This window comes from Flavobacterium sp. J372 (assembly GCF_024699965.1).
Taxonomy (GTDB): domain Bacteria; phylum Bacteroidota; class Bacteroidia; order Flavobacteriales; family Flavobacteriaceae; genus Flavobacterium.
The window spans coordinates 288357-346027 of the sequence record NZ_JAJOMZ010000004.1; the positions used below are offsets into that span (position 1 = coordinate 288357).

Consider the following 57671-nt stretch of genomic DNA (forward strand, 5'->3'; position numbering starts at 1 on the left):
GGATAGAAGTGCTTTCAATTTCATTATATGTACTTGCAGCGAGCGAGCCGAAGAACATCCGCAGTAACGAAGCGGGTATGAAATATTTCCTTATGGGAGCGTTTGCTTCGGGAATCATTCTTTTCGGCATCGCATTGATTTACGGTGCAACGGGTTCATTTGACACGACTGAAATACTTAACTCTGCAGGAGCAAATAACTTCGGGATGCGTGAAAACATGCCAAACTGGTTCTTTATCGGCATGGTGCTGCTTACCATCGGCCTGCTATTTAAAATAGCTGCTGTGCCATTCCATTTCTGGGCGCCCGATGTATATGAAGGATCGCCTGCACTTACTACAGCTACCATGAGTACACTGGCTAAGATTGCTGCCATGGCCGCCTTCTTCAAGCTGATGCGCAGCATGAATATTACCGTACCGGGAGCGTATATGACTATTATAAGCGTTATTTCAATATTGTCTATGACCATAGGTAACCTTATGGCGCTGGTACAGGTGAATGTAAAGCGTATGCTGGCATTTTCAGGTATATCTCATGCGGGTTTTATGCTTATGGTATTCTTTAACCCTCCGGCTATGGCATCAACGCTGTTTTACTATGCGGCTGCCTATGCGCTTGCAGGTATTGCCGCCTTCTCTGTAGTGCTTTATGTCTCATCAAACACTAAAGATGAGAACATCTATAGCTTTAACGGCCTTGGAAAGACAAAACCCTTCATGGCTGCTGTACTTACACTGGCTATGCTGTCAATGGGTGGTATACCGATACTTTCAGGCTTCTTCGCGAAATTCTTTCTGTTTACACATGTGCTGCGAACAGAACATATAGGGATTGTTATTGTAGCAGTGGTAAACTCTATCATAAGCATTGGCTATTACTTTAAGCTGATACTGGCCATGTATGGCAAAGAGCCTACAACCGAAATGCAAAAAGTACCGGTGGCCTATGGTGTTGTAGCAGCACTTTCAATTCTGCTGGTAATTGCATTGGGGCTTTACCCTTCTTACCTGCTGGATATGTTATAAAACTAAACTTACAAATAATAGCCCACCGCACAAACGGTGGGTTTTTTATATACTTTAACTAGCATGGTATTAATCTCAAAGCATGCTTTTTACTTAAATTTGTACTATGTATGCGCTGATTGACTGCAACAACTTCTATGTATCCTGTGAGCGGGTTTTCCAGCCGAAATGGCAGGGTAAACCTGTTGTGGTACTGTCTAATAATGACGGCTGCATTATCTCGCGAAGCGAAGAAGCCAAAGCATTAGGCATAGGTATGGCAGTACCCGAATTTAAGATACGGCCATTGCTTAAGGAAAAAGGTGTCGGCGTGTTTTCATCAAACTATGCCCTGTACGGTGACCTTAGCAACCGCCTTATGAAAACCATGGAATACTTTACACCTAATGTAGAAGTGTACAGCATAGACGAAGCATTTCTTGATTTTAACGGTATTACAGTTGAAAATTTTCATGACTACGGTTTGCAGATGCGTACACGTGCCCAAAAGTGGCTGAGCCTGCCTATTTGCGTTGGCATCGCCCCTACCCGTGTACTTGCAAAGGCTGCCAACCGGATAGCTAAAAAGTTTCAGGATACAACAAAAGGTGTATATGTTATGGACACCGACGAAAAGCGCCTGAAAGCCCTTAAATGGATGAAGATTGATGATGTGTGGGGCATTGGCTGGCGCACTGCCCGCAGGCTTAAGGCAAAGAATATTCTCACTGCTTATGATTTTACCCAGCCATGGGCAGAAGCCATCGTAAAAAAAGAAATGGGTGTGGTGGGTACAAGATTAAAGTGTGAGCTGGAAGGCCAATCGGTACTTGGTCCCGACCCCATTGATATTGAAAAGAAAAGCATTGCTACAACAAGGAGTTTCCCTAAACAGCTTACAGATTATGACTTGTTGCGCGAGCGTGTATCGACCTTTGCCACAGTTACCGCAGAAAAACTGCGAAGGCAAAAATCGTGCTGCCAGACAGTTATAGTGATGATGGTGGCCGACAAGCATAATATTGATATACCGAAATATCATTATTCGCAGGCGATGGCGCTGCCCTTCCCTACCAATTCAGCCCTCACGATAAGCAATGCTGCCATAAAACTGATGAAAGATATCATGGACGACACTGATACAGTAAAATTTAAAAAAGCAGGCGTTATAGTAAGCGACCTGATACCAGAAAACACTAGGCAATTCAATCTTTTTACAGATGAAGACCCACGGCACCTGGCTATTATGAAAGCTATGGACAAAGTTAATGGAAAGATGGGTGACAGGGTTGTACGTTTGGGCGCACAGGCCAGAACAACCTGGGACATGAAGCAAGAGAAGCTTTCGCCGAGATACACTACGAGGTTTGACCAAATTCTAACAGTGCAATGCCGCTAGATAAAGGAGATAAGCCAAAAATTACCTTCCTGCTGCCAGACTACGATAACGGGAAGCCCCAGCCTTTTATCACTGCCGGGATATCAGCCGGATTTGCATCGCCTGCGCAGGATTTTATGGAAGTGCGCATTGACCTTAATCAAGTGCTTACAGATAATAAGCTCACTACTTTTTATATACGCGTTTCAGGTAATTCAATGACAGATGCCGGTATAGATAACGACGATATACTTGTTGTTGACCGAAGCCTCGAACCCCACGACGGCAAAATAGCCATATACCTGATTGATGGTGACTTTACCGTAAAGCGCCTGAAAGTTGAGAAAGACTGCATGTACCTTATCCCGGAGAACAAGAATTATCAGCCCATAAAAGTAACTGAAGACAACCAATTTGTGATATGGGGAATTGTTACATACGTAATCAAAAAGATATAATTACAGCCATATAGCATGCCGAGAAAAAATACTGCACAGCTTACTTTATTTCCCGAGACTAAATATGAATACCACGTATTTGTTTCTCCGCCAAAAAATGTCATTGAAGATGTAGCAGGCTTAAAAAATAAGCTGAAGAGCATGATTGGGATGGCGCCATACAATGAAACCCCGGCGCATATAACCCTTGCCGCATTTGATGCATACGAATCGGCCGATGTAAAAGAAAATATCCGGAATGCAGTATCGGGTTTAAAAAGCTTTCCTATAAAGATTGAAGGATATGATACCTTTGCAAACAGCAACACTCTTCACCTTAAGGTAATTAACCCTGAAACTCTTGACGATATTGCTTTCAGCATAAAGTCACAAAAAAGGTTAGGAAACAGGCACGGCAAACCAGCATACTCGACCCTAAACGGCAAGTAAAGAGGCAACCGGTAATAACACCTCATATAACCATAGCGCGAAACATTCCCAATGATGATTACGGGCGTATAGGCGATTTTTCAGCTTTTGAGTATACTACGGAATGGCTTTGTGATAAAATCACTGTGAGGAGAAGAATTTGTGGCACTGAAAACAATTTCAAAGCTTACGCCGAAATCAAGCTGACATAAAAAAAGCAGCTTATCAGCTGCTTCAGTTCTATACTAAATCTCTACGGGCCCATTATTGTGTCAGGGTTTACCGTTGTAGTGTCCATTTGAGTTGATACAGATGTAGTATCAACTACGGTTGTATCTGTGTCAGGGCTCATTGCGTCTGTATTTTCCGCCTCTTTACTTTTGCAGGATGCAAGGCTTACAAGTAAAAATGCGCCTGCAAGTAGTCCGCTCTTTAAAAATGCTGCTTTCATATTGTACAATTTTAAGGTACCTGGGTACCTGTGCTCATATTTTTGTCATCACGGTTGGTTTGGGTAACCGTGTCAGTTGCGGTCACTACAGTATCGCCTTCTTCAGGATCAGTACTGTTTTCATAGGTTTCTGATGTATCAGTCGTTTCTGTAGTTGTAGTTTCCGCATCTTTATTATCCTTGCAAGATGTCATAACCATTCCGCCAAGGAATAGCACAACAATGAAGATATTTTTTAAAACTGTCTTTTTCATAACATTGTGGTTTAGTATTTACCTCAAAGTTAAGCCATTAAATGTTGGTGTTTTCCTATAGCTTTATTAAAGTTATGGTAATTGTAGTTACGGCTTAAAATAATCGTACAAATTATTGCATGGCATTAAAAATTATGGTAATATTGCAACCTCAAAACCGGTCCTATAGCTCAGTTGGTTAGAGCACCTGACTCATAATCAGGTGGTCCCTGGTTCGAGCCCAGGTGGGACCACTGGTTTTACAAGCCTTCACATTGTGAAGGCTTTTTTTTATTCATTCCCTTTAACTTTGTGCAATAAAAAACAGAACCAACCCGAAAGTTGATTCTGTTTTGATTTGTATGAACCAGTAAGAGATATTACGCCATCTGTACTTTTATGGCTTCTTTTATCTTGTCTTCCAGTTCGTCTGCAAGTTCAGGGTTGTCTTTAATCAGGGCTTTTACCGCATCACGGCCCTGGCCAAGCTTGGTCTCGCCGTAGCTGAACCATGAGCCCGATTTCTTGATGATTTCAAACTCTACCGCAAGGTCAAGTATCTCACCTGTCTTGCTTACACCTTCACCATACATGATGTCGAACTCAGCCGTTTTGAACGGCGGCGCCACTTTGTTCTTCACTACCTTAACCTTGGTACGGTTGCCCAGTACATTCTCACCGTCTTTAATTTGAGAAGCACGGCGTATATCCAAGCGCACCGACGCATAGAACTTAAGCGCGTTACCACCTGTAGTAGTCTCCGGGTTACCGAACATCACGCCAATTTTCTCACGAAGCTGGTTGATGAAGAACACCGTACAATTGGTCTTGCTGATGGTAGCCGTCAGTTTTCGCAATGCCTGGCTCATAAGGCGGGCATGAAGTCCCATTTTTGAGTCGCCCATTTCACCCTCGATTTCACTCTTTGGCGTAAGCGCCGCAACCGAGTCAATCACCACAATATCAATAGCGCCAGAACGGATAAGGTTTTCAGCAATCTCTAGCGCCTGCTCACCATTGTCCGGCTGCGAGATGATAAGGTTCTCTACATCTACATTCAGTTTTTTCTGCATAGCTGCGGTCAAACGCGTGTTCCGCATCAATAAAGGCAGCGATACCGCCCTGCTTTTGCGCTTCGGCAATGGCGTGCAGTGTAAGCGTGGTTTTACCTGATGATTCAGGCCCGTATATTTCTATTATCCTGCCGCGCGGATAGCCGTTAACACCAAGGGCAAGGTCAACCCCAAGCGAGCCTGAAGGTATGGCTTCCACCTCTTCCACGGCTTTATCGCCCAGTTTCATCACGGTACCTTTACCGTATGATTTATCCAGTTTATCCAGCGTAAGCTGTAGTGCTTTTTAATTTTGCTTCTTTATCTGCGCTCATGTCTTTTCTATTTTGAGTAAAAGTATGATTTTGTTTTGATGAAGCAAATATAAGAAAATAATATTATAAAAGAAATATTTCTGAATTTTATTTTTTCCGTTATTATTATTTTTTATTATAATTGTACATCACCTTAAATTTTTAGAAATGGCTACAAAAGATGATTTATTAAAGGACTTGGAAATAAAAATGGATGCTATCAATCTTAGATATGAAGCTGCATTCCAAGAAGTCAAAGCAGAACCTGAAGATTTTTTTAATGCTAATTATACAAGTTATAGAAGTGAATTAGCGAAAACTGCGACTGATACATTACATAATTTAATAATGAGCGGATTAGGAAACGATGAGGACTTTGTGTTGTCAGTACAGAAATTAAATATTTCCTCAGTTTATAAGTTAATGCTTAGCTTAAAAAAAATTGATGATAATCGTAAAGCTTAATTTGTAGTAATTATATCCTATGCAAATCATTAGCAACAATATCGACCGAATCAAAAAACTCTGTGCCAGCCATAATGTTGACACCATGTATTTATTTGGTTCTGCTTTGCGAAATGATTTTAACAGATCTAGTGACATTGATTTTCTTGTAAAATTCAAGCCTGGTAACTTAGCTGGCTATTTTGATAATTACCTCAATTTAAAGCAAAGCTTAAAAAATTTACTTGGACGAGAGGTAGATTTGGTTGAAGAACAAACTTTGAGAAATCCTGTTCTCATCAACTCCATAAACAGAAATAAAGAACTTATTTATGGATGAAAGAATCCTGAAATGGCTTTATGATATTAAATTCGCTATTGACGAGATTGAGAGTTATTTTGAAAATCAGCCTAAAGATTTTTTCGCATACAAGAATAACCTGATGCTAAAACGTGCTGTTGAACGTGATTTGGAAATCATCGGCGAAGCTGTTAACCGCATCTTACAGCGTGACCTTCAGTTCGAAAATAAAATCAGCAATGCACGCGCTATAGTTGGACTCCGCAATCAGGTCATTCACGCTTACGATAACATTTCCGATGAAAATATCTGGTCTGTTCTCATCAATCACCTTCCAAAACTGAAAGTAGAAGTTGTCAGTCTTATCAGCCACGTTTAATAGAGCTAATTTTCCCATTTGAAAAAAACATTTACCTTTGCACACGGTTCCGCCAACAGGAGCCAAACGACATACTGAAAATCTCACTTAAAATTGTATAGCATGCAACTGTTCAACACTTTAAGCGCAGAAGAAAGGGCCGAACTCATAGACCAGAGCGGCAAGCAGCGCCTTACGCTGTCTTTCTACGCGTACGCACACATTGAAGACCCAAAGCAATTTCGCGACAGCCTTTTCCTGGCCTGGAACCCACTGGAGGTGTTAGGGCGCATATACGTAGCCACCGAAGGCATCAACGCACAGCTTTCGCTCCCGGCCGATAACTTTTACGCTTTTAAAGACCATCTTGATACGATTCCGTTTTTGAAGGACATCCGCCTGAATGTGGCGCATGAGCATGACGACCACTCATTCCTGAAGCTGACCATTAAAGTCCGCAGCAAGATTGTGGCCGACGGGCTTGACGATGCCAGTTTCGATGTAACGAACAAAGGGATTCACCTTGGGGCTAAGGATTTTAACCAGATGCTGGAAGATCCGAACACGATTGTAGTAGACTTCCGGAACCATTACGAAAGCGAGATTGGGCATTTCAAAAACGCGATAACGCCCGATGTAGATACCTTCCGCGAGTCGCTGCCAATCATTGAAGAGCAACTGGCCGACCATAAAGACGACAAAAACCTGCTGATGTACTGCACGGGCGGAATAAGATGTGAAAAGGCGTCGGCGTTCTTTAAGCATAAGGGTTATAAGAACGTGTACCAGCTTGAGGGCGGTATCATTGAGTATGCCCGCCAGGTAAAAGAAGAAGGCCTTGAGAGTAAATTTATAGGCAAGAACTTTGTGTTTGACCACAGGCTGGGCGAGCGCATCACCGACGATGTTATTGCGCAATGCCACCAGTGTGGAAAGCCGTGTGACAACCACACCAACTGCGCCAATGAGGCGTGCCACCTGCTGTTCATCCAGTGTGATGAGTGTAAAGATGCGATGCTGAATACCTGTTCACCTGAGTGCCTTGACATCATTCAGCTTCCTGAAGAAGAACAGAAGGCTTTGCGCCGGGGCATTATGAAAGGCAACCAGGTTTTCAAAAAGGCAAGAGCGAAAAGCTGGGCTTTAAGAAGTCGGGCGATGCGATACCTAACGAAGCTATTGCGAAAGTGAAACCTGCAATCAAGCGTGTAAAAAAGATTCTGATTGGCAAAGGCGAGCACTATTACCCGAAAGCCGGTGTGGGTCAGTTTTCATTGGAAAATGGCGAACTGAATATCGGTGACACCGTAATCATCACCGGGCCTACCACAGGCCAGCAGGAAGTATTGATTGAGCAGATGCGCGTAAACGGCGCCGAGGGCACAACTGCAAAAGTCGGCGACAGGGTAACGCTGCACGTACCTTTCAGGATACGGCTTTCGGATAAATTGTTTAAAATTCTGAAATAGAATTATTGTAACAAAAAAGCCGCTCAACTTGAGCGGCTTTTTTATGATAGGGAGAAGTTATCTCTGTCCGGGCGTTGCTGACCTTTCATCCAGTCTAACGAAAAAACTTTGCTTATCAGCTCTTTAAGATGCAAAAAGTTGGTTGGCTTGGTAATGAAGAGGTTAGCTCCCATCGCGTAAAGCCTGTCAATATCCTCCTGAAGGCTGCTTGTGGTAAAGATTACAACAACACTGTCTTTCAGGTTATCGTCCCTGCGTATTTCCTCAAGGCACTGGTAGCCGCTTTTCACGGGCATATTCAGGTCAAGGAATATAACATCAGGCTGTTGTACATCAGGATTTTGCAGAAGCTTCATAAGTTCCTGCCCGTCGCGGCTTTCGGTAAGCACAACGTCTTGTTTAACTTCTTTTAAGGCATCGGCAAAAAACTCACGGTCGTCAGCATCATCGTCAGCCAAAAAAATATTTTTCCAGTTTAAATTCATGTGGTCGGGTTACATCATTAAAAAATCATTCTCAAAAACACCTATCCAAAAACCCGTTTCAGATGCCGCCAAAAATAATAAATTTCCGGGAAGTGATGTTACAATATTTTACGTCCTGTTAAGAATATTTTTACAAGTATAAATTTATTAAAGAAATCTTAAAACCTGCACCCTGCAATACGGTGAGTGCAGGATAATCCGTTATATTAAAAATGTGTTATCTTTACGCACAAAATCTTATTTAGAAACGTAGCGGGCAAACCGCGATCTACATACAAAACAAACTTATGGCATGTACAAATTGTTCAACGGGCTCCAAAGACGGCACGCCCCGCGGATGTAAAAATAACGGCACCTGCGGTACCGACAGCTGCAACAAACTTACTGTATTTGACTGGCTTGCAAACATGAGCCTTCCCGGGGGACAAGCCCCTTTTGACTGTGTTGAAGTGCGCTTTAAAAACGGGCGAAAGGAATTTTACCGCAATACAGAAAAACTGACTTTAAGCATTGGCGACATCGTTGCTACCGAAGCTTCACCCGGCCACGACATTGGTATTGTGACACTTACGGGTGAACTGGTAAAAGTGCAGATGAAGAAAAAAGGCGTAAAAGATAACGCCGAGATACTGAAAATTTACCGCAAGGCTTCGCAGAAAGACATTGACATCTGGAGCAACGCCCGCAATAAAGAAGAGCCGATGAAGGTTGTGGCACGCGAAATTGCTATTCGCCTCAAACTTGAAATGAAAATAAGTGATATTGAATTTCAGGGAGATGGCTCTAAGGCTACCTTTTACTATACCGCTGAAGACAGGGTGGATTTCCGCCAGTTGATAAAGGATTTTGCGCGTGAATTTGGCACCAGGATAGAGATGAAACAAGTGGGTTTCCGCCAGGAAGCTTCACGTTTAGGCGGAATCGGGTCATGCGGACGCGAATTGTGCTGCTCTACCTGGCTTACAGATTTCCGCAGCGTAAATACAAGCGCGGCACGTTACCAGCAATTATCACTCAATCCGCAAAAGCTTGCAGGACAATGCGGTAAACTAAAGTGCTGCCTTAATTATGAACTTGATACGTACCTGGATGCACTGAAAGGGCTTCCGGATATGGATACCAAACTTTACACCGAAAAAGGTGATGCCATCTGCCAGAAAATTGACATTTTTAAAGGGCATATGTGGTTTGCCTATACCAATAATATGGCGCATTGGCACATGATAAAGGCCGACCAGGTGAAAGAGATAATGGCAGTAAACAAGCAAAAAGAGCGTGTTGCTGCACTTGAAGATTATGTAGAAGAGGTTGTAGTTGCCACAGAAGAGAAAACCTACCAGAATGTTGTAGGCCAGGACAGCCTAACGCGTTTTGACAAGCCAAAGCAGAAAAACAGGAAGAAGCCGAATAAAGGCGGTGACAGAAAAGAAGGCGGAAATACGCCTAACAACCGCGACAACAGGGAAAAACGCCCTGATAACCGTGAAAACAGGCCAAATCGTGAGAATCGTGAAAAGCGCGGTGACAGGCCAGGCAATGAACAAAACCGTGATGCTGCAGGTAACAATCAGCCTGGCCCGAATAAGCAGAGCATAAGTGCTGAAGGTGGCGAAAACCGTGAAAAGCGCAACAAAAACAGGAATAAAAACCGAAACAAAAATAATAAACCTACAGACCAGAAAGATGCGCCTAAAGAGTAGCTTCATTTTTTTAGCGGCTTTGCCAATGCTTATTTCCTGTGATGATAAGCAGGTTTTTGATGAGTATAAATCCATAAGCGGCGGCACATGGAACAAAGACAGCATTGTAGGTTTTGATGTTGAGATGACTGATACCGTTGCACGCTACAACCTGTTTGTGAACGTGCGCAACAACAACAGTTACCCATACAATAACCTTTACCTTATTGTAGAAATGATGCAGCCGGGCACAAATCTTGCTAAGGTTGATACGCTGCAGTACCAGATGGCGAACCCCGACGGTACGCTAATGGGCGAAGGCTTTACGGATATTAAAGAAAATAAGCTTTGGTACAAAGAAAATGTAACATTCCCAAAACCCGGCAAATATAGGTTTAACATACAGCAGGCGGTGCGACAGAGCGGTAAAATTGGCGGCGTGCAGGAGCTTGACGGCATTACAGACATAGGTTTCAGGATAGAAACGGCAAAATAAATATGGCAAATAATACAGCACACAATCAGGATTATTCACATTACGTCAGGAAATTCTGGAAGATTTTCATAGTAGGCTTCCTCTCAATTATCGTTTTCTTCCTTTTGGCTTCATGGGGCGTTTTCGGTAGAATGCCGAGCTTTGACCAGCTTGAAAATCCGGACAGCAATACTGCTACCGAAATCATCTCAAGCGATGGCGTTACCATAGGTAAGTTTTATCTCGAAAACCGCACACCGGTAAAGTATGCCGACCTGCCGAAACACCTTGTAGATGCACTGGTTGCTACTGAAGATGAGCGTTTTTATGACCATTCTGGCATCGACACAAAAGGTACGCTGAGGGCCGCATCAACATTGGGTAAGAGCGGCGGTGCAAGTACCATAACCCAGCAATTGGCCAAGAACCTTTTCCATGGCGAAGGCTCCAAGTTCTTTCTGTTTCGTATTGTGCAGAAAGCCAAGGAATGGATCATTGCCACGCGCCTTGAACGCCAATACACCAAGCAGGAAATCATTGCGATGTACCTCAACACGGTAGATTTTGTAAACAATGCAGTAGGTATTCGTTCGGCAGCTAAAACGTACTTCGGTAAAGAACCGAAAGAGCTTACTGTTGATGAGGCAGCCGTATTTGTAGGCATGCTGAAGAACCCGTACTATCTTAACCCGAAAACTTTCCCGAAAGATTCTAAAAACCGACGGAATACGGTACTGGGCCAGATGGAAAAGAACGGTTTTATTACTCAGGCGCAGAAGAAAGCGTTTGAAAGTAAGCCAATTGTACTGAAATTCTCTCCTGAAAGCCATAAAGAAGGTATCGCCACTTACTTCCGTGAATACCTGCGTGATTTCATGAAAAAATGGGTGAAAGAGAACCTTAAGGAAGATGGCTCTGAATATGACATCTACAGAGATGGCCTTAAAATATATGTAACAATAGATTCAAAAATGCAGCAATATGCTGAAGAAGCTGTTGATGCGCATCTTGCAAATCTTCAGGAAGAGTTTTTCATCCAGCAAAAGAAAAACAAAAACGCACCATTTATAAATATTTCTGATGCCGAAACCCAAAAAATACTTGCCCGCTCTATGAAAAATAGTGAGCGCTGGCGTATTATGAACGAGAAAGGTTTCAGTGAGGAAGATATAACAGCGTCTTTCAACAAAAAAACGAAAATGAGGGTATTTACCTGGAAAGGCGAAAAAGACACGCTTATGACACCTATGGATTCCATCAGGTATTACAAGCACTTCCTTCAAACGGGCGTAATGTCTATGGAACCGCAAACAGGCTACGTGAAAGCCTGGGTTGGCGGCATCAATTACAAGCATTTCCAGTATGATCACGTAGCGCAGGGCGCAAGGCAGGTAGGTTCAACATTTAAGCCGTTTGTATATGCAACCGCTATTGAGCAGCTGCATATGTCGCCATGCGATTCGATTATTGACGGGCCTTTCTCTATGCCAAAAGGCAAATACGGTATAGATGCCGACTGGCACCCGCAAAACAGCAACGGGCAGTTCCGCGGCATGGTAACGCTTAAATCGGCCCTTGCCCACTCCATTAACACTGTTTCAGCCAAACTGATTGATAAAGTTGGCCCCAAAGCGGTGGTTGACATGACAAAAAACCTTGGTGTTAATTCAAATATACCTGAACAGCCGGCCATTGCACTGGGCGCGGTTGAAATTACCGTAAGCGACATGGTTGCTGCATACAGCACCTTTGCCAACCAGGGAATGTATGTAAAACCTGTGGTTATTAAAAAAATTGAAGATAAAAAAGGTACAACACTGTACCAGAATGTGCCTGAAACAAAAGAAGTACTGAGCAAAGACATTGCATACGCTGTAATAAAGCTTCTTGAAGGCGTTACCGAAAGCGGTAGCGGCGCGCGCCTTAAGTGGGGCGGCGGAGGCGGCTCTGGCTACAACCGTATGACAGGTTATCCTTATGCCATAACCAATCCTATTGCAGGTAAAACAGGTACTACGCAAAACCAGAGCGACGGCTGGTTTGTGGGTATGGTTCCCAATCTTGCAACCGGCGTCTGGGTAGGTAATGAAGACCGCTCGGCACACTTTAAGAGCCTGCTGTATGGCCAGGGGGCTACAATGGCTTTGCCGATATGGGGCATTTATATGCGTAAGATTTATGATGATGATACTATGGTGTATAAGGTTTCGGAGAAGCCATTTGAGCGCCCGGCAAACCTGTCTATAAAAGTAGATTGCTGGAAGCCGCCTGTGGTAAAAGACTCAACTGCTGTGGATAGTACCGCCATTGACGACGAATTTGATTTTTAATAGGAGACGCCCTTACAAGAGGGCGTTTTTTTATATATTTATGCGCAGAAATTAAAATAATTTGTATGATTAATAAAAAAGTACAAAATGTGCAGGAAGCGCTGCACGATATAAAAGATGGCATGACCATTATGCTTGGCGGTTTCGGGCTTTGCGGAATACCTGAGAATAGTATTGCCGAGCTTGTAAATATGGGCGTGACTGATCTTACCTGTATCTCTAACAATGCAGGTGTTGATGACTTCGGGCTTGGGCTGCTGTTGCAGAAAAAGCAGATAAAAAAGATGATATCATCATATGTTGGAGAGAATGCCGAGTTTGAACGCCAGATGCTAAGCGGCGAACTGGAGGTAGAACTTACACCACAGGGTACGCTGGCAGAAAAATGCCGCGCTGCACAGGCGGGTATCCCTGCATTTTACACTCCGGCAGGTTATGGAACCGAAGTGGCTGAAGGTAAGGAAGCACGTGAGTTTAATGGCAAAATGCACATTATGGAAGAAGCCTATAAGGCGGACTTCGCCATAGTAAAAGCATGGAAAGGCGATGAGGCGGGCAACCTGATATTTAAGGGTACGGCACGTAATTTCAACTCATGCATGGCCGGTGCAGCAAAAATTACTATTGCAGAGGTTGAAGAGCTTGTACCTGCAGGTACGCTAGACCCGAACCAGATACATATCCCAGGGATATTTGTGAAGCGCATTTTCCAAGGCGCTACCTACGAAAAGCGCATAGAGCAACGTACAACCAGAAAACGTAACTAAGATGTTAGGAAAAGAAGATATAGCGAAAAGAATCGCAAAAGAAGTTCAGGACGGGTACTTTGTAAACCTGGGCATTGGCATACCAACGCTTGTAGCTAACTATGTACGTGAAGATATTTCAGTTGAATTCCAGAGTGAGAATGGCGTGTTGGGCATGGGTCCGTTTCCGTTTGAAGGCGAGGAAGATGCTGATGTTATCAATGCCGGTAAGCAGACCATCACGACATTACCCGGTGCATCATTCTTTGATTCGGCTACCAGTTTCGGGATGATACGCGGGCAGCATGTTGACCTTACCATACTCGGTGCGATGGAAGTTGCCGAGAACGGCGACATCGCCAACTGGAAAATCCCTGGTAAAATGGTAAAAGGCATGGGCGGCGCCATGGATTTAGTAGCTTCGGCCGAAAATATAATCGTAGCAATGATGCACGTAAACAAAGCCAGCGAATCAAAACTGCTTAAAAGATGCTCTCTGCCCCTTACAGGCGTTGGCTGCGTGAAAAAGGTAGTTACAGAGCTTGCCGTGCTTGAAATCGTGCCAGAGGGCTTTAAATTGCTTGAACGTGCACCGGGCGTTACCGTTGAAGACATCAAAAATGCCACTGAAGGCAACCTTATTATTGAGGGCGATATACCGGAGATGGTGATTGACTAGTTTTTTTTAAGTCGCAGTCGCAGTTTTAAGTTAAGAAGTGTATACAACCTGCAAGGTTTCCAAAACCTTGTAGGTTTTTTATTTATGAAAGAAGAGGACTTTACCTGCGCTTCGACAAGCTCAGCGCGACTGAAACTGACAACTGTGACTGCGACTAAATACTACTACTCGGTATCGCTGCAATCAGCTTCTTCGTGTAGTCTTTCTGCGGACGCTCATATAAGGCATCAGCCTCATTCATTTCTTCAATTTTACCTTTGTTCATTACCAGCACCTGGTCGCTCATATATTTTACTACAGCGAGGTCATGCGAAATGAAAATATAAGTAAAACCGAAATTTTCCTTTAGTTCATTAAGTAAGTTCAACACCTGCGCCTGTACAGAAATATCCAAGGCAGAAACCGACTCGTCACACACTATGAGCTTTGGCTGAAGGGCAATAGTGCGCGCAATGCCGATACGCTGACGCTGCCCACCGGAAAACTCATGCGGGTAGCGGTTAAAGTGCTCCTCTCCCAGCCCAACACGGTTGAGTATCTCAATGACTTTCTCGCGGCGTTCTTTATCGTTTTTGTAAAGCCCATGTACCTGCATAGGTTCCATAATGGCTTTGCCTACAGTAATGCGTGGGTTTAGCGATGAATATGGATCCTGAAAGATTATTTGAATTTCTTTTCGGAGTTCACGTATTTCTCCTGATGAAAGTTTAGTAAGGTCTGTTCCCCTGTAGAGGATTTTTCCGGCAGTCGGCTTATCGAGTTGAAGGATGGTATTCCCAAGTGTCGACTTACCGCAGCCCGACTCACCCACCAGCCCAAGCGTTTCACCCTCATATATCTTGAAACTAACATCGTCAACCGCCTTAAAATTTACGTTTTTGCCAAATAACCCGGCTGATGAAACGTATTCTTTCTCTACATTAATTACTTCCAGCAATGGGGGTTTTGAATAGATATCATTGTGCTCCTGCCGGCGCTGTGATGATGTAATTTCTTCAGGATTGACCGTGTTGTTGAGATAATCACCAATAGTAGGCAAACGCTTTAACCGAACATCGAGAGAAGGCCTTGAGCTAATCAGGGCTTTAGTATAAAGATGCTTAGGATTATTGAAAATCTCATTAGCATCGCCTTGCTCCACAATCTCGCCACGATACATCACCAGTACCCTGTTAGCAATGTCACTTACTAATGACAAGTCATGAGAAATGAAGATAATGCTCATGCCGGTTTCCTGCTGGAGTTCTTTCAGTAACAAGATTATTTCTTTCTGTACCGTAACGTCAAGAGCAGTAGTAGGCTCATCGGCAATCAATATTTTGGGCTTGCAGGCAATCGCCATAGCGATCATTACACGCTGTTTCTGTCCGCCCGAAATCTCGTGGGGGTAGCGGTTGTAAATTTTGTCGGGGTTGGGCAGCTTCACTTTTTCAAACAGTAAAATCACCTTTGCTTTTATTTCTCTATCAGAAAGTGAAGTATGTTCTTTCAGTATCTCGGCAACCTGGTAGCCGCATTTTAGTGATGGGTTGAGCGAGCTCATAGGTTCCTGGAAAATCATGCTGATGTCATTGCCCCGCATTTTACGCAGCTCTTTTTCAGTCATGGCTGACACGTCCTTACCCTCAAAACTGATGTTGCCTTCGGTAATCTGCAAAATGCCTTTCGGCAGAAGCCCCATCACGGCAAGCGAGGTAACCGACTTACCCGAACCCGATTCTCCTACAATACCCAGTATCTCATTTTGATTGAGCACAAAAGCACTGTTTTTTACAATGGGTGTCCATTGCTTGTCTTTTCTTGCTGAAATTGTAACGTTGTTGATATGGAGAAGCGGGGTGTTCATAGCGCTAAGATATTAAAAGTTTGCTGTCAGCCTGAGCCTGTCAAAGGCACGTTATTGATAGCGCTTCGACAGGCTCAGCGTGACTGAGAACTGTGACTGCGACTAAAAAAGTTAATTACACATGCACCACCTCATCATCAACCAGTAAATCTTCACGGCGGAAGCGTAGGAATACCTGTGCTGTCGCTACCACATCTTTTTCACAGTATGTTACAATACGGTCAATGTCTTTCTCCACATGGTACACATACCCTACCTGGCTGCCATCTATATCGCCTTTGGGTGAGGGTATACCCAATATTTTGGTGAGTAGTTTTAGCGAAGTAAAGCTTTTATAGTCGCCGAATTTCCACATTTCCATGGTGTCGAGATGAGGGACTTCCCAAGGCTTTTTGCCGAAGAGGTTGAGTTTGTTGGGTATTGGAAGATTGTTGATGATCATCCGTCGTGCAATGAACGGGAAATCAAATTCTTTAGCATTATGCCCGCACATTATATGCTGCGGCTGGCTGAAATGATTATTCAGGAGGTTGGAAAAATCTTTTAGAATCTGCTTTTCCTCTCCACAAAAAGAGGTCACACGGAAATGGCGTATGTCTCCTCGAAACGTAAAATATCCCGCAGAGAGGCACACTATCTTACCAAACTCAGCCCAGATGCCGGCACGCTCATAAAACTCTTCAGGCGACTGGCCGTCTTTGCGCTGGTACTGTGTTTTTGTGTCATACAGCTGCTGCATTTCCTCATCACAGAGGTCAAAGCTGGCGTGTTCTGGTGCTGTTTCTATATCAAGGAAAAGTATGTTTTCGAGCTTTATCTTTTCAATCATTTCTTTGCCATCTCATTTACTTTAGCTTCCTCTTTTGTCAAAGGCAGCTTATCACCCTTACCTTCACCCGGTTTCATCATCCCCATCATCTTATAGGCTTCATCAACATATACATAAAAGTCGTTACTGTGGGGGTCGGTTGTCGTTTGTAACCCTTTAGTATGTCCCAGCCTCACAATTATAATCTTATCTTCAGGGATAACTATTGTGAACTGCCCTAGATGCCCACGCATGTAGTATATCTTTTTACCCAAATAGTCATTAAGCCACCAGCCATAACCATATTGCGGAGCATCAGGGAAACGTGGCGTTATCATTCGTCGAACAGCCGCACTATCAAGCAGGCGCTTGCCGTTCCACTCACCATTGTGCAGAAAGAGTTTCCCGAAACGTGCAAAATCACGCGCATTGCTTGCAAAACAGCAATACGCTTTTTCAATACCGCCTTCATGGTCAAGCTGCCACAGCGCATCATGTTCTGCTCCCATCGGTTTCCAGAATTTCTCTGACACATAATCCGACAATTTCATGCCGGTTGCTTTAGTTATTACCATCGCCAGCAATTGCGTAGCACCGCTTACGTATTCAAATCTGGTTCCCGGCTCATAAACCACAGGAACGTTTAGCATCGTTTCTTCCAGGTGGTCTCCAAAATAAGCGCGTGTAGTGATCGAGAAAGCACTGCTGTATTGCTCGCCCCAATCCAGTCCTGTTGCCATTGATGATAAGTCACCCACGGTGAGTTTTGAAGCCATCCCTTTGCTGAATTCCGGGAAAAAGTCTCCCACTTTCTGGTCGAGGCTCTTTATACTTCCCTCCTCAATTGCTTTAAATAGTGCTGCTGATACAATACTCTTGGCCATTGAGAACGAGTTGGAATGCGAGTCAGAACCATAACCGTCATAATAGCTTTCATGCCATATGCTGTCATTCTTTATGATGAGGTAAGCCACGGTACCCAGTTCTTTATGGGTTTGCTCAAGTCTTTCGGTTGCTTTTACTTTGTTGTATTCTGCATGGTTGGCCCACGGTTGCGCCGTACCTGCCTTTACAGTACGATTGTCAAAATGCGTATAATCGTCAAGGTAAGCTGTAGTTTTGCCGTGTAGGTACACCACACGTACTGCCTTCAGCAGGTAATCAACATCAAAAAGGTAAAGGAGGATGACAATGCCTGCAATGACAATTACAAGCCACACCAGTATTTTGCGGATGATTTTCATAAAGTGCTCTCTTTAGCACGAATGTAAGTAAAAAATGAGTTTCGGCAATAACTGGCTCAGAAAAGGCTTTGCTGAATAGGCGGTGTCTCGTGCTCCAGCAGCCATTTTTTGCGCCACAATCCGCCCGCATAGCCTGTAAGAGACCCGTCACTGCCTATTACCCTGTGGCATGGTACGGCTACCCAAAGCGGGTTTTTGCCATTGGCCGATGCCACGGCACGTATGGCGTTAATATCGCCCAGCTTTATGGCAAGCTGGTTGTAGGACATGGTTTTGCCAAATGGGATTTCCAAAAGTGCATTCCAAACCTTCTTTTGAAAATCTGTTCCTGAAGGATTCATTTTGAACGTGAATTCTGTCCTCTTTCCTGAAAAGTATTCCTCAAGCTCTGCTACTGCTTGTGAAAGTTCGTGAGGAATGGTTTCCGATTGCTGCACCTCATCATCAAGCACCCATATTTTGGTTACGCCGTGTTCATCGCCTTCAATAAGGCAGGTGCCGACAGGGGTTTTGATGTAAGCCTTTTCCATGTCGCAAATTTACAGATTAATCTTCTGCTTCGAGCTCAAATATTTCATTTACGGGTTTATTGAAGAGGCGTGAAAGTTTAAGAGCCAGTACCGTTGATGGCACATACTTGCCTGCTTCAAGTGCATTGATTGTCTGCCGGCTTACACCTATTTTCCAGGCAAGGTCCTGCTGTGTGAAATTGTGTATGGCACGCTGTACTTTGATGTTATTCTTCATACCCGGCAGATTTTCTGAAACGGAACATTTTGTAGCGAAGCAAAGTAATGAAAATAATCAGCTGTGAGAATAATGTTGCCATCATAACATTAAGGAACGGAAATCCGTAAATGAACATATATAAAAAGAGGATGATACCGTAATTGGCAATTGTGGCCCATGCAAGAGCGTTGAGCCTTATTGCTGCCACCATTTCGTCTTCATGTTTTTCTTTTGAAAATGCATAAACAATACCTGACGGAATAATTATAAGCATTAAAATTTCGTCTAATATATAGTTTTTAATTAGGCCAAAGCTAACTGTTGGGGTCATTAAGCCATTATCTCCCATAATTGCAATTACTTTCACCTTCAAGTCTAAATTTAATGTTGTATCAAATAAGTAATAACCCAAATAACAAAAAAATGACACAACAAAAAGAATTCCGCTAATCATCCTTAGCCTGTTTGGAAATAGGTAGGTTGTTTTCATAATAATAGTTTTAAGTTCAGTCAAATGTAAAATAAAATTTCCAATAAGTAAAACAAACTTTACATTTATAAAAATAAAAAAGCCACTGAAAATTCAGTGGCTTCTAATAACTCAAATTATTTACTTATGATTTTGTTGCAGGAGCAGCAGCATCATCTTTAACCACGCCTTTGATGGTAAGTATTTTGTTTACTTCGCTGTCATTTGTTGTCACAGTAACAGTTTTTGTAAAGCTGCCAGGGCTTGCTGCATTATAAGTAGCAGTTACGCTTCCTGTTTCTCCCGGTTTGATAGGAGTTTTAGTATAGTTGGTAGCAGTACATCCGCAAGATGCTTTTACATTTGTAATAAGAATTGTCTGCTTAGTAGTGTTTTTGAAAGTAAAGTCATAAGATACAGGCTTGCCTTTTTCAATCGTGCCAAAATCGTGTACGTCTTTAGCCCAGCTAATCTCTGATGCTTTTGTGGCAACCGGTTTAACCTCGCTAGGTGCAGGAGCCGGAGTAGCTTTTTTAGCAGCTGTCTGTGCAGAAGCGCCGAAAGAAAGCATAAGAGCACCCGCTACGGCAAGAAGAGAAAATTTCAATGATTTCATAATTAGTTAATTTATTAATTGTTATTATTTAATTCTTTTGAACATCACAAATATATTTACTTCTGACGAAATTTGTGTTAACAGAAATAATTAGCTTGTTAATGAGTTGTTAATGCATTGTATTGCGCTATTTTTTATAGTAATGTTGTTGCTTAAGCAAAACGTGTTCCAAAATTTGAAATTCAGTAAATTAAATATTGTTGTATCTGTAGGGCTGGTAGCTATTATCGGCGTACTCACTATGCAGTTGCTCATGCTGAACCAGGCCTATACATTTGAAAAAAAAGAAATAGGTGAGAAAATCCATTTTGCCCTGCAGGATGTTGTGGCTAAAATATATCGTGATAACAGCAATGAACCGCCCCAGACTTCCCCTATCCGCAAAGTTGCTGAAGATTACTATGTTGTAAATGTAAATGATGCTTTTGAGGCAGAAATACTTGACTACTACCTGAAAGCCGAATTCCAGAAAGTTAAACTTGATATGGACTATGAATATGCCATTTATGACTGCGGAAGCGATGAAATGGTGTATGGAGAATATGTAGTGGCACACGGGCCAAAATCTCCTGAAGACAAAGCAAAGTGTGAAAACTGCTTTACTAAGCGTGCCGGGCTGGTGTACTATTTTGCGGTACGTTTCCCCAACCTTAAGTACAATTATATCACCTCATTACAGCAGTACTGGATTTATACCGGCGTGCTCTTCCTTGTATTGGTCATATATGTATATAGCGTAATACTTATGCTGAAGCAAAAGCGGTACAGCGAACTGCAGAAAGATTTTATTAATAATATGACACATGAGTTCAAGACTCCGCTTTCATCAATTCTTATAGCTTCAAACTTTGCTGCAGGCCAGGGTGAAATTGAAAGCCACCCGAAACTCAAAAAATATCTTGCCATTATCATAGAGCAGAGCAACAAGCTGAACCAGCATATTGAACGCATCCTGAATGTTGCCAAAGCAGATGCAAACCTTACAGGCCTGGAGAAAAAAGAAATTAATGCTGTGGAGACGCTGTCTCTCGTTCAGGAAAATGCATCTCTAAAGTATCCATTAGCTGAAATTAGCCTGGAGACAGATAGTAAGGCTTATTTTATTAAGGCAGATGAATTTCACTTTTATAATATTGCCTACAACATTGTAGAAAATGCCATAAAGTATGGAGGTACATCGCCTCGTATCATCATAAAAATGGCACAGGATGCCAGTGGGCTTATAATATCATTTGCTGACAATGGCCGGGGTATACCATCACAGCATATTGATTATGTGTTTGATAAATTTTACCGTGTGCCGCGTGAGAACAAGAAAGAAGTGGGCGGATTTGGTATTGGGCTTTTTTATGTAAAAAAGATTTGCGAACTTCATAAATGGAAGATTAGCCTGAAAAATAATCCCGGTGGCGGACTTACAGTCATTATCTCTATTCCAAAAAGCAGCATTGTATGAAAAAGAAAATACTGTATGCAGAAGATGATGCTACACTTGCTTTTCTCACCGCAGATAGCCTTGAGCAGTATTATGATGTTACGCATGTAACTAATGGCAAAGAAGCATTTGAAGCATTTAAAACGGGTGATTATGACCTGTGTGTGCTTGATATCATGATGCCTGAAATGGATGGTTTTGACCTTGCCGAAGCCATACGCCGGCGTGATGTTGAGGTGCCTATTATTTTCCTTTCGGCAAAAACACTGAAAGAAGATCGTATAAAAGGCCTGCGCCTGGGGGCTGATGATTACCTGGTGAAGCCTTACAGTATGGAAGAGCTGATCCTTAAGATTGAAGTGTTCCTGCAGCGCAGCCAAAAACAACCGGCTGTAAAAAATACACTATGCAATATAGGCGATTTTACATTTGATCCGGCCAATTATACCGTTGCCAAAGGCGCTGAAATCATACAGCTTACCGAACGTGAGTCGGCATTATTGAAGCTTTTCATAGATAATAAAAACACAATACTTAAACGGGAGCGTATCCTTACAGAGCTTTGGGGTACCGATGATTATTTCCTTGGGCGTAGTATGGATGTTTTCATATCACGCCTACGCAAAATTTTTAAGGATGATGAGACTATAAGGATAGAAAACATCCCAAGAGTAGGATTTAAGCTGGTAGCGCCGTAGCGAGCCCCCCAGCCCCCGAAGGGGGAGCCTAGCTTTACTCTAATGATAAGAATCCAACGATATTATTGGGTTGTTTAATCGAAGCAAATACGTTCTGCAAAGTTCTCCCTTCGGGGGTTAGGGGGCTTGAAAATTATAAATATAATCCTCCAGCCCTTTCAGTTCTTCATCAGAAAGATTTTTGGTGATTGAGAAGTTGGTTTTCATCACTTCATATTGAGATGGGTCTACAATAGGTTCACCCTTACCTTTCAGGAATTCTACAATATTGCCATTCTTCTCTTTGTAGATTTTGGCGATTTCAGCAATGCTCGGCCCGATTATCTTTTGGTCGGGTTTATGGCAGGCAAAGCAGTTTCCCTTACCATCAAAAATTTCTTTACCAAGATTTGCAGATGGCGACAACTCTGCTGCAGTGCCTTCAGCGGTATCAGCAGGAGCGGTGTAAAGGCTTTCTTTTTTTTCTTCTGATTTGCAACCAAGAAGAACGAGTACCACTAAAACAGTAATTAAACTTTTCATTCTTACCTGTTCAAGATTATTGCCGCTTCCTTAGCAAAATAGGTTGATATAAGGTCGGCTCCTGCGCGTTTTATACAGTGCAACTGCTCAATCATCACCTTGTCATGATCAAGCCATCCGCGTTCGCTGGCTGCTTTAACCATAGCATATTCCCCTGAAACCTGGTAAACAGAAACAGGAACGTTTACGGCGTTCTTAACTTCACGTACAATATCCAGGTAGGCAATGCCCGGCTTTACCATCACAATATCTGCGCCTTCTTCCACATCGTGCAGCGCCTCTTTAATGGCCTCAATCCGGTTGGCATAATCCATCTGGTACGTCTTTTTGTCTTTAGGCACCTCAATGCCTGCCTCTTTTGGTGCACTGTCCAATGCATCACGGAATGGGCCGTAAAAAGACGATGCATACTTGGCGCTGTAACTCATAATTCCTACATTTTGGAAACCAGCACTATCCAAACCTTCACGCAGGCGCAGCACACGGCCGTCCATCATATCGCTTGGTGCAACAAAGTCGGCTCCAGCTTCAGCATGAGAAATTGCCATTTTCACCAGAGCTTCAACCGTTTCATCATTAGCGATGTCGCCGTTGTTAATGATGCCGTCATGTCCGTAAATAGAATAAGGGTCGAGTGCTACATCGGGCATCACAATCATCCCGGGGACAGCATCTTTAATAGCTTTAATGGCCTGCTGCATAAGGCCAGTGGCATTCCAGGCTTCTTTACCGGTGTTATCTTTAAGGTTGTCGTTAACCTTCACGTAGATATTCACAGCCTTAATGCCCAAGCTCCACAGTTCTTTCACTTCTTTAACCGTAAGGTCTATCGAACGGCGGAAAATTCCCGGCATAGAGGGTATTGGCACTTCAACATTCGTGCCTTCAGTTATAAACATCGGGAACATAAAATTGTTGGGTGTAAGTATAGTTTCGCGAACAAGTGAACGGATTGATTCATTCACGCGCAGCCTTCTGTTTCTATGGATTGGATACATATTATTTAAGCTTTTTGTATAATTTTTCTTTTTCGCGGGCAATAAAACCCGGCGGGTCAAACCTATATCCGGCAAAGGCCGTGGCGTATGATATGGCATTGCTCATCACTACATCCTGCTCTGCTTCATGGCTAAAAAAATTCGCCCGGAGGTTCACCCCGCAAAACAGGCGTTCGCTATTGTAGCCCATGGCAATTTGCAGCGCCCCGGCAATCAAAAGTTCGGTTGTTGTGTCGTTATCAACCGTTGTTGTCATACCTGCCCCGAACGATGCTCCGCCCGAAACCAGGAAATCCTTCGCGATGACCCAGTTGTAATAATAACCCGGACACAAAGCTACATCTATAAAATATGATTTATCGCCCAACAACGGCTCTTCTTTGCCGTTCAATTCAGTGTAATAATAAGTAAGCGATGGCGAAAAGCTGCCAGCACTTTTCAGTTGTTTTTCACTTTGGAAAGCGGTTGCCCTGTACGAAAAATTACTGTTGAAAAAATAAGAGGTGTTGCCACCAATCTTTAGCGATTTCAACCGCGGCAGGTAAAGGTCTGTCCCTGAAACTGCAAGGCTCATTCCACGCTGATAATAAAGATCAAAATGCTGCATAAACCGTCTGGGGAAGAAGTTCAGGGCGTAAGATGTCATCCGTGAACCGCCGTTATCACGATTATTGGCAAATATCTTCGGGGCAAAACCTATGCTGAAGGATATAATGTCATACTGCACCGCAATGCCCAATGTGGTCTTTTGGTTAGGGATAATATCTACTATGAGGTTATCCTGCACATAATTTATCGAAAAATTATTTGATGTATTCAGTGCGAATGCCTGTACGGCAAGGCTGTTCTCAAATTTTTTATAGTACGGATTAATGGTGTCCGCCTGTGCCTGAGCAAACGCCGGAGTTAGTAAAAGGGCTGATATGGCAAGCTTTATATCCATTCAACCGGGGTTTTCAGGATGTTAACCAATCGCTCCTCCTCACTTCCGGGTTCAGGATGATGGTCATACACCCACTGTACATGCGACGGAAGGCTCATCAATATACTTTCAATGCGGCCATTGGTCTTTAGCCCGAACAGCGTGCCTTTATCATGCACAAGGTTGAATTCCACATATCGCCCACGGCGAATTTCCTGCCAGGTGCGGTTTTCATTAGAATATTGAATGTCTTTTTCTTCTTTCTACAATCGGTACATAGGCTTCAAGAAAACTGTTGCCGACTTCAGTCACGAAATTATACCATTGCTCCATGGTAAAATCCGGTGTCGCTTTGCAATGGTCAAAGAACAATCCGCCCACACCACGGGCTTCATTGCGGTGCGTATTCCAAAAGTACTCATCACACTGCTTTTTGAACTTAGGGTAAAATTCTGAATTGTGTTTATCACACGCAGTTTTGCAGGTCTGGTGAAAGTGCTTTGCATCTTCATCAAACAGGTAATACGGTGTAAGGTCCTGCCCGCCACCGAACCAGCTGTCAACAATATTCCCGGCTTTATCATACATCTCAAAATATCTCCAGTTGGCGTGAACTGTCGGGACAAACGGATTGCGGGAATGGATAACAAGGCTTAAGCCACAGGCAAAGAAATCGACGTCACCTACGTTGAAATAGCTTTGCATAGCAGCAGGCAACGAACCGTGTACTGCAGAGATGTTCACGCCGCCTTTCTCGATAACGTTGCCATTTTCAATAATACGTGTGCGCCCGCCGCCGCCTTCAGGGCGCTCCCATATATCCTGTCGAAACTTTGCCTTACCGTCAACCTCCTCCAATTTTGAAGTGATGGTGTCCTGCAAGTTTTGTATGTATTGGTAAAATTTATCTTTCATTCTAATTTATTGTCACACAAACACCAATATGATCACTTAATTTTTTATCGTGATTCCATGTCTCAATGCTGATGTTTCTTCCTTCGATAAAACTTTTGCTTAGAGCAATATGGTTTACACTATTTTCGATTTCACAAGTTAGACAAACAAGATTTTTTTGCTTAAACAATTCATTAAGAGCGTTACGCCCTTCACTGCTTGGATATGTCCATCCTGAAAACGTTGTGTTCAAGTCTCCGGCGATACATAATTGTTCAGGCAGTTTCATTACATCATCAGTATTCCGCAAATCACTTTTATATCTTTCAGAGGCTTTCCCGTTTCCGCCAAAAACCCCGATGATTATTCCATAAACGGTCAGCTTACCAAAAGGAGTTCCAACTTCAACACAAATACTTGTGTAATCATCATAGGTTTGTACCATTCTGTCAATCTTATATTTAGACCAAATAGTAGTACGGTTCTCGCCGGCTTTGTAATCAATACCGTCATAGCCTTTGTATAGTTCAGTTGTCGCTATGCTTTCAGGCAATCCCGGATCAATATCTTTTGTTGTTTCTGTCAGTATGATAATGTCTGCATTATACTGGCGAGTCGTTTCCGCTAAAACAGCAGCACCTCTTTTACCACGCTCAACATTCCACGCCAGGATTTTCACTTCACATCAACGAATTAACGAATAATCAAATTACCTTCCTTTATACTCCTTCACCGCATCAATAAACGCTCTAGCATGGTCAACCGGGATATTTGGCAATATGCCATGGCCAAGGTTTACAATGTAATTGTCTTTGCCAAACTCATCAATCATCTGGTGCACCATCTTTTTGATTACAGGTATTGGCGATAGCAGCCTGCTCGGGTCAAAATTACCCTGGAGCGTTATCCTTCCGCCCGACAAGTAACGTGCGTTTTGAGCAGAACACGTCCAGTCCACTCCCAGGGCCGATGCTTTGCTGCGTCCCATTTCGCCCAACGCAAACCAACAGCCTTTACCAAACACTATTACATGTGTCTCCGGTGCAAGCGCTTCAACGATCTGGTTGATGTACTTCCATGAAAATTCCTGGTAATCAACAGGAGAAAGCATTCCGCCCCAGCTGTCAAATATCTGTACGGCATCAACACCGGCCTTTACTTTTTCTTTAAGGTAAGCGATAGTTGTGTCGGTAATTTTCTGCAATAAAGCGTGGGCTGCTTCAGGCTGCGAGAAGCAGAAACCTTTAGCCGTATCAAAGCTTTTAGAACCTTTGCCCTCAACGGCATAGCAGAATATCGTCCACGGAGAACCGGCAAAGCCTATCAGCGGCACTTCGCCATTCAACATTTCTTTCGTCAGCTTAATGGCGTCCATCACATAGCCTAGTGTTTCCTGAACATCCGGCACAAAAACCTTCTCAACATCCTGAGCAGAGCGGATAGGGTTCGGCAAAAACGGACCCACATTCTCCTTCATCAGCACCTCAATACCCATCGCCTGCGGCACCACAAGTATGTCGCTGAACAATATCGCGGCATCAGGCTGCACGATGCGGATAGGCTGTACTGTAATTTCAGCAGCAAGTTCCGGAGTGCGGCAGCGTGTAAAGAAATCATATTTATCACGTATTGCACGGAATTCCGGCAGGTATCTGCCTGCCTGGCGCATCATCCATACCGGTGGGCGCTCTACGGTCTCGTTGCGTAATGCTTTTAAGAAAAGGTCGTTTTTTAGGCTCATGTTTGTTGTCATTGCGAGCGAAGTGCAGCGTAGCGCGGCAATCTCTCAATATTATTTTATTTATAATAATTCCTTACCTGTACAATCACATTCTCAATGCTTGGCTTCGTGGCTATAATTACCCTATCTGAAATACCTTTTAAAACCGCAGCTGTAGTGTTACCTATGCAAAAGCAAACTTCATCGGTAATGCTGTTTTCCTTCAGGTAACTTTCAATCCCTGATGGACTGTAAAACAAAATCCCGTCAAGCGGTGCCGTTATCTTATGGGGCGTAAGTACTGTCTCGTACACCCGCATTTCATTAAAATCGATACCTGCAGCTTTCATGGCATCGGGCAAAATATCCCGCCTCAGGCTCCCCGAAAAGAATGTAAAGCTTTTGTCGGTATGTTCACCCACAATGATTTCTGACAGCGCCTTTCCATCATCTGCTGAAGCAATCACATTGAAGCCATATCGCTCAATTAGCGTTGCCGTGACGCTGCCAACACAGAAGACATTACTACCCGTGTACACTCCGCTCATCTTATTGGCCAGAAACCCCAAAAACCCGTTACGGCTTGTAAAGATGAGGTTCTCTTTTGTTTGGTTGATGTCAAACGGAATATAGCTCACATCTATAAAATCTGCTGCCAGTACGGAGATACCGCCATTCAGCAGGTATTGCCGCTGGTTGGGCTCAAGGCGTTTGGTTGACAGCACCCGTATCATTATTTCTTCAGGGTTTTCCTGATGTTATCCATCAATTCGGCACCCCCGTTCTTCAATATGTAATCGGCGCAATCCCTCCCAAAATTTGTGTAATCTTCGCCTTCCGGCAGAACCCTCTCAATATGCAGCCGCTCCTTGCCATCAATCGAAAGCAGTACGCCCTCAAAACGGATATTACTGTCAATAAACGTAGCTAATGCGCCAATTGGCGCTGTACACCCACCTTCAAGCGTTTTCAGGAACTGGCGCTCAATATGTGTTGTAATCTCGCTCTTCCGGTGATTCAGTTGCGTTAAAGCCTTAATGCAATAGCTGTCATTTTCCAGTGCCACCACAACCATAGCCCCCTGTGCGGGTGCAGGTATCATCCAGTCGAGTGGTATATGGTTTTCAGGCACAAGGTTGATTCGTTCCAGTCCCGCTTTTGCAAAAACAGCGCCGTTCCAATCACTTTCTTTCAGCTTCTGCAGGCGTGTATTAACATTGCCACGGAGATCCTCCACTGCATGGTTTGGGTAGCGGTTAAGCCATTGCGTCTGCCTGCGGAGGCTGCCGGTAGCGACTGTCCCTGCATCATAGAGAAAATCAAGGTTACCCTTGTGCACCAGTATATCTTTTTCATCGGCACGTTCCAATACAGCTGCCTGAACAATGCCTTTCGGCAGTGCTGTAGGCACATCTTTCATCGAATGCACAGCAATGTCAACCTCGCCCCGCAACATAGCAACATCAAGGGTTTTAGTGAAGATACCGGTAATGCCAAGCTCGTAAAGCGGCACATCAAGAATAAGGTCGCCGGTAGATTTTACAGCTACTATTTCGGTTTTATGGCCCAGCGCCTCGAGCTTCTGCTGCACGGTGTGTGCCTGCCATAGCGCAAGCTGGCTGTCTCGGGTGCCTATACGTATGGTTTTGCTCATTTTTGTGCGGCTTCAAGCCTGAAGACTTTCTCTATCCATTCAATGCTTTCGTCAACCATAGTGTCATTGTCCTTCAGGTGATTGGCAAAATGTGTGGTGATTTTCTGGATGATACGCTGGCTGATGATTTCCGCCTGCTCTTCATGAAAATCAGTAATTTTTTTACGCTGGAAATTCAGTTCTGTTTCTTTGATAGAATTCAGCTTTTCTTTCAGCGCATGTATGGTTGGGGCAAATTTACGGGCATTAACCCAGGTTGTAAACTCTTCTTTTATTTCGTTGATAATTGCTTCGGCAGCCGGGATATGCCGGCGTCGGTTTTCCAGCGTGTCATCCGTAATTTTCGACAAATCATCAAGATGCACCACTGTCACGCCTTCAACCTCCCGCACATTATCATGTACATTTTTCGGGATCGAAAGGTCAAGTATAAGCAGGTCTTTATCAAGACTGAGTATATCTTTATCTATAGTAGGCATTTCTGCACCGGTAGCTACAACCAGTACATCAGCTTTAGGTATCTCTAATGGTAATACATCATAGTCCTTCACCACTAAATTAAATTTCCCGGCAATCTTTTCAGCCTTGCCGCGGGTGCGGTTTATGAGTACAATATGGTCGTTCTTTGTGTGTTTCACCAGGTTTTCGCAGGTGTTACGGCCAATCTTCCCTGTGCCGAAAAGAAGAATGTTTTTGTTTGCGATGTCAGGCACATTATTCATAATATACTGTACCGACGCAAATGATACGGATGTAGCGCCGCTGCTCAGTTCTGTTTCATTTTTAATACGCTTGCTGGCCTGTATTACGCTGTTAACCAAGCGCTCGAGAAAAGCGTTTGCCAAACCGTGTGCTTTGCTTGCTATAAATCCCGACTTTATCTGGCTGATGATTTCAAAATCGCCAAGTATTTGGCTGTCAAGGCCCGTACCTACACGGAAGATATGGTTTATGGCTTCGTTATTTTTATAAATAAAGGCCACACGCTGAAAGTCTTCAACGCTCCCCTGGCTGTTATCACACAGTAATTTAATTAATTGAAAGGGGTGTTCGGCAAAACCGTAAAGCTCTGTGCGGTTGCAGGTTGACACAACAATAAGGCTGCTAATGCCTTCTTCGCGTGCCTGTTCCAGCAACTTTGTTTTGGCTTCCGGCCCTAAACTGAACTTTCCCCTGATCTCAGCATCAGCCTTGCGGTAACTCAACCCAACGGCATAAAAGTACTGGTGCTTTGACCCATTTTGGTTATTCATAACAACTTTCATAAAAGTTTCACAAAATTATACCGAACCTATTTTAAAAAATAACGCTGTAAGGTCTAATTATACCGCTTACGGATATTTTGGACCTCTAACGTTATTTTTTACAGAAATAATCTAACTTTGCAATAGTATCAATGCTTTACAAAATTCTTGTTTAGATTAATTCTAAATAAAAATAAAATGGAGACAGAAAAAGTATCACAAAAAAATATCGCTTCGGGGGGCTGGTGAAGAAATAAAAATTGAGGATGGCTTTTATGTATTGCGGTTCCAGAACGACAGCGATGAAACCCTGCATTTTGAAAGGGAAGTAGGCGCTGACCTCATACAATTCCACTTTGGAGTGAAGGGCGGCGGCAGGTTTATCTTCAATCAGGGTCGGTATGCATTAGATGTAAAAGAAGAGGTGTCACTTTTCCTATTTAACCCACAGAAAGAATTGCCTGTGCATCTGGAGATTGCGCCGCATAGCTGGGTGCTGACCGTGCTGATTTCAATCAAGAAATTTCATAGCTTTTTCTCAGAGGAGGCTGACTACATCCCGTTCCTAAGCGAGGAAAACAAAGATAAAAAGTATTATAAAGACGACAAGATAAACCCAAGTATGGCCATTGTTTTAAGCCAGCTGTTCCACTTTAACTTACATCCATCAATCAAGAAATTATATTTCAAAGGCAAGGTGTATGAGCTTCTGTCTCATTACTTTAACCGGGCTGAAGATCCGAACGCAGAGCAATGCCCGTTCTTAATTGATGAGGAAAACGTTATAAAAATACGCCGAGCGAAAGATATTGTCATCGCAAACATGGCCGAACCACCCGGATTACAAGATCTTGCCGACCAGGTAGGCATCAACCTAAAGAAACTGAAAATGGGCTTTCGCCAAATTTATGGTGACAGCGTCTATAGCTTTTTGTTTGACTATAAGATGGAATATGCCCGCAAACTGCTGGATTCAGGCTCCTACAACGTAAATGAGGTAGGGTTGCGCATTGGCTACAGCACCGCCAGCCACTTTATTTCGGCTTTCAAAAAGAAGTTTGGGACGACACCAAAAAAGTACCTGATGAGCATGAACGCAGCCGTGCAGTAATTAAGAAATATTTAACACGGTACTCTTTATAGAATTCAATCACTAAAATTAATTCTTAGATTTGAAATTAGAAGTATTAGATCAGAACTCAACTTACCACATTTATAATCGTGGTATAAATGGCTGCACGATTTTTGCGTCTGATGAAAATAAATCTTACTTTTTGAAACTTGTCGAAAAATATTTGGAAAACGTTGCTTCAATTCATGCTTATTGTCTCATGGATAATCATTTTCATTTTTTAATGACAATAAATGTTTCAAGTGATATTGCAACTCAAGCTTTTTCAAATCTTTTCAATTCTTATGCTAAAGCCTTTAATAAATCAACTGGCAGAACTGGAAGCCTGTTTGAAAAGCATTTCAAAAGAATAAGTATAGATAATGAGGATTATTTTAAAAGTTTGGTCGTCTACATTCACACAAATCCACAACATCATTTCAATGAGGATTTTACTGATTTCAGATTTTCTTCATATAAAGCATATTTGTCAACAAACCACAGTAAATTAGATAAATCGGAAAGCCTGCGCCTTTTTGGTGATATTGAAAATTTCTTCTTTGCACACAATCAAAAAATGGAATTGATTGAAGCATTGATGTTAGAGTGAAATCCTCCTGCAAGGTTTCTAAAACCTTGTAGGTGTAAAAAAAATAAAGCAAACTAAATTAAACCTACAAGGTATCGAAGACCTTGCAGGTTGTTGAAACAAACAAAAAAATGAAAGGAGTACTCCTCGTAAACCTGGGCTCGCCTGACAGCCCTGAACCAAAAGATGTAAAACCGTATCTGGACCAGTTCCTGATGGACAAATACGTCATCGACGTGCCATTTTTGCTGAGGGCGCTTTTAGTCCGCGGCATCATTTTGCGCAAAAGGCCGGAAGCATCATCTGAAGCGTATAAAAAAATTTGGTGGGAAGAAGGCTCGCCGCTTATCGTCCTCAACGAGCGGATGCATAAAAAAGTGAAAGCCAAAACTGAACTACCCGTGGCACTCGCCATGAGGTACGGAAAACCATCTATCGAGACCGGGCTGCAGGAATTGCATGATCAGGGTGTGACCGAAGTACTGCTTTTCCCGTTGTACCCTCAGTATGCCATGGCATCAACGTTGACAATACTGGTTCTGGCAGAAGAAATCCGTAAGAAAAAATTTCCGCACATGAAGTTTACCGATGTACCGGCATTTTACAATAAACCGGATTATATCAAAGTGCTGGCAAATTCCATCAAGCGCTCGCTGGAAGGCTTTGAGTACGACCACCTGCTGTTTTCATATCACGGCATCCCCGAAAGGCACATCCGTAAGACAAACGTAACCAAATCGCATTGCAAGATTAATGACACGTGCTGCGTAACGCAGTCTGCCGCGCATAAATTCTGCTACAGGCACCAGTGCTACGAGACCACTAGGCTTGTGGTAGAGCAATTGGGCATACCCGAAGATAAATACTCGCTCACGTTCCAGTCGAGGCTGGCCGGCGATAAGTGGCTGGAGCCGTACACTGATGTTGAAATCAACAAAATGCCAAACAAAGGTATAAAAAGCCTCGCGGTGGTAACTCCGGCGTTTGTGGCCGACTGCCTTGAAACCCTTGAAGAGATAGCCATGCGCGCCAAAGAAGATTTTGAGGAGCATGGCGGGAAAGATTTCCTGGCGGTACCGTGCCTGAACGATAACGACGAGTGGTGCAGCGTGATGGCCAACTGGATAAATGAATGGGCCACGGCTGAAATACCGGTAGCCTAAATGGGATTATCAGATGCCGACTTAGGACAGCAAAGCATCAGGAAACTCCTGATACGGCAGGCCATACCGGCGTCTGTAGGCATCCTGTTCATGACGGTAAACGTGCTTATTGATGCCATATTTGTCGGGCGGTGGATAGGCTCGCTGGCCATTGCCGCGCTGTCGGTAGTCATGCCGCTTACGTTCTTTATCTCTTCACTTGGAATGGCCATCGGCGTTGGGGGAAGTTCGGTGCTGTCGCGTGCGCTGGGCGCCGGGAATAAAGACAAGGCTATTAATGTATTCGCGCACCAGGTGGTCATGACGTTTGGGCTGTCATCGCTTTTTGTCATTGCCGGACTTATCTTTAGCGAAGAGATACTCTATGCTTTCGGGGCCAACGGCGACATTATGGAGCCTGCCCGCGAGTTCTTCACGCCCATACTCATCGCCGTGCCGTTCCAGGCGCTGTGCATGATGGGAAACAACGTTATCCGCGCCGAAGACAAGTCGAAACACGCCATGGCCGCCATGATCATTTCAGCAGTGGCAAATATCGTTCTCGACATTTTATTTATAAAAATATTCGGGTGGGGCATCTTCGGGGCATCACTTGCTACGGGGCTGTCGTTCTTCAGCTGCTTCCTGTATATCCTCTGGTTTTTCATCTACCGGAGCGAGTTGCTGCCGTCTTTCCGTCACTTCGCCTGGCATCGTAAGATAGCGGGAGAGATCACTTCGCTCAGCTTCGTCACCTTTGCGCGGCAGGGCGTTATCAGCATACTGGCGGTGCTGCTCAACCACACACTCTTCAGCTTCGGCGGCGAGCATGCCGTAACGGTCTATGGCATCATTAGCCGCATGCTCATGTTCATGCTGTTCCCGGTGCTGGGCATGACGCAGGGCTTCCTACCTGTGGCGGGCTACAACTACGGCGCGGAGAATTATGGCAGGGTACGCGAGTCTATCCGCCTGTCGATACTCTACGCAGGTGCGCTGGCCATTGTCATCTTTGCGGTGATACTCATCTTCGCTAAACCGATAACAGCCGTGTTTACCACCGATCCTGATGTCATCCGCGATACGCCGGGTGCATTGCGTTGGGTATTTGCTGCATCGCCAATTATCGCGGTGCAACTTATAGGTGCGGCATACTTCCAGGCAGCGGGTAAAGCTACCAAAGCACTGATGTTGACATTGAGTAAACAAGGGTTCTTCTTAATACCTCTTGTGCTAATACTCCCGCATTTCTGGGGATTATTTGGCGTTTGGATTGCATTCCCGATTGCCGATGTGTTGTCGACGATTGTGACAGGAGTGTTTTTGAAGAGGGAGATGAGCGGGGAGTTGAGGGGGGAGTGATTAAAATTGCTAAATTTGATTTTTTAATAATCGCGATATCCTTATAAATTATGGAAGAAAAAACTCCTATTGATAGAGTTAGAGAATCATCTGGATATTCTGATGTTGGAACAAATAAGGATGGGACAATAATTAATACGATGAAGATTGCGAATCGCCTTTTAGTTATAAAGGAACGTTCAATTTATGAAATGGTATTTGCCGATGAAGTTGATCCTGACAGAACCAATATAAATTTGCCTAGAACAATAAATAAACTGGTAATTAATCAAGGAACGGAATCTGAATTGGTAGCTAGAACATTTTTAATGGCTACTAAAATATTTAAACCAGAATATCTTAGAAAGGGAATTGATTGTGATGCCATACTAAATTTATGTATAGATTTATTATCTGAACTATCAGTTCTCAATGAGGAAATTATCAAGTATTTTGTAGAAGAAGAGAAAGTATCCGCAGAATATGAACAAAGAAAAAATGAAGGGAAAGGATTTCAAATTCCTTCAATCACAAATATTGAATCACGATGTAAAACTATTTTCCAAAAAGCCGATCATATCGAACAAACTTTAATGGAAATTGTAACGCATTTTTATCCAGGAAGTGGTTTAAAAAAACAGTCTCATTTTCCGAGATTTAGGGAAGTCCTAAGCAATGAACATGGAGAAAATTCTGGGTTTACAGAATTTATTGGCAGTACCATAACTTTTATGAGAACTATTAGAGAATTGAGAAATGGATTAGATCACCGACTTTCTAATTACAAATTGTCAAACTTTGAATTACAGAAAAGCGGCGATATCATTGCTCCAACTATTGAACTTAATCACAAAGAAGTGAAAATGGATAGAACTTCACTTGGCGACTTTCTTGAAGTGACTCTCAATAATTTAATTGAAATTACAGAAATGACATTCGTGTATCTTGCCGGATACGCAGCAAAGGAAACAGGAATGGCTTATCAAATGAAAAAAATCCCTGAAGACAGGAGACGACATGAATTTGTTAGATACAGTTTTTGGATGCCAATTGGAGAAGAAGGATTTTATTGTCAATAAATAAAACAATGTCAATTTGACAATAAGTTTATAACACATCTTTATATGACAACATTTACAATTATACTAACTTTATTAATAATCTGTTTAATTGGTTATTGGTCATTAAGGCAGATATATGCACGTCAAAAAAACTCATTAGAATTTGCAATTGAATTTAAAAATAGGTTTGTAACGCTTGCTAATAAATACTTCAAAAGTTATGATTCATGGTCAAGAGAAGGTGAAGTTGATTATGAACAGTATACATGGTTAACAAAAAATGTGGATCAAATGCAATATGATTTAGGTCGTATTGGAATTATAGATTATGTGGCTCCGTTCACTAGATATCATATTCCTAGATATCAGGTTTTGGTAAATACACTCCCAAAATTTAGAGAACGTTTACAAAATGTAGAAGTTAATATTGCGGATGATTGTTTGGCAAGACATATAGGTATTTCTGAGAGCATCATCTTAAAAAAGTAAAGAACAATTACAAAATCCAATTTACTGGTTTAAAAATGGGATTGATGTCATAGTTCTTTTACCGATTAAAATTTTAAATTGGTTTGGATTACTAAATAATAAATCTTTAAAGAAAGTTATTGGCAATTCTGTTTACCAAGTCTTTACAGGGATAATTGCGTTGATTACATTAATCAGTGGAATAGTTACTATAATTCAAGGCAAAGAAGAGACATTAAAATTTGTGAGAAATATCCTTGAAAAATAAATACATTTTATAAAAAATCCCCCCATGCCTAACCAACTCTCCCCCTCCCAAGCCCAGTCCCTTCTCAGCGTCCTCCAACAACGCTTTGAAAAAAACATGAACCGCCACAAAGGCATAAAGTGGGATGACGTACAGGCAAAGCTCGAAGCCAGTCCGGATAAGCTATACATACTTGATGCCATGGAAGAAACCGGCGGCGAACCCGATGTGGTGGGTTTTGATAAAAAAACCGGTGAATACATCTTCTTCGACTGTGCGCCTGAAAGCCCGAAAGGCCGCCGCAGTGTATGTTACGACCAACAGGCGCTTGATTCCCGCAAAGAACATAAGCCGAAAGACAGTGCGATTGGTATGGCAAAGGCTATGGGCATAGAGATACTTAATGAAGAGCACTACCGCGAACTGCAACAGCTGGGGGAGTTTGATACCAAGACCTCAAGCTGGGTTGCCACGCCTGAGAACATCCGTAAAAAAGGCGGGGCCCTGTTTGGCGATTTCCGTTATGGTACAGTGTTCTTTTACCACAATGGCGCTGAGTCCTATTATGCCGCAAGAGGTTTTAGAGGTTCATTGCGCGTTTAAATTTTACCTATGGCAGAATACTACAACTACATAAAATCACTGCACCTCATCTTCGTGATTACTTGGTTTGCCGGGCTGTTCTACATTGTGAGGCTGTTTGTGTACCACATCGAGGCTAACGCTAAGCCATCGCCTGAAAAGGAAATCCTCACCACACAGTATAAGCTCATGAGCTACCGGCTATGGTATATTATCACGTGGCCGAGTGCAGTGCTCGCGGTTATTTTCGCTGTTATTTTACTGCTGATTATGCCCCAATGGCTATCCCAACCGTGGATGCATGTAAAACTGGCATTTGTATTGCTATTGGTTTTTTACCAGCTGAAATGCCACAGCATCTTTAAACAGCTGCAGCGCGATGAAGTGAAATACACCAGCAACTTTATGCGGCTTTGGAACGAAGGGGCGACTATTATTTTATTTGCCGTGGTATTTTTAGTAATTTTAAAGAATGCGCTCAACTGGGTGTTCGGCGTGCTGGGCATCATCGTGTTCATGGTGCTTATAATGTTGGGCTTTAAATTCTATAAACGCATCCGCGAAAGGAACAAAACATAGGTGAAAGAAAAATTCAGGATAAAACGGTGGTCGCTTCGCGTGAGGATTTTCCTCTCGATGATCTTCATTACGCTCATCGCTTCCATCCTGATTGCCGGTGTCTCTATCTACCAGTTCAACAAAGAGGCCAAAGACTACCACCAGGACAGGCTTGAGCGTAAGGAGAATGCCATTAAAGAGCACATCAGCTACATTCTCGCCACCACTACTTACCCCATGGGGACAGAAAATCTTCCGCTCATCTTCCGCGACAGGATTCACGAACTGGCCAACATCCACAGCCTTGAGATAAACATATACGACCTTGACGGTAAGCTGCTGAAATCGTCAAAAGCAGCTTTTTCTGTCGATACCATCAACAGCCATATCCCCGAAAATATCCTGCGCGTTATCCGTTCCACAGCCGAAAAGCGGTATGTCGACCTGCGCACATCGCCGGAAGGCAAGAAGTTCCGCTCATCATTCAGCTACCTTAAAGATACCAAGTTTAAGCCGCTGGGCATCCTTAATCTGCCCTATATTGAGGATGACGGCTATTATGAACGGGAGCGCAACAATTTCATGATGCGTTTCTTCCAGGTATATTCGTTCATGCTGCTGATATCAATCATTATTGCGTACTTCCTTTCCAGTTACATTACGAAATCCATCAAAGAGATATCTGACAGGCTTAAGGAAACACGCCTTAGCGAGACGAATGAGAAGCTGGACATGGGTGATACCCCGCAGGAGATAAGCCTGCTTGTAGACGCTTATAACAACCTTGTGGAAGACCTTGACGAGAGTGCCGCAAAGCTGGCCCAAAGCGAGCGTGAACAGGCCTGGCGCGAGATGGCCAAGCAGGTAGCCCACGAGATTAAAAACCCGCTTACGCCAATGCGCCTTACCGTACAGAGCTTTCAGCGGAAGTTTAATCCGGACGATCCTGCCATACGCCAAAAGATTGATGAGTACAGCAAAACGCTCATTCAGCAAATAGATACGATGAGTGCCGTGGCATCGGCTTTCTCAAGCTTTGCCAGTATGCCTGCCCAACAAAATGAGACCCTTAATATTGTGAAGATAGTGCAGCTGGCACTGGAAATCTTCAATGAGCATTACATTACTTTCCGTACAGACGAGCCATACATCGTGACCCGGATGGACCGTACACAGCTTATACGTATCATCACTAACCTGGTGAAGAATGCCATACAGGCCATCCCGGCTGATGAGCAGAACCCAATGGTCGAAGTGCATGTGTACAAAGAAAATAGTTGTGCAAAAATCACAGTAAAAGACAACGGCAGCGGTATAAGCGTTGAAGACAAAAACCGTATCTTCGAGCCGAAGTTCACCACCAAGACCAGCGGCATGGGGCTGGGGTTGGGCATCATAAAAAATATTGTTGAGAATTACAACGGCACAATTACTTTTGAAAGTGAGGCGGGCAAAGGCACAACTTTTATGGTATCCCTGCCGATTGTAAATCCTGATAACCTGACAAACTAAAACCAACATATATGGCTTTTGAGAACATACTTACAGAGAAAGATGGCGGTATTGCCGTAATAACAATTAACAGGCCTACAAAGCTGAATGCGCTTAACAGGGCCACTATCGTTGAGCTTAACGAAGCCTTCAAAGCATTTGACATTGACCGGGAGGTGCGAACCATTATTGTTACCGGAATGGGCGAAAAAGCATTTGTAGCCGGTGCTGACATTGCCGAGTTTGCCGACTTCAATGTAGAAGAAGGCCAGAAACTGGCAGCATTGGGTCAGGAACTATTATTCGACCTTGTGCAGAACCTAAGCACGCCGGTTATTGCGGCAGTAAATGGCTTCGCCCTGGGCGGCGGGCTTGAACTGGCCATGGCTGCGCACTTCCGCATAGCATCAGACAATGCAAAAATGGGACTGCCTGAAGTTTCGCTTGGCGTAATTCCGGGTTATGGGGGTACGCAGCGCCTACCGCAACTGGTAGGCAAAGGCCGCGCCATGGAAATGATAATGACTGCAGGGATGATTGGCGCTGAAGAAGCAAAGGCTTACGGACTTGTAAATCATGTAGTTCCGCAGTCAGAGCTGATTGACTTCTGCAAAGGTATTGCCTCGAAGATAATGAAGAATTCACCGGTTGCTATTAGCAAAGCAATAAAAGCCATTAATGCCAATTATGAAGACGGAGTAAACGGCTATAATGTTGAGGTAACAGAATTCGGCAACGCTTTCGGCACTGAAGATTTTAAAGAAGGTACTACGGCTTTCCTTCAGAAGCGCAAAGCAGAGTTTAAGGGAAAATAAATTTGTTGTTAGTTAAAAAACGCTTTATTTTTGATGAAAATAAACAAATACATAAAATGAAAAAATTCTTACTTGCATGTACGTTTTTAGGGCTTACTTACACAGCTAAAGCTCAGATTATGGTAAATGGTATTGACATTACAAAAGAGACAGAAATGTTTGATGTGTGGGCGGTTGCAAAACCCTTTAGTACCAAAGAAAGCTTTTTTGTAGATTATGGCCAGGATGGTTTTAAACCTCATAACTATGACACAAAAGCCCAAATGATTGCTGATAAAGACGGAAAGAAATTCGAAAAAGGCGAATGGATGAAACTTGTAAAATACCTTAACTCACAAGGCTTTGAAGAGAAATCATCACGAGATCAGAATATAGGCGACCAAAAAGGCCGCATAATAACATTCGTAAAGAAGAAAGAATAATCTACGCCGCATCTTAATGATGCGGCTTTTTCTTTTTAAGAATGAGATGAAATTTATCTACTTAAGGTTTTTACTATATTTGGTCTATGAGAAAAATTGAACATATAGGCATTGCCGTAAACAGCCTTGAAGCCTCAAACGCTTTGTTTGAAAAACTGTTCGGAGCGCCTGCATATAAAGAGGAAGAGGTTGCCAGTGAGGGTGTAAAGACATCATTCTTTATGAACGGCCCCAACAAGATTGAGCTGCTCGAGGCTACAAATCCTGATAGCCCTATAGCTAAATTCCTGGAGAAGAAAGGAGAAGGTATTCACCACATTGCATTTGATGTTGAAGACATTGAAGCAGAAATAGCGCGCCTGAAAGGTGAAGGTTTTACTATATTGAACGAAACCCCTAAGCGCGGTGCAGACAATAAACTGGTGGCTTTCCTGCACCCGAAAACAACAAATGGAGTATTGATAGAGCTTTGCCAGGAAATTAGATAATGTAGTAATTGTTTAATTGGTCAATGTAGCAATTAGCTTGACGTACAGAGAATTGCTACATTGACTAATTGCTACATTAAACCATTAAATTAAGTACCTTTGCAGCATGGAAACAAACAGGCAGAAAAAGATAGGCACGGTTATACAGAATGATCTTGTAGATATACTTCAGGGTGAAGTGCGCAAAAACGGCATAAGCAACCTTGTGATATCGGTATCAAAAGTAAATGTAACGAGCGACCTTTCGATTGCTAAAGTGTACCTCAGCGTTTTCCCAACGGAAAAAGCTCCTGAGATACTTGCCGCCGTAAAATCAAACACCCCTCTTATAAAGCATGACCTGGCACAGCGCGTAAAATTACAATTACGTAAAGTGCCTAACCTTATTTTCTACATCGACGATTCACTTGACCAGATTGAGCGCCTTGACAAAGAACTTAAGGGCGAAAACAACCCGATAGCCAATCCTGAATTGCTTGAGAGGCGCAAGAAATCATAAGGCGTGAATTTCCCGCTGTACATAGCAGGCCGTTATACCATCAGCCGCAGTAAAAGTACGGCCGTTAACATCATTACGGCTATCTCAGCCCTCGGTATTATTGTTAGTGCAACAGCTCTATTTGTAATACTGTCGGTATTTAGCGGACTCAAGACATTCAGCCTTTCATTTACCAACTCGACTGACCCGGACCTTAAAGTCACTGCCGCTGCGGGTAAATCTTTTTTATAACTCCGGAACAGGAAAAACAGCTTAAAGCCGATAAAAATATTGCGGCTTATAGTGAAATTGCCGAAGAGCGCGTGCTTTTCTTTTTTGACGGTAAAGAGCATGTAGCCTACCTAAAGGGTGTTGACAGCACTTTTACTGCTGTAGCCCCCCTACAGGAGCATCTTGCGGTTGGTGACTGGCTGCGGCCAAATACAACGCAGGCGGTCGCAGGGCTTGGCATTTACAACAAGCTGTCGTTGGCGCTGCTTGACTATAACCGGTCTCTTGAGGTGTATGTACCAAAGCCCGGAAAAGGGACAATAGACTCTCCAAATGATGCTTTCAATAAGTCGCCACTTGCGATTACGGCTATATATTCAATCAATGAAGATAATGACAGCAAGTATGTATATTGTGATATTTTCCTCGCGCGTGAATTGCTGCAATTTAAGCGCAACCAGGTAACATCTGTTGAGGTAAAACTTGCTAAGGGCGCCTCACAAGCTAATGCCATTAAATCGCTGAAGTCTATTTTTAAAAATAAAGTAACTGTAAAAGACCGGGGCCAGCTGAATGATGCGCTTTATAAAATGCTGAATGCCGAAAATCTTGCGGTGTACCTGTTTTGCTCGCTGGTTGTGGTGATGACATTGTTCTGCCTTGCAGGCGCACTGATCATGTTGATACTCGACAAAAAGAGAACATCCGCACCCTGTACAGCCTGGGCGCAGAGGCCTCTTCGCTAAGAAATATATTTCTATTTCAGGGAATTTTTATAACAATTCTCGGGCTTGTTTTCGGGCTGATACTCGGCACAATAATCATTTTACTGCAGCAGCACTATTCGCTCATCATGATTACTAATACCCTTGCCTACCCGGTCGAATTCACTTTCACTAATGTGCTAATTGTAATTGCAACAATCCTGGTACTGGGCATATTGGCATCACGCATTGCTGCCGGCAGGGTTAATGAGCGATTGTTGGAGAATTCTTAAGCTAAATACTAAGCTGATAAGTATCGTTTGAAATTTTTATTGAGCAGGAGTGGGATAATAAATGATAAACTCCAAAGTGAGCACATTATGGAGAATCCATAATAATGCATCGTAATATTATCAGGCAAATACATCAGGCAAAAAAAAATGATAGTCTCAATAGCCAGTATAACCGGGTAGATCCATTTCATCTCAGGAATAAAAAACCTTTTTATAAATAGTGTCGTAAGTAATATATACACCGCTGAAATTGTAAGGGTAAAAACAACAGTATTCAGCGTCACCCCTGCCATGAAAAAGAATATAAATGCTATGAACAATCCTTTCACAAAAAGCAGGAAAATGAGTTTTAATATTCTCAAGACATTGATTTTATAAAGATACATGCCCCAAAGCGATATAAATATGCAGTAGGCCATGAATGTAGTCACTAAACTTCGTTCAAACACTTTGTTTTCAAGATAAGAAGTAGCGAAAAGCAATACAATGCACGTAAGAATCAGAAAAAACAATTGAATACAAAACCTGAATATCATTGCCATGTTACCTAAAAATCAAACTCCTCAAATGTGATTGAGTCATTTACCTCAGGTTCAGCTACTTTTATGTTAAGCCTGTTACGTGCAATACCTGTAATATTTACCGCCCCGTTTTGGGCTATGGTATCTTCAGCCACAAGAAGTCCGCGGCGCAGCATGAGTTTCTTGATATAATTATTGTGCCGCTCAGCATAACTCTTCAGGTTGCCCTCGTTATTGAACTGCCACATAAAAGTCTTAGGCCTCGGTATGATGCTCGCCAGGTACACACACTCGTCAAGTGAAAGTTCACTCGGGTGTTTTTGGAAATAGTACTGCGCCGCTTCCCCAATACCGTAAACATTCGGACCCCACTCAATAATGTTAAAGTACACCTCAAGCATACGCTCTTTACTTGCAATACGGTTATTTTCAAGTATGTAAACTAACAAAATCTCCTCCAGCTTTCGCGAAAGGGTTTTTTCACGGGTAAGAAACACATTCTTAACCAGCTGCATGCTGATGGTACTGGCACCGCGTGCAAATTTCTTAGTTTTGATGTTCTTAATTATCGACTGCTTAAAGGCCTCTGTAATAAAACCCCTGTGCCTGAAGAAAGATGGGTCCTCACTGGTAAGTACTGCTTTGCGCAGGTAAGGTGACACCTCGTTTATAGGGGTATAAAAAGGGTTGCTGGTGCCTACGTACACCGGGCGCTGTTCCCTGCCGTTTTCTATGGCCCGGTATGTAAACGGCCCGTTAAGTTTCGCAAGGTCTGCCGCACCGTATTTGGTTATTTTGAGGCCATCCTTTTGCAGGCTGCTGTCAAAAACCAATGCACTAGGCTTGTTTTTATTATATAGAAAATCGAGGCTGTAACTAAAAGTGCCCTCTGCTTCCATACCTTCAAAGTTGGTAAACAGCCCTTTTGGCAGCGATACGATAAAATCCTGAGCCGGCATCTTATTTATCTTAGCTTTAAGCTGATAGGTGGTGTCCTGCTCTACACTGTATTTTATAAAAGGCGTAAATTTTATCTTGTTTAGCTGAACGGATGATGTGCTGTCAATCGCAATGAAATCAGGACCAAAAACAAAGTCGTAGTCAAACCTGGCCTTATCAATCACCACATCTTTCTTAGCAATTTTCGGATGGTTCACCATAAAGTTGGCTATAGATGCAAACCCTTTGAGGCGCATCTCACCGCCGCTCATGTCAAGGTCTTCCACATTAAGGCGGATAGAGTCAAACCCGGACTTGAGTCCATACCGTTCATCAATATATGGCACAGCAATACGACTGGTATCAGCATTAAAAAACTTCAGGTCAGCCTGCTTGTTGCGCGGGTCGGCAAAGCCTCTAACTTTCCAGGTTTGTTTTATATTATTTGCCAGGACATTAATAGAAGATTCAAGTTGATCATCAGCCAGGCGCATTTCCTGAAGGTTCATACTTACCTTTTTGCCCATATAATCCATGTGCAGGGTAAGGTTATCAAGCTTCATATCAGTCGGTATGAGATTCAGCATGCGGTTTAGCAGCGTATAAGCGCGCTCGGCATAATTCGCCTCCTTATCTCCGTCACTTTCTTCTTTTGAAACAGTTTTGTCGCGTTTTAAAAAGCCGCTATAGTTAGTTCCCGTAGAATCTTTTACAAACTGTATGTAACCATCCTTCATGTCAAGCGTACCCAGCTGAACATCACCGGTAAAGAATTTGAGGTAATTCACAGAGGTTTTTACTGAACGTATATGCATCAGCGTATCGGCATTGTCAGGCACCATGGCAATTTCGCTAAATTCCAGGCCCGAGAAACCCTTAAATGAAGCGCTCTCTATAGTCAGCGTTGCATCATAATCGGTACGCACTTTGTTTTGCGCTTTCTCAATTACTTTTTGCAGTATGGTATTCCTGAAAGCAAAAAAACCCGCTATCCCTATAATAATGATCCCAAGAAGGGACAATAGCGTTATTTTGGCAATCTTTGTTATTCTTTTTTTACGCATTCAGTTGTGTGTTATCCGAAAAGATGGCCCGCCACATCTTCAATCCTCGCCACCATCTTTATCTCAATCCCTGTGTTCTTCAGGGAAATTTTATTGTACTTAGATACAAAAATAGTTGAAAATCCTAACTTTTCTGCCTCCAGTATGCGCTGTTCTACACGATTTACCGGCCTTACTTCTCCGCTTAACCCAATTTCACCGGCAAAACAATAGCCCTTATCTACGGGAATATCTTCATTTGAAGATAAAATCGCTGCAACAACTGCAAGGTCAATAGCCGGATCATCTACATTAATGCCCCCTGTTATATTCAGGAAAACGTCTTTAGCCCCCAATCTAAAACCTGCCCTCTTTTCAAGCACCGCAAGTATCATGTTCAGCCTTTTAGCGTTGTAGCCGGTAGTGCTTCGCTGCGGTGTACCGTAAACTGCAGTGCTTACAAGGGCCTGTATTTCAATCATCAGCGGGCGCATACCTTCCATTGTTGTAGCAATTGCCGTGCCGCTTAGTTCTTCCTCTTTGTGAGAGATAAGAATCTCACTCGGGTTGACTACCTCGCGAAGGCCGCTGCCCAGCATCTCGTAAATACCAAGCTCAGCGGTAGAGCCAAAACGGTTTTTAAGAGAGCGTAGTATGCGGTATACGTGGTTTCTGTCGCCTTCAAACTGAAGTACGGTATCTACCATGTGTTCCAGTATCTTGGGCCCGGCTATACTGCCGTCTTTTGTAATATGACCTATGAGGATGACCGGAACATTGGTTTCTTTTGCGAATTTTATAAGTTCTGCCGTTGTTTCACGTATCTGAGAAATACTGCCTGGAGATGATTCTATATAATCGGTGTGGAGCGTTTGTATGGAGTCGATGATCACTACTTCAGGGTCAATCGCTTCAATCTGTTTAAAAATGTTTTGCGTTTTGGTCTCTGTAAGTATAAAACAATTTTCCGCGGCTGATGTGATACGTTCTGCCCGCATCTTTATCTGCTTTTGGCTTTCTTCGCCGGAAACATACAACGTTCGGTACGGCAGCTTCAGCGATATCTGCAGCAGCAGTGTACTTTTGCCTATACCCGGTTCACCGCCCAACAATGTCAACGACCCCGGTACAAGCCCGCCGCCAAGCACACGATTAAGTTCGCCGTCAGTGGTGTCCATACGGACTTCCGCTCCTGCATCAATCTCATTTATACGGAGTGGTTTTGCAGCACGCTTATCGCCAGGGGTTGCAGGCTTCCATGACTGCTTCTCTTCTTTCTGTATAACTTCTTCAACAATGGTATTCCACTCGCGGCAGGCATTGCACTGCCCCTGCCATTTTGAATATTGTGTGCCGCAATTCTGGCAAAAAAACGACGTCTTTACTTTAGCCATTCAATAATCTCCTTACAGCTTTTCTGTTTTCTGGACCAGCATTTCACGGGTGTATTCCCCAATTTCTTTCAGGTCCATTGCGTTTACATATATTTTTTTAGCGCGTTTGTTGTCGCCAGTTTTTTCATAAAACAACCCTTTATAATATTCAGGCAATATTGTTTTAGAGTAGTTTTTATCAGCAAGTTCGGCCAGGTCTTTAAGCTCATCAAATACCCCATTTTTCATAATTGCAGCTTCAACAGCCTGTATGTCATTAAGGCGCACTTTCACTTTTGTGCCCATCTCAGTTTCCATGTTTTTGTATTTATCTTCCAGATATTTTACATACCCGGACGGAAGATTTACAATTTTTGTCTGGTACTCAAGATTAGAAACCGGTTGGAATTCTCCGAAAATATGATAGATGGCCTGTGGGATTGCCATAGCGGCAAGCGCATAGTGTGAAGCTCCTTTAAATTCTTCAAACTTATATTTTACTTGGGTATTATTTTTTGTACGGATGCCTTCATCAAGCGATTTTATTGTTTTCCTGAACCGGGCGGCGTCACTGTCAGAAGTTGCCAGATAGTAATACACAGGCTTTGTAACCGACCCAAGGCGTTCAGCGATTTTTACATCCATGTCTGCGCCAAGCTCAGGGCTCATGGCTATATAAGCATTAAACAGCGGCTTGTCTTTAAATAAGAATGCATTGAGAAAACCGGCAGTCATATCATGGCCTACAATTGCCTTATATGGCGCGAGCCGGTACTTTTTTTCCAGATGCGGCAATAGCTCTGTACCTATAAAATCAAAAAACTGTGCCCCCTGTTCTACCGGGAAGCCACTTTCCTTATCAAACGCTGTATCATCTTCACGTGTATCTCCCTGGCTTATGCCAACTATAATAACTTCGGGAAGATCATCCCAGTAGGATGTATAACTGAATATGCCGGAAACAGGATCAATAAGATAATCCCCGTCAAGCACTAGTACAAGAGGGTACTTTTTATTCTTTTCTTTTTCGTAAGATAATGGTGTTATAATGGTAATTTCACGATCTGCACGCAGCTTTTCTGACCGGAAGTTTTCAACAGTTTCCTGGGCATTCACCATGAAACCGGCAAACAGGAACAGCATTAAATATTTGTGTATCATTGCGTTGCATTTATTGGGGAAATGAGCAGGCAAGATAACGATTATTTCTTACGGGCAAGTATTGGCAATATTAAAAATGAAAGGCCGCCAAGTATTATAATCTGCGCGGTTTGTGATGTCCACACAATCCATCCAAAGGCTGTACCGGCTTCAAAAGAAACGTTATAAACAGTAAGAATTTTTGCTATAGCAACAGGGAAAACGCCTGTGCCGCCATTGGTAAGTGTTATTGCAATACTGCCTACCACAAAAGCCGTTGCAACCGAGCCAAAATCTAGTGTTGAAGTTTCGGGTAATGCAAAAATAGTAATGTAAAACATCAGCACATAGCTGAACCATATGTACAGCGAAAGCAGCAAAAATGGCCACTTGTTAGGCATTGTAAATACACTGATTGCGCCTTCAACCAGGCCTGAAACCTTCACCTTGATTTTTTGCACCCAGCCAAGCTTTGAATAAATGAAGAAAAGTATTGAGCCTATAAAAAATATTCCGGCAATGGTTCCGTATAACAGCAGCTTCATAAATGGTATTTCAGCCAAATAGGCTTTTACCATATCATACTGAAGCGCTACGGTAGTACCTATGGCCAGCACCAGGAGTATGAGATCAACAATACGCTCAGAGATTATGGTGCCAAGGGCTTTATCAAAAGGCACACCGGCATATTTGTTTATTACAGCTGCACGGCTTACTTCGCCGCTGCGCGGTACAAGCATGTTCATGACATAGGTGATACACACTGCACTAAATTTGACGGTAAACGGTGCAGTATAGCCTACATGTGCCAAAGTATATTTCCAGCGGTAAGCACGTGCCCAAAACCCGGTAAGGCCTATAGCAAGAGATATCCATACCCAAATGTAATCAGCCGTCCTGAAGCTTGTTTTTACGTTTTCCAGCTCTGCCGGAGTGAACTGGTTGTATACGTATATAACTAAAAAAACTCCCAGCAGCAGCGGGAGTATTATGCTTAGTAAGCGGATTAGTTTTTTCTTCAAAACCGGTTTAGGTTAGTGAATTGTCTTTTTCGTTAGGGAAAACAAGCGTAGGCCTGAATGACTTGGCTTCTTCAAAATCCAGTATGCCATACGAAATGATGATGATGATATCACCCCTTTGCACTTTTCTTGCCGCAGGCCCGTTGAGTGTAATTTCGCCGCTGTTCCTGTTTCCCTTAATCGCATAAGTCTCGAGGCGCTCACCATTATTGATGTTTACTATCGATACTTTTTCCCCTTCAATGATATTAGCTGCTTCCATCAATGCCTCGTCAATGGTAATGCTGCCAATGTAGTTTAAATCGGCTCCCGTCACCGTAACACGGTGAAGCTTGGACTTTACAACTTGAATTTGCATGCCGCAAAGGTAATCAATTTAATGAAATATTATCTATAAGCCTCACATTCCCTACAATAACTGCAATAAATGCCCTGGTTTTTGCCTCAGTTTTATTATTAACCGGCATGAGTGTGGCTTCGTCAGCAATTTCGAAATATTCAAGTTTAAGAATAGTATTATTTTGAAAAGCCTTTTCAACAAACGTTCGTACCGCATCAGGAGTATCGGTGGTATAACGCTCTTTGGCTGCAATAAGTGTTTTATAAATAAAGCCTGCTTCTTCGCGCTCATCATTTGACAACCTTTCATTGCGCGAACTCATGGCAAGTCCGTTTGGCTCACGGTAAATGGGGCAGCCGATGATTTTCACATTTACACCTTCCTTCTCTACCATCTTGCGCACGATTTGCAGCTGCTGAAAATCTTTCTCACCAAAATAGGCATTATCAGGCTCAACGGCTTCAAATAATTTCTTTACAATAGTGCCTACCCCATCAAAATGGCCCGGGCGGTGCTTCCCTTCCATTTGGTTTTCAAGCCCGTCAAAAGAAAAATGCCCTGAAACAGTATTGCCTTCATACATATCATCTACTGTGGGCGCAAAAACAATTACAGCGTTGTTTACTGCATCTATCTTTTCTATATCACGCTCCAGCGTTCGTGGGTATTTTTCAAGATCTTCAGCATTGTTAAACTGCGTTGGGTTAACAAAAATACTTATTACAGTAATATCGTTTTCAGCATCTGAACGCTCAATTAATGAGAGGTGACCCTTGTGCAATGCGCCCATTGTGGGTACAAAGCCAATGGTTTTCTCCTGCTCGCGCAGTTGTACTAAGTGTGCATTAAGGCTGGCTTTGTTATTGAAAATGAGCATTAAGTAAAATTTAAATTAGGGGCAAAATTAAGATTTTAGCTATAACCTGTACAAATTTGTTTAATTTTGCATGTTTTTACACCCTAACTGTTAACTACAAGTATTGAAGATGGAGGATAAGAGGATATTGTATGTATCATCTGAAGTAGTGCCTTATTTGGCTGAGAATGAAGTGTCTGTAATGTCGTATGATGTGCCAAAAATGATAAATGACCAGGGCGGGCAGATTAGGATTTTTATGCCCCGCTACGGCAACATTAACGAAAGGCGCCACCAGCTCCATGAAGTAATAAGGCTATCAGGCATGAACCTTGTGGTTAATGATATGGATATGCCGCTGATAATTAAAGTGGCATCTATACCAAAAGAGCGCATACAGGTTTATTTTATTGATAATGATGAGTATTTTAAGCGTAAAGCAACCTTTACCGATGAGGACGGAGCGCTTTACCCTGATAATGACGAGCGTGCGATTTTCTTTGCAAAAGGCGTAGTTGAAACGGTAAAGAAGCTAAACTGGGTACCTGACATTATACATGTACACGGATGGATGGCCGCCATGCTGCCGATATACATGAAGCACTATTATAAAGATGAAGCGCTTTTTGCCGATACTAAAATTGTAACATCTGTATACGGTACAGGATTTGAAGGTACGCTTGATGCACAGATGAAAGCTAAAGTGCTTTTTGACAATGTACCTGAAAGTAATGTGGCCGACCTTGCCGTGCCGGATTATGTAAATATAATGAAAGCCTCAATAGCACATTCTGACGGTATAATCATCGCTTCAGAATCATTGCCGGGTGACCTTGCCGATTTTATTGAGAAGGCAGGCAAACCAACACTTACCTACCAGCCTAAAGATAAATTTGCAGAGGCTTATACTAATTTCTATAAAAATCAGGTTTTATAGAAAACTTTAAAAACCGTTTATGATTTCCAGAAACATATTTAAATTTCTATTTGTATTTGCAGCAGGCGCGGCAATTATTGCCTCGTGTGACAGCGATTTTAATGATATTGGCGCCGATATAATTGAGGGCGACATACACCATAATGGCATGACGCGTTATGAGGGCCGCATTGCCGCATATGACAGGGGTACAGGTGCGGTGCAGGCTAATAATCTTCCGCTTAATGTATTGGGTGTATATGACAACCCTGCTTTTGGCAAGACAACAGCACACTTTGTTACCCAGCTTGAATTGGGAACTGAAAATCTTACGTTTGCCAATAACCCACAAATTGATTCCGTTTACTTGTATGTACCTTATTTCAGCACCTTCAAGAGTAAAGATGAAACTACCGGCATAAGCACTTACGAATTAGACTCTATTTATGGCAACACAGATGCCGAAATGACACTGAAGATATACCGGAATAATTATTTCCTCCGAAGCTTAGACCCAGGTTCTGGTACAAGCGAGCCGCAAAGATATTATTCAGACGATTTTTCGGCTTTACATAATGCAAATATTGCGCAAGCACCGTTGGCTGAACTTAACAATTTTAAATTCAGCGCTGCCGAAGTTGAGCGCAAGAGGGATGATAATGGAACATTGAAGACCGTAGAACGTTTTGCGCCGGGTATATTTACTCTTCTGGATAAAACTTATTTCCAGAACACAATAATTAATGCCCCGGCAGGCAGCCGTGCAAATAATAACGCATTTAAAGAATACTTCAGAGGCCTTTATTTTAATATCGCTCAAAACGGCACATCAGGTGCTATGGCCAACCTAAAATTTTCTGATGGAAAAATTGTGATAATTTATAAAGATGGCCCAGATGCCAGCCGGACAAGAAAAACGCTGCAGCTTAATATGAAGGGCAACACAATTAATTTCTTTGAAAATGATTATAAACCCGGATATTTGACTGCGCTTACACCGGAACAGACCAATACTACAGCAGGTGATAGTCGACTGTATATTAAAGGCGGGCAAGGATCAATGGGTATTATCAACATACTAAGCACTGAGGAAATTGAATTCTTAAAAGCTGAAAATGCAATTATTAATGAAGCTAACCTTGTATTTCATGTGGATGAAGCTTTAATGAAAGATGTAAATGGCACAAGAGCTTTAAATCCACTGAGAGTGTATCTCTACGACCTGAAAAATAAGCAGCCACTTTATGATTATTATGTAGATGGTACTTCAAGTCCAATAAATCCTAAATATGACAAGTTGGTATATGGGGGCATATTAACAAAAAATACTGAAAACGGTCAGCCTGTTTTTAGTTATAAAATTAGGCTTACAAACCATGTCAATAATATTATCCGTAAAGACTCCATTAGCAGGCCATTGGGCATAGTGGTTAGTGAAAGTATTAATATCACAGCAAATGCAATGCTCAGGCCTCCGTTTACAGTAGGCGATGCTGATGTAAATACACTACCGCTTTCCAGCGTGATTAACCCCTTGGGCACTGTATTTTATGGCAATAACATTCCTGTGGGGGGATGAAAATTATAATAAAAGGCTTCGCCTTGAAATTTTTTATACAAAACCAAACTAACTAACTGATAAATCGTATGTGTGGAATCGTAGGTTACATCGGGCACAGGGAAGCTTACCCTGTTATAATAAAAGGGCTTAAAAGGCTGGAGTACCGCGGGTATGACAGTGCCGGTATAGTATTGTGCGACGGGCAGGACCTGAAAATGTCTAAGACTAAGGGAAAAGTGTCTGACCTGGAAGCTAAGGCCGCAGCTGAAAATACTTCTGTGGGTACAATGGGTATAGGCCATACACGCTGGGCGACTCATGGTGTGCCAAACGATGTTAACTCTCACCCGCACTTTTCAAACTCAGGCAACCTTGTAATTGTGCACAACGGTATCATTGAAAATTATGAGCCGCTAAAGAAAGAGCTTAAGAACAGGGGTTACGTTTTCCATTCAGACACCGATACTGAGGTTCTTGTAAATCTTATTGAAGATGTAATGAAAAAGGACAATCTTAAGCTAGGCAAAGCCGTACAGGTGGCCCTTAACCAGGTTGTTGGGGCTTATGCCATTGCCGTGATGGACAAAAACCGTCCGCGCGAAATTGTTGCGGCACGCCTTGGCAGCCCATTGGCTATTGGTGTTGGCAAAGACGAATTCTTTGTAGCGTCTGATGCTTCGCCATTCATCGAGTACACAAGTAATGCAATTTATCTTGAAGATGAAGAGATGGCAATTATCCGCCTTCATAAGCCACTAAAAATAAGGAAGATACTTGATGATTCATTGGTAGACCCATATATCCAAGAGCTGCAAATGAACCTTGAGCAGATAGAAAAGGGCGGTTATGACCACTTTATGCTTAAAGAGATTTATGAGCAGCCAAATGTAATTAAAGACACCTACCGCGGAAGGCTTCACGCTAATGAAGGCCTTATAAGGATGGCAGGTATAGAAGATAACCTTCAGAAATTCATTAATGCCGACAGAATTCTTATCATTGCCTGTGGTACGTCATGGCACGCCGGCCTTGTGGCAGAGTATATATTTGAAGAGTTTGCACGTATACCTGTTGAAGTTGAGTATGCCTCTGAGTTCCGCTACAGAAATCCTATAATCCGTGAAACTGATGTAGTTATTGCGATTTCTCAGTCTGGTGAAACTGCCGACACGCTTGCGGCTATAAAGCTTGCAAAAGAGCACGGAGCATTTGTGTTCGGTGTTTGTAATGTAGTAGGTTCGTCAATTTCCCGCGAAACTCATGCAGGCGCTTACACACACGCCGGACCTGAAATTGGCGTTGCTTCAACAAAGGCATTTACAACGCAAATTACAGTGCTTACGCTTATTGCGCTTCGTTTGGCGCAGGCTAAGGGCACCATTAATAATTCAGACTTCCACCGTTATTTACAGGAGCTGGAGCTTATTCCTGAAAAAGTGGAAGAAGCATTGCAGACTAACGAAGTTTCTAAAGCAGTTGCAGCCATCTATAAAGATGCTTCAAACTGCCTTTACCTTGGCAGGGGCTACAATTTCCCGGTTGCGCTAGAAGGTGCGCTTAAGCTAAAAGAGATATCATACATCCACGCTGAAGGCTACCCTGCGGCAGAGATGAAGCACGGCCCTATCGCGCTTATTGATGAGCAGATGCCGGTAGTGGTTATCGCGCCAAGGCAGGAGCACTATGATAAGATTGTGAGCAACATACAGGAGATAAAATCACGCAGCGGTAAGATCATCGCTATTGTAACGCAGGGCGACGTACAGGTAAAAGAGCTTGCCGACCACGTTATCGAAATTCCTGATACGGTTGATGCGCTTTCTCCGCTTCTTACAACTATCCCGCTACAGCTATTGTCTTACCACATTGCGGTAATGAGAGAGTGTAACGTTGACCAACCTCGTAACCTGGCGAAGTCGGTTACTGTGGAGTAATCAATTACTTAAAACACTATATTTGAACCGCTAAGAGGAAACTCTTGGCGGTTTTTTTTAAATTTTATTTTATATGAGGAAAATATTTAATTCTAAACCAGCAAAGTTTCCTAATAATACTACTGAAGAACAAAATTCAGTGTATAAATTACTAGACATTTTAGATAAAAATCGTATAAAACCTGATCCAAAGCTTATCGACAAATTTCCCAATACTGATGGTGAAATTACTGTGGTTGATGAAGAGCAATTTCCAATTGGAAAATGCGAAATACAAATTAAAACCTTACCTGATTCAGATATTACTTCACCTTCACATCAATGTGATTTACCATTTTTAAGTTACTGTGAAAGTAGTTTGTTGCCAATTATTTTAATTATAGTTAATGCGAAAAATGAAATAGCGTTTTGGAAACATATTGATAGAGAAACTTTAAAAGAATTAGCTAAAAAAATCAAAGGTAAATCTATTGTACTCCATATCCCTCTAAATAATAAGGTAACACGTTCAGATAATTCATACGTAGAAGAATGGATAAAAATAGTCGAAAGTTATATACAGAAAAAAATAAATTCAGAGGTTCAAGAGGAATACGAAAAGAAATATAAAGAATTACAAAAAATCATCGACGAATATCCTAAACCTGTACATTCAATCGGATCTGAAAGTCTAAAAGCAATTAATATATTTATAGACACACTTAATAATGCACTTGATGGGGATTTTATATCTATAAAAGAGGTTGCTTTCTATGGATATTGGAAAATTAGCATTGCATACACTGATTTTAGCGATAAAAAGTTGTCTTTTGCCATCATTCCGATAAAATATGGGGATAATGATTTACTTATAAGAGAAGTAAAGTCCATGAACCCGTTAATAAGAAGCCGATTTACAAGAAATGTCATTAGCCACTATACTAATAACCCTATAAAACATGAACCGGTAGAATATGCATACAGTCTAATCAAAAAAGAAACTATAGAAATATTAGAAAATAAATCTTTACAACTCATATGTTATCAGTTAGCTATTGAATATATTACTGATTTTTACGATTATTCCAAAGAAATTCTTCCGGTTAAATTTCAAAACGAATTTGATGTAAATTACATGTTTAAAATTGTAAATTTTTATCTACCAATTTGGGCGGAGGAATTTTATTCTATAAATAAGAACGTATCATTAGATGATAAAATATACTTTAATATTGAAGATGCGTTTTGGTATGCTTCAGCGAAAGATAGAAAAAAGGTTACTGACAAAGCAATTAGTAGATACAATAAAAATGAGTATTGTATTAAAGAAATCATTTATACAAGTTCTGAATTTGCAAACGACTATATCTTGGATTCTTTGAAACTGCTATTATCACGTTCCATACAATCTTTCGAAAGACCTTTTTGTCCTAAGATATACAATGCAAGTAAATTCATTTGGGATTGGTATTCACCTCAAAATGCTTTTGAAAAACTTAAATTTATCTTTAATGAACTCCCGAAGGTTTACGATCTATTTTTAGAAACATATTTTCCTCGACTTCTTCATGATTTAAAATATTACAGTGACACAAATCTCATCATTATAAATATTAATTATAAAAATAAATTTGACTCGTTTGACGATTCTCCCAGTATCGAATTTTATTATTTTAAAACTGAACAAAATATAATACCACGTACAAGTATATATCTGAATTCTGAAGATTGCCCCATAAAAAGATCTGATATTTCTATGAGGCAGGAATTCGATATTGATGGTGTAAAATACAATATGACATCAGCATCATGGGGAGTTATTAACTATTTAGATGACAATTTTTCACTACAAAAATATTTGTATAAATTATTAAAAGAAAAATTTGAAAAGTATTTTAAATTAAAAACGAGTAATAATTAAACCAATTTCTCAAAAGTATTGTCGAATCTTCCCCTTCCATTACAAAAACCCAAAAATACTTTTGCATATTTCCCATTTAAAAAACTATCTTTGCACTCGGAAAAAAGAGGTTTTTTCTGAAAACGTAAATAGCTGTTTAATAAATACATAAGCAATGTCTAAAGTAATAGGAAAAGTTGCACAGATTATCGGGCCGGTTGTAGACGTGGTTTTCAACACGCAGAACGCTGAGCTTCCAAAGATTTATGATTCATTAGAAATCACTAAGAAAGACGGCACTAAGCTTGTTCTTGAAGTACAGTCTCACGTAGGTGAAGATACCGTGCGTACCATTTCGATGGACTCGACTGACGGCCTTAGCCGCGGCCAGGAAGTTATCGGTACCGGCGCTCCTATCCAGATGCCTATCGGCGGAGACGTTTTCGGACGCCTTTTCAACGTAATCGGCGAAGCTATTGACGGCCTTGGCGACCTTCCTAAAGAAGGCGAGAACGGACTACCAATCCACCGCCCTGCGCCAAAATTCGAAGACCTTTCTACATCGTCTGAAGTATTATTTACAGGTATTAAAGTTATCGACCTTATTGAGCCTTATGCAAAAGGTGGTAAAATTGGTTTGTTTGGTGGTGCGGGTGTTGGTAAAACAGTACTTATCCAGGAGCTTATCAACAACATCGCAAAAGGCCACGGTGGTCTTTCGGTATTTGCCGGTGTAGGTGAGCGTACACGTGAAGGTAATGACCTTCTTCGTGAGATGCTTGAATCAGGAATTATAAAATATGGTGATGATTTCATGCACTCTATGGAAAATGGAGGATGGGACCTTACCAAAGTAGATAAAGCAGGAATGAGGCAGTCTAAGGCTACCTTCGTTTTCGGACAGATGAATGAGCCGCCTGGAGCACGTGCACGTGTGGCGCTTTCAGGACTTACAATTGCGGAATACTTCCGTGACGGTGCAGGTGATGGCCAGGGTAAAGACGTACTTTTCTTCGTAGACAATATCTTCCGTTTTACGCAGGCAGGTTCAGAGGTATCGGCGCTACTTGGCCGTATGCCATCTGCGGTAGGTTACCAGCCTACGCTTGCAACTGAGATGGGTGCTATGCAGGAGCGTATTACATCAACTAAAAAAGGTTCAATTACATCGGTACAGGCGGTTTACGTACCTGCGGATGACTTGACCGACCCGGCGCCGGCTACAACTTTTGCCCACCTTGATGCTACTACAGTATTGAGCCGTAAGATTGCCGAGCTTGGTATTTACCCTGCGGTTGACCCACTAGATTCAACTTCACGTATCCTTTCTCCTTACATCCTTGGTGATGAGCACTACAACTGTGCACAAAGGGTAAAAGAGATACTACAGAAATACAAGCAGCTACAAGACATCATCGCTATCCTTGGTATGGAAGAGCTTAGCGAGGAAGATAAGCTTGCGGTAAGCCGCGCCCGTCGTGTGCAGCGTTTCCTTTCGCAGCCATTCCACGTAGCTGAGCAGTTTACAGGTATACCTGGTGTACTTGTAGATATTAAAGATACCATCAAAGGATTCAACATGATCATTGACGGTGAGCTTGACCACCTTCCTGAAGCGGCCTTTAACCTTAAAGGTACCATTGAGGATGTGATTGAAGCAGGCCAGAAAATGTTAGCGGAAGCGTAAAACGGTTTCGGGTTTCGGGTTTGTGGTTTCGGGTTCGCCCAACACGCAACACGCAACGCGCAACATATAACAAGAAAACTATGTTATTAGAAATAGTATCACCGGAAGGACATTTATTCAGGGGCGGCGTTACATCGGTAACCGTTCCCGGCGTAGATGGTGAATTCCAGATGTTGAACAACCACGCCAATATTGTTTCGGTACTGGCGGCGGGCACTGTAAAAATTGGTGTTCCTGATTTTAAGACCAACGGAGAGTTCACCTCGCCTAAATTCAACAAATCAGAGAAAGATCAGAAATTCCTTTTGCCAATCAAATCGGGCACGCTCGAAATGAAAGACAACCGAATTATTATACTGGTAGACTAGATTAC

General features: G+C 42.5%; 60 protein-coding genes, 1 tRNA gene and 3 pseudogenes (1 of these 64 only partly in view). 38 read left to right on the top strand and 26 right to left on the bottom strand.

Going from position 1 to position 57671, the window contains the following annotated elements; all coding sequences use genetic code 11:
* The 4 genes from LRS05_RS01730 to LRS05_RS01745 all read left to right on the top strand — a co-directional run.
* On the top strand, window positions 1–1028 hold the 3' portion of the coding sequence (locus LRS05_RS01730; RefSeq protein WP_257866734.1) for an NADH-quinone oxidoreductase subunit N. 355 nt of this gene lie to the left of the window's left edge; 1028 of the gene's 1383 nt are visible here — the last part of the coding sequence; its start codon lies beyond the left edge, outside the window; the stop codon is at window positions 1026–1028.
* A gap of 106 nt (window positions 1029–1134) precedes the next feature.
* Window positions 1135–2406 (top strand): Y-family DNA polymerase, encoded by a 1272-nt coding sequence (locus LRS05_RS01735; RefSeq protein ID WP_257866735.1) that lies wholly within the window; start codon window positions 1135–1137, stop codon window positions 2404–2406.
* On the top strand, window positions 2397–2843 hold the full coding sequence (locus tag LRS05_RS01740; protein WP_257866736.1) for a LexA family transcriptional regulator: 447 nt from the start codon (window positions 2397–2399) through the stop codon (window positions 2841–2843). The genes LRS05_RS01735 and LRS05_RS01740 overlap by 10 nt, the downstream gene beginning before the upstream one ends.
* 15 nt (window positions 2844–2858) lie before the next feature.
* Entirely contained in the window at window positions 2859–3272 is a 414-nt protein-coding gene (locus LRS05_RS01745; RefSeq protein ID WP_257866737.1) for a 2'-5' RNA ligase family protein, read from the top strand.
* 232 nt (window positions 3273–3504) lie between these two features.
* Here the strand turns inward: LRS05_RS01745 and LRS05_RS01750 are convergent, their stop codons facing one another.
* The gene (locus LRS05_RS01750; protein ID WP_257866738.1) at window positions 3505–3702 is read right to left on the bottom strand and encodes a hypothetical protein; all 198 of its coding nucleotides are present in this window, start codon (window positions 3700–3702) and stop codon (window positions 3505–3507) included.
* An 11-nt stretch (window positions 3703–3713) separates the two neighbouring features.
* A complete protein-coding gene (locus tag LRS05_RS01755) occupies window positions 3714–3956 on the bottom strand; it encodes a hypothetical protein (RefSeq protein ID WP_257866739.1) in 243 nt (80 codons plus the stop codon).
* Between the two features lie 159 nt (window positions 3957–4115).
* On the opposite strand from LRS05_RS01755, the gene LRS05_RS01760 reads away from it, so the two are divergent.
* Window positions 4116–4189, top strand: a tRNA-Ile gene (locus LRS05_RS01760).
* A gap of 126 nt (window positions 4190–4315) precedes the next feature.
* Here the strand turns inward: LRS05_RS01760 and recA are convergent.
* Window positions 4316–5322: pseudogene (gene recA / locus LRS05_RS01765) on the bottom strand (recombinase RecA).
* Window positions 5323–5469: 147 nt separating this feature from the next.
* Between recA and LRS05_RS01770 the strand changes: the two are divergent.
* The 4 genes and pseudogenes from LRS05_RS01770 to LRS05_RS01785 all read left to right on the top strand — a co-directional run bounded on the left by LRS05_RS01770 (window position 5470) and on the right by LRS05_RS01785 (window position 7873).
* The gene (locus LRS05_RS01770; protein ID WP_257866740.1) at window positions 5470–5766 is read left to right on the top strand and encodes a hypothetical protein; all 297 of its coding nucleotides are present in this window, start codon (window positions 5470–5472) and stop codon (window positions 5764–5766) included.
* A 19-nt stretch (window positions 5767–5785) separates the two neighbouring features.
* Window positions 5786–6085, top strand: coding sequence for a nucleotidyltransferase family protein (locus tag LRS05_RS01775; RefSeq protein WP_257866741.1), 300 nt, complete (start codon window positions 5786–5788; stop codon window positions 6083–6085).
* Window positions 6078–6425 (top strand): DUF86 domain-containing protein, encoded by a 348-nt coding sequence (locus tag LRS05_RS01780; protein ID WP_257866742.1) that lies wholly within the window; start codon window positions 6078–6080, stop codon window positions 6423–6425. The genes LRS05_RS01775 and LRS05_RS01780 overlap by 8 nt, the downstream gene beginning before the upstream one ends.
* Window positions 6426–6527: 102 nt before the next feature.
* Window positions 6528–7873, top strand: a pseudogene (locus LRS05_RS01785) (rhodanese-related sulfurtransferase).
* Window positions 7874–7914: 41 nt separating this feature from the next.
* Here the strand turns inward: LRS05_RS01785 and LRS05_RS01790 are convergent.
* Complete coding sequence (locus tag LRS05_RS01790) at window positions 7915–8358, bottom strand: response regulator (protein WP_257866743.1); 444 nt, start codon at window positions 8356–8358, stop codon at window positions 7915–7917.
* A gap of 287 nt (window positions 8359–8645) precedes the next feature.
* On the opposite strand from LRS05_RS01790, the gene ricT reads away from it, so the two are divergent.
* The 5 genes from ricT to LRS05_RS01815 all read left to right on the top strand — a co-directional run bounded on the left by ricT (window position 8646) and on the right by LRS05_RS01815 (window position 14267).
* Entirely contained in the window at window positions 8646–10058 is a 1413-nt protein-coding gene (gene ricT / locus LRS05_RS01795) for a regulatory iron-sulfur-containing complex subunit RicT (RefSeq protein ID WP_257866744.1), read from the top strand.
* Entirely contained in the window at window positions 10042–10533 is a 492-nt protein-coding gene (locus LRS05_RS01800) for a gliding motility lipoprotein GldH (protein WP_257866745.1), read from the top strand. The genes ricT and LRS05_RS01800 overlap by 17 nt, the downstream gene beginning before the upstream one ends.
* Window positions 10534–10535: 2 nt before the next feature.
* On the top strand, window positions 10536–12842 hold the full coding sequence (locus LRS05_RS01805; protein WP_257866746.1) for a penicillin-binding protein 1A: 2307 nt from the start codon (window positions 10536–10538) through the stop codon (window positions 12840–12842).
* Window positions 12843–12907: 65 nt separating this feature from the next.
* The gene (locus LRS05_RS01810) at window positions 12908–13609 is read left to right on the top strand and encodes a CoA transferase subunit A (RefSeq protein WP_257866747.1); all 702 of its coding nucleotides are present in this window, start codon (window positions 12908–12910) and stop codon (window positions 13607–13609) included.
* Between the two features lies 1 nt (window position 13610).
* Window positions 13611–14267, top strand: coding sequence for a 3-oxoacid CoA-transferase subunit B (locus LRS05_RS01815; RefSeq protein ID WP_257866748.1), 657 nt, complete (start codon window positions 13611–13613; stop codon window positions 14265–14267).
* Window positions 14268–14421: 154 nt separating this feature from the next.
* Here LRS05_RS01815 and LRS05_RS01820 read toward each other — a convergent pair whose 3' ends face one another.
* The 7 genes from LRS05_RS01820 to LRS05_RS01850 form a co-directional block, all read right to left on the bottom strand.
* Window positions 14422–16113 carry an ABC transporter ATP-binding protein gene (locus LRS05_RS01820; protein WP_257866749.1) on the bottom strand — a complete coding sequence of 564 codons (1692 nt, stop codon included), beginning with the start codon at window positions 16111–16113 and terminating at the stop codon, window positions 14422–14424.
* 115 nt (window positions 16114–16228) lie between these two features.
* A complete protein-coding gene (locus LRS05_RS01825; RefSeq protein WP_257866750.1) occupies window positions 16229–16942 on the bottom strand; it encodes a 3'-5' exonuclease in 714 nt (237 codons plus the stop codon).
* Window positions 16939–18165: a serine hydrolase gene (locus LRS05_RS01830; protein WP_257866751.1), complete on the bottom strand. Its 1227-nt coding sequence runs from the start codon at window positions 18163–18165 to the stop codon at window positions 16939–16941. The genes LRS05_RS01825 and LRS05_RS01830 overlap by 4 nt, the downstream gene beginning before the upstream one ends.
* Before the next feature lie 56 nt (window positions 18166–18221).
* Window positions 18222–18695: a methylated-DNA--[protein]-cysteine S-methyltransferase gene (locus LRS05_RS01835; RefSeq protein ID WP_257866752.1), complete on the bottom strand. Its 474-nt coding sequence runs from the start codon at window positions 18693–18695 to the stop codon at window positions 18222–18224.
* Between the two features lie 16 nt (window positions 18696–18711).
* Entirely contained in the window at window positions 18712–18912 is a 201-nt protein-coding gene (locus LRS05_RS01840; RefSeq protein WP_257866753.1) for a helix-turn-helix transcriptional regulator, read from the bottom strand.
* Entirely contained in the window at window positions 18902–19267 is a 366-nt protein-coding gene (locus tag LRS05_RS01845) for a hypothetical protein (protein WP_257866754.1), read from the bottom strand. Before LRS05_RS01845 ends, LRS05_RS01840 begins: the two co-directional genes overlap by 11 nt.
* A 241-nt stretch (window positions 19268–19508) precedes the next feature.
* Complete coding sequence (locus tag LRS05_RS01850) at window positions 19509–19979, bottom strand: DUF1573 domain-containing protein (protein WP_257866755.1); 471 nt, start codon at window positions 19977–19979, stop codon at window positions 19509–19511.
* A 175-nt stretch (window positions 19980–20154) separates the two neighbouring features.
* Between LRS05_RS01850 and LRS05_RS01855 the strand changes: the two genes are divergently transcribed.
* Both LRS05_RS01855 and LRS05_RS01860 read left to right on the top strand, forming a co-directional pair.
* A complete protein-coding gene (locus LRS05_RS01855) occupies window positions 20155–21435 on the top strand; it encodes a sensor histidine kinase KdpD (RefSeq protein ID WP_257866756.1) in 1281 nt (426 codons plus the stop codon).
* A complete protein-coding gene (locus LRS05_RS01860; protein ID WP_257866757.1) occupies window positions 21432–22112 on the top strand; it encodes a response regulator transcription factor in 681 nt (226 codons plus the stop codon). The genes LRS05_RS01855 and LRS05_RS01860 overlap by 4 nt, the downstream gene beginning before the upstream one ends.
* A 117-nt stretch (window positions 22113–22229) precedes the next feature.
* Here the strand turns inward: LRS05_RS01860 and LRS05_RS01865 are convergent, their stop codons facing one another.
* The 9 genes and pseudogenes from LRS05_RS01865 to hemA form a co-directional block, all read right to left on the bottom strand.
* Window positions 22230–22634 (bottom strand): c-type cytochrome, encoded by a 405-nt coding sequence (locus LRS05_RS01865; RefSeq protein WP_257866758.1) that lies wholly within the window; start codon window positions 22632–22634, stop codon window positions 22230–22232.
* A 2-nt stretch (window positions 22635–22636) separates the two neighbouring features.
* A complete protein-coding gene (gene hemB / locus LRS05_RS01870) occupies window positions 22637–23632 on the bottom strand; it encodes a porphobilinogen synthase (protein ID WP_257866759.1) in 996 nt (331 codons plus the stop codon).
* Window position 23633: 1 nt separating this feature from the next.
* Window positions 23634–24575 (bottom strand): DUF4421 domain-containing protein, encoded by a 942-nt coding sequence (locus tag LRS05_RS01875; protein ID WP_257866760.1) that lies wholly within the window; start codon window positions 24573–24575, stop codon window positions 23634–23636.
* A pseudogene (gene hemF, locus LRS05_RS01880) lies at window positions 24566–25469 on the bottom strand (oxygen-dependent coproporphyrinogen oxidase). The gene LRS05_RS01875 and the pseudogene hemF overlap by 10 nt, the downstream one beginning before the upstream one ends.
* 1 nt (window position 25470) lies before the next feature.
* Complete coding sequence (locus LRS05_RS01885; protein ID WP_257866761.1) at window positions 25471–26127, bottom strand: endonuclease/exonuclease/phosphatase family protein; 657 nt, start codon at window positions 26125–26127, stop codon at window positions 25471–25473.
* A 30-nt stretch (window positions 26128–26157) separates the two neighbouring features.
* A complete protein-coding gene (gene hemE / locus LRS05_RS01890; RefSeq protein WP_257866762.1) occupies window positions 26158–27189 on the bottom strand; it encodes a uroporphyrinogen decarboxylase in 1032 nt (343 codons plus the stop codon).
* Window positions 27190–27245: 56 nt separating this feature from the next.
* Window positions 27246–27902: a uroporphyrinogen-III synthase gene (locus tag LRS05_RS01895; RefSeq protein ID WP_257866763.1), complete on the bottom strand. Its 657-nt coding sequence runs from the start codon at window positions 27900–27902 to the stop codon at window positions 27246–27248.
* Window positions 27902–28822: a hydroxymethylbilane synthase gene (hemC, locus tag LRS05_RS01900; RefSeq protein WP_257866764.1), complete on the bottom strand. Its 921-nt coding sequence runs from the start codon at window positions 28820–28822 to the stop codon at window positions 27902–27904. The genes LRS05_RS01895 and hemC overlap by 1 nt, the downstream gene beginning before the upstream one ends.
* Complete coding sequence (hemA, locus tag LRS05_RS01905; RefSeq protein ID WP_257866765.1) at window positions 28819–30075, bottom strand: glutamyl-tRNA reductase; 1257 nt, start codon at window positions 30073–30075, stop codon at window positions 28819–28821. Before hemA ends, hemC begins: the two co-directional genes overlap by 4 nt.
* A 271-nt stretch (window positions 30076–30346) precedes the next feature.
* Between hemA and LRS05_RS01910 the strand changes: the two genes are divergently transcribed.
* The 16 genes from LRS05_RS01910 to LRS05_RS17200 all read left to right on the top strand — a co-directional run bounded on the left by LRS05_RS01910 (window position 30347) and on the right by LRS05_RS17200 (window position 42087).
* On the top strand, window positions 30347–31177 hold the full coding sequence (locus LRS05_RS01910) for a helix-turn-helix transcriptional regulator (protein WP_257866766.1): 831 nt from the start codon (window positions 30347–30349) through the stop codon (window positions 31175–31177).
* A gap of 61 nt (window positions 31178–31238) precedes the next feature.
* Complete coding sequence (locus LRS05_RS01915; protein ID WP_257866767.1) at window positions 31239–31787, top strand: transposase; 549 nt, start codon at window positions 31239–31241, stop codon at window positions 31785–31787.
* 110 nt (window positions 31788–31897) lie between these two features.
* Complete coding sequence (gene hemH / locus LRS05_RS01920) at window positions 31898–32929, top strand: ferrochelatase (protein ID WP_257866768.1); 1032 nt, start codon at window positions 31898–31900, stop codon at window positions 32927–32929.
* The gene (locus tag LRS05_RS01925; RefSeq protein WP_257866769.1) at window positions 32930–34270 is read left to right on the top strand and encodes an MATE family efflux transporter; all 1341 of its coding nucleotides are present in this window, start codon (window positions 32930–32932) and stop codon (window positions 34268–34270) included. It abuts the gene before it with no gap.
* A gap of 50 nt (window positions 34271–34320) precedes the next feature.
* A complete protein-coding gene (locus LRS05_RS01930; protein WP_257866770.1) occupies window positions 34321–35328 on the top strand; it encodes a hypothetical protein in 1008 nt (335 codons plus the stop codon).
* A 45-nt stretch (window positions 35329–35373) separates the two neighbouring features.
* Window positions 35374–35799: a hypothetical protein gene (locus tag LRS05_RS01935; protein WP_257866771.1), complete on the top strand. Its 426-nt coding sequence runs from the start codon at window positions 35374–35376 to the stop codon at window positions 35797–35799.
* A gap of 271 nt (window positions 35800–36070) precedes the next feature.
* Window positions 36071–36628 carry a DUF4256 domain-containing protein gene (locus LRS05_RS01940; RefSeq protein ID WP_257866772.1) on the top strand — a complete coding sequence of 186 codons (558 nt, stop codon included), beginning with the start codon at window positions 36071–36073 and terminating at the stop codon, window positions 36626–36628.
* 9 nt (window positions 36629–36637) lie between these two features.
* A complete protein-coding gene (locus LRS05_RS01945; protein ID WP_257866773.1) occupies window positions 36638–37186 on the top strand; it encodes a CopD family protein in 549 nt (182 codons plus the stop codon).
* A 57-nt stretch (window positions 37187–37243) separates the two neighbouring features.
* Entirely contained in the window at window positions 37244–38677 is a 1434-nt protein-coding gene (locus LRS05_RS01950; RefSeq protein ID WP_257869219.1) for an ATP-binding protein, read from the top strand.
* Between the two features lie 11 nt (window positions 38678–38688).
* Window positions 38689–39471, top strand: coding sequence for an enoyl-CoA hydratase/isomerase family protein (locus LRS05_RS01955; RefSeq protein ID WP_257866774.1), 783 nt, complete (start codon window positions 38689–38691; stop codon window positions 39469–39471).
* 56 nt (window positions 39472–39527) lie between these two features.
* Window positions 39528–39893 carry a hypothetical protein gene (locus LRS05_RS01960; protein ID WP_257866775.1) on the top strand — a complete coding sequence of 122 codons (366 nt, stop codon included), beginning with the start codon at window positions 39528–39530 and terminating at the stop codon, window positions 39891–39893.
* An 86-nt stretch (window positions 39894–39979) separates the two neighbouring features.
* On the top strand, window positions 39980–40381 hold the full coding sequence (gene mce / locus LRS05_RS01965; RefSeq protein ID WP_257866776.1) for a methylmalonyl-CoA epimerase: 402 nt from the start codon (window positions 39980–39982) through the stop codon (window positions 40379–40381).
* A gap of 106 nt (window positions 40382–40487) precedes the next feature.
* On the top strand, window positions 40488–40880 hold the full coding sequence (gene rbfA / locus LRS05_RS01970) for a 30S ribosome-binding factor RbfA (RefSeq protein ID WP_257866777.1): 393 nt from the start codon (window positions 40488–40490) through the stop codon (window positions 40878–40880).
* 3 nt (window positions 40881–40883) lie between these two features.
* Window positions 40884–41111, top strand: a complete 228-nt coding sequence (locus LRS05_RS17190; protein ID WP_308224809.1) for a hypothetical protein — start codon at window positions 40884–40886, stop codon at window positions 41109–41111.
* A gap of 71 nt (window positions 41112–41182) precedes the next feature.
* Complete coding sequence (locus LRS05_RS17195; protein WP_308224811.1) at window positions 41183–41836, top strand: hypothetical protein; 654 nt, start codon at window positions 41183–41185, stop codon at window positions 41834–41836.
* A gap of 5 nt (window positions 41837–41841) precedes the next feature.
* Window positions 41842–42087 (top strand): hypothetical protein, encoded by a 246-nt coding sequence (locus LRS05_RS17200; RefSeq protein ID WP_308224958.1) that lies wholly within the window; start codon window positions 41842–41844, stop codon window positions 42085–42087.
* 547 nt (window positions 42088–42634) lie between these two features.
* Here the strand turns inward: LRS05_RS17200 and LRS05_RS01980 are convergent.
* From LRS05_RS01980 to panC, 6 genes are read right to left on the bottom strand one after another with little or no spacing between them, the layout of a single operon-like run.
* Complete coding sequence (locus LRS05_RS01980; protein WP_257866778.1) at window positions 42635–44611, bottom strand: transglycosylase domain-containing protein; 1977 nt, start codon at window positions 44609–44611, stop codon at window positions 42635–42637.
* A gap of 11 nt (window positions 44612–44622) precedes the next feature.
* Entirely contained in the window at window positions 44623–45984 is a 1362-nt protein-coding gene (gene radA, locus LRS05_RS01985; RefSeq protein ID WP_257866779.1) for a DNA repair protein RadA, read from the bottom strand.
* 12 nt (window positions 45985–45996) lie between these two features.
* Entirely contained in the window at window positions 45997–47124 is a 1128-nt protein-coding gene (locus LRS05_RS01990; protein WP_257866780.1) for an alpha/beta hydrolase, read from the bottom strand.
* Window positions 47125–47165: 41 nt separating this feature from the next.
* Entirely contained in the window at window positions 47166–48125 is a 960-nt protein-coding gene (locus LRS05_RS01995; protein ID WP_257866781.1) for a lysylphosphatidylglycerol synthase transmembrane domain-containing protein, read from the bottom strand.
* Window positions 48126–48132: 7 nt separating this feature from the next.
* Entirely contained in the window at window positions 48133–48483 is a 351-nt protein-coding gene (gene panD, locus LRS05_RS02000; RefSeq protein WP_257866782.1) for an aspartate 1-decarboxylase, read from the bottom strand.
* 13 nt (window positions 48484–48496) lie between these two features.
* Entirely contained in the window at window positions 48497–49342 is an 846-nt protein-coding gene (gene panC, locus LRS05_RS02005) for a pantoate--beta-alanine ligase (RefSeq protein ID WP_257866783.1), read from the bottom strand.
* A gap of 109 nt (window positions 49343–49451) precedes the next feature.
* Here panC and LRS05_RS02010 point away from each other — a divergent pair, with 109 nt between their 5' ends.
* From LRS05_RS02010 to LRS05_RS02035, 6 genes are all read left to right on the top strand, one after another.
* On the top strand, window positions 49452–50258 hold the full coding sequence (locus LRS05_RS02010; protein ID WP_257866784.1) for a glycogen/starch synthase: 807 nt from the start codon (window positions 49452–49454) through the stop codon (window positions 50256–50258).
* Between the two features lie 19 nt (window positions 50259–50277).
* A complete protein-coding gene (locus LRS05_RS02015; RefSeq protein WP_257866785.1) occupies window positions 50278–51816 on the top strand; it encodes a DUF4270 domain-containing protein in 1539 nt (512 codons plus the stop codon).
* A 68-nt stretch (window positions 51817–51884) separates the two neighbouring features.
* Window positions 51885–53732 (top strand): glutamine--fructose-6-phosphate transaminase (isomerizing), encoded by a 1848-nt coding sequence (gene glmS, locus LRS05_RS02020; protein ID WP_257866786.1) that lies wholly within the window; start codon window positions 51885–51887, stop codon window positions 53730–53732.
* Window positions 53733–53805: 73 nt separating this feature from the next.
* Complete coding sequence (locus tag LRS05_RS02025; RefSeq protein ID WP_257866787.1) at window positions 53806–55632, top strand: DUF4365 domain-containing protein; 1827 nt, start codon at window positions 53806–53808, stop codon at window positions 55630–55632.
* 154 nt (window positions 55633–55786) lie between these two features.
* Entirely contained in the window at window positions 55787–57298 is a 1512-nt protein-coding gene (atpD, locus tag LRS05_RS02030; protein ID WP_257866788.1) for a F0F1 ATP synthase subunit beta, read from the top strand.
* Window positions 57299–57378: 80 nt separating this feature from the next.
* Window positions 57379–57666 (top strand): F0F1 ATP synthase subunit epsilon, encoded by a 288-nt coding sequence (locus tag LRS05_RS02035; protein WP_257866789.1) that lies wholly within the window; start codon window positions 57379–57381, stop codon window positions 57664–57666.
* Window positions 57667–57671: the final 5 nt, after the last annotated feature.

Coding starts and splice junctions, on each gene's coding strand:
- LRS05_RS01930 (WP_257866770.1), top strand. CDS start 34,321: ATGGAAGAAAAAACTCCTATTGATAGAGTTAGAGAATCATCTGGATAT.
- LRS05_RS01960 (WP_257866775.1), top strand. CDS start 39,528: ATGAAAAAATTCTTACTTGCATGTACGTTTTTAGGGCTTACTTACACA.
- LRS05_RS01925 (WP_257866769.1), top strand. CDS start 32,930: ATGGGATTATCAGATGCCGACTTAGGACAGCAAAGCATCAGGAAACTC.
- atpD (WP_257866788.1), top strand. CDS start 55,787: ATGTCTAAAGTAATAGGAAAAGTTGCACAGATTATCGGGCCGGTTGTA.
- glmS (WP_257866786.1), top strand. CDS start 51,885: ATGTGTGGAATCGTAGGTTACATCGGGCACAGGGAAGCTTACCCTGTT.
- LRS05_RS01830 (WP_257866751.1), bottom strand. CDS start 18,165: ATGAAAATCATCCGCAAAATACTGGTGTGGCTTGTAATTGTCATTGCA.
- LRS05_RS01780 (WP_257866742.1), top strand. CDS start 6,078: ATGGATGAAAGAATCCTGAAATGGCTTTATGATATTAAATTCGCTATT.
- LRS05_RS01790 (WP_257866743.1), bottom strand. CDS start 8,358: ATGAATTTAAACTGGAAAAATATTTTTTTGGCTGACGATGATGCTGAC.
- LRS05_RS01950 (WP_257869219.1), top strand. CDS start 37,244: ATGATCTTCATTACGCTCATCGCTTCCATCCTGATTGCCGGTGTCTCT.
- LRS05_RS01850 (WP_257866755.1), bottom strand. CDS start 19,979: ATGAAATCATTGAAATTTTCTCTTCTTGCCGTAGCGGGTGCTCTTATG.
- hemC (WP_257866764.1), bottom strand. CDS start 28,822: ATGAGCAAAACCATACGTATAGGCACCCGAGACAGCCAGCTTGCGCTA.
- hemE (WP_257866762.1), bottom strand. CDS start 27,189: ATGAGCCTAAAAAACGACCTTTTCTTAAAAGCATTACGCAACGAGACC.
- LRS05_RS01815 (WP_257866748.1), top strand. CDS start 13,611: ATGTTAGGAAAAGAAGATATAGCGAAAAGAATCGCAAAAGAAGTTCAG.
- LRS05_RS02035 (WP_257866789.1), top strand. CDS start 57,379: ATGTTATTAGAAATAGTATCACCGGAAGGACATTTATTCAGGGGCGGC.
- hemH (WP_257866768.1), top strand. CDS start 31,898: ATGAAAGGAGTACTCCTCGTAAACCTGGGCTCGCCTGACAGCCCTGAA.
- LRS05_RS01735 (WP_257866735.1), top strand. CDS start 1,135: ATGTATGCGCTGATTGACTGCAACAACTTCTATGTATCCTGTGAGCGG.
- LRS05_RS01820 (WP_257866749.1), bottom strand. CDS start 16,113: ATGAACACCCCGCTTCTCCATATCAACAACGTTACAATTTCAGCAAGA.
- LRS05_RS02015 (WP_257866785.1), top strand. CDS start 50,278: ATGATTTCCAGAAACATATTTAAATTTCTATTTGTATTTGCAGCAGGC.
- LRS05_RS01745 (WP_257866737.1), top strand. CDS start 2,859: ATGCCGAGAAAAAATACTGCACAGCTTACTTTATTTCCCGAGACTAAA.
- LRS05_RS01875 (WP_257866760.1), bottom strand. CDS start 24,575: ATGGATATAAAGCTTGCCATATCAGCCCTTTTACTAACTCCGGCGTTT.
- mce (WP_257866776.1), top strand. CDS start 39,980: ATGAGAAAAATTGAACATATAGGCATTGCCGTAAACAGCCTTGAAGCC.
- LRS05_RS01835 (WP_257866752.1), bottom strand. CDS start 18,695: ATGGAAAAGGCTTACATCAAAACCCCTGTCGGCACCTGCCTTATTGAA.
- LRS05_RS01990 (WP_257866780.1), bottom strand. CDS start 47,124: ATGATACACAAATATTTAATGCTGTTCCTGTTTGCCGGTTTCATGGTG.
- hemB (WP_257866759.1), bottom strand. CDS start 23,632: ATGTATCCAATCCATAGAAACAGAAGGCTGCGCGTGAATGAATCAATC.
- rbfA (WP_257866777.1), top strand. CDS start 40,488: ATGGAAACAAACAGGCAGAAAAAGATAGGCACGGTTATACAGAATGAT.
- LRS05_RS01775 (WP_257866741.1), top strand. CDS start 5,786: ATGCAAATCATTAGCAACAATATCGACCGAATCAAAAAACTCTGTGCC.
- LRS05_RS02025 (WP_257866787.1), top strand. CDS start 53,806: ATGAGGAAAATATTTAATTCTAAACCAGCAAAGTTTCCTAATAATACT.
- LRS05_RS01740 (WP_257866736.1), top strand. CDS start 2,397: ATGCCGCTAGATAAAGGAGATAAGCCAAAAATTACCTTCCTGCTGCCA.
- LRS05_RS01810 (WP_257866747.1), top strand. CDS start 12,908: ATGATTAATAAAAAAGTACAAAATGTGCAGGAAGCGCTGCACGATATA.
- LRS05_RS01825 (WP_257866750.1), bottom strand. CDS start 16,942: ATGATTGAAAAGATAAAGCTCGAAAACATACTTTTCCTTGATATAGAA.
- LRS05_RS01800 (WP_257866745.1), top strand. CDS start 10,042: ATGCGCCTAAAGAGTAGCTTCATTTTTTTAGCGGCTTTGCCAATGCTT.
- LRS05_RS02010 (WP_257866784.1), top strand. CDS start 49,452: ATGGAGGATAAGAGGATATTGTATGTATCATCTGAAGTAGTGCCTTAT.
- LRS05_RS01945 (WP_257866773.1), top strand. CDS start 36,638: ATGGCAGAATACTACAACTACATAAAATCACTGCACCTCATCTTCGTG.
- LRS05_RS01935 (WP_257866771.1), top strand. CDS start 35,374: ATGACAACATTTACAATTATACTAACTTTATTAATAATCTGTTTAATT.
- LRS05_RS01895 (WP_257866763.1), bottom strand. CDS start 27,902: ATGATACGGGTGCTGTCAACCAAACGCCTTGAGCCCAACCAGCGGCAA.
- LRS05_RS01955 (WP_257866774.1), top strand. CDS start 38,689: ATGGCTTTTGAGAACATACTTACAGAGAAAGATGGCGGTATTGCCGTA.
- LRS05_RS01805 (WP_257866746.1), top strand. CDS start 10,536: ATGGCAAATAATACAGCACACAATCAGGATTATTCACATTACGTCAGG.
- LRS05_RS01840 (WP_257866753.1), bottom strand. CDS start 18,912: ATGAAGAATAACATCAAAGTACAGCGTGCCATACACAATTTCACACAG.
- LRS05_RS01860 (WP_257866757.1), top strand. CDS start 21,432: ATGAAAAAGAAAATACTGTATGCAGAAGATGATGCTACACTTGCTTTT.
- hemA (WP_257866765.1), bottom strand. CDS start 30,075: ATGAATAACCAAAATGGGTCAAAGCACCAGTACTTTTATGCCGTTGGG.
- LRS05_RS01940 (WP_257866772.1), top strand. CDS start 36,071: ATGCCTAACCAACTCTCCCCCTCCCAAGCCCAGTCCCTTCTCAGCGTC.
- LRS05_RS01755 (WP_257866739.1), bottom strand. CDS start 3,956: ATGAAAAAGACAGTTTTAAAAAATATCTTCATTGTTGTGCTATTCCTT.
- LRS05_RS01750 (WP_257866738.1), bottom strand. CDS start 3,702: ATGAAAGCAGCATTTTTAAAGAGCGGACTACTTGCAGGCGCATTTTTA.
- panD (WP_257866782.1), bottom strand. CDS start 48,483: ATGCAAATTCAAGTTGTAAAGTCCAAGCTTCACCGTGTTACGGTGACG.
- LRS05_RS01980 (WP_257866778.1), bottom strand. CDS start 44,611: ATGCGTAAAAAAAGAATAACAAAGATTGCCAAAATAACGCTATTGTCC.
- radA (WP_257866779.1), bottom strand. CDS start 45,984: ATGGCTAAAGTAAAGACGTCGTTTTTTTGCCAGAATTGCGGCACACAA.
- panC (WP_257866783.1), bottom strand. CDS start 49,342: ATGCTCATTTTCAATAACAAAGCCAGCCTTAATGCACACTTAGTACAA.
- LRS05_RS01865 (WP_257866758.1), bottom strand. CDS start 22,634: ATGAAAAGTTTAATTACTGTTTTAGTGGTACTCGTTCTTCTTGGTTGC.
- LRS05_RS01770 (WP_257866740.1), top strand. CDS start 5,470: ATGGCTACAAAAGATGATTTATTAAAGGACTTGGAAATAAAAATGGAT.
- ricT (WP_257866744.1), top strand. CDS start 8,646: ATGGCATGTACAAATTGTTCAACGGGCTCCAAAGACGGCACGCCCCGC.